Raw genomic sequence first — 53,860 nt, 5'->3', positions numbered from 1 at the left:
AGGATTTCGGCCCGATCCGTCAAGCGGCGTTTGGATGTGTCTTCGACGTAATGCAGCATTGGCTCCCCCCATCAGACCAAACCGCTGGAACCTGTACGAACACCTCTGCTTCTAAGTCCGCACGCTTGCGCGAGGCCGAAGCCTGCACGATGCCTGGAATCTGATTTGTTGCGCCCGAGACCGGTGACTCAACTCCCCGCAGGCAGTCTTACATGCGCAATGGCTCATATATCAAGATCGATATCATTGTTGTGCACACATACTCCGATGTCACAAACGATCGCCGTCAATCGTCATCTGGACAATCCCTGCCCTTCGATGCAAACCCGCAGCCATCCAATGGAGACGTCAATGACTGTCGCGGCCTCGCTCCTCCTGTTCAAATTCGTCCTTGCCGGTGGCCTTGCGCTGTGGCTGACGCTCGGCTTCTTCAACAATGTGATGGCGTTCGGGGCTGGCGTCGCCGCAATCGGCCGCCTCATGAACATGCAGATGTTCGAGCAACCGCCGGCCATCCAGCATCCCCTGCTGTCCCGGCGCACGGATAAGCCGATCCTGCATCTTCTGGTCTACAGCTTCGTCACGCTTATCGAGGGCGCTGCGGCCGTGTTGTTCTGGTACGCCGTCTTCGGGCTGGGCGGCGCCCTGTTTGCAGGCGCGGATGTCGGCGAAGCAGTGGCGCGCGCCAACCTGGCGCTGTCAGCGCTGGCGTTCATGTGTTTCATCATGCTTCTGGGCGGCGGCTGGTTCGCTTATCACATCCGCCAGGAAGGCATGCAACTGACCCACTTCACGCTGATCGGCCTTTCGGTCCTCGGCGCGATCGTCATGAACATGCCGCCCGTCTGAGCAAGATCAGTGCCGGCGTGCCTGAACGAGATAGCCGGCAATTGTCGTTTCGCCCAGCCATTTGCAAGCCTCCAGCCGGTGCAGACCTTCGACGAGAATAGGTCGCTTACCGTCATGGCGGACCATGATCGGCGACTTCAGGCCGTTTTCGAGAATGTCCTCGGCGAGCTTGCGCACCGTTTCGGGATGCAGCGTCTTGCGGCGTGCTGCCGGGACGTAGATGTCGTCGATCTTGAACTGCTCGATGCGCAGCATTTCTTCATCCCGGCGAAACGTCAGATACCGACATGATTAGAAGCTTCTCGCGGGAAGTCCATGGCTGGCGTCGCAGCGCCATCGCGTCATACGAAACCGGCGCGAAGGCATAAAAGCGTTCCGCGCCGGCCTGCCTTCGACCTGTATCGACGGTATCAGATAGTACCAGCCGCCATTTCCTTGGCGACGTAGTCGGCCTGGCGGATGGCCAGCGTGACGATGGTCAGCGTCGGGTTTTCTGCGCCGCCGGTGGTGAATTGGCTGCCGTCGGAGATGAACAGGTTCTTGACGTCATGCGTCTGCCCGAACTTGTTGACGACCCCGTCGGCCGCCTTCTCGCTCATCCGGTTGGTGCCGAGATTGTGGGTCGACGGATAGGGCGGCGTGGGGAAGCTGCGCGTCGCGCCGACCGCATCGTATAGCGCTATCCCCTGCTTGTAGGCGTGGTTGCGCATGGCGATGTCGTTCGGATGGTCCGTGAACCAGACATCCGGGATCGGCATGCCATGCTTGTCCTTCAGTTCGGCATGGAGCTTCACGGCGTTCTGTTCCTGCGGCATGTCCTCGCCGACGATCCACATGCCGGCCATGCTGTCGTAGTGGTCGAGCGCGGTGGTGAAGCCGCGGCCCCAGCCGCCGGGATTGAGGAAGGCCGCCATGAACGGAATGCCGAGCGCCAGGGTTTCCAGCTCGTAACCGCCGACGAAACCGCGACCCGGATCGTGTTTGGCCTCGTCGCGGATGATGCCGGCCATGGTGGTGCCGCGATAGAAATGCACCGGCTTGTCGAAGATTGCGTAGACCGAACCGGTGGTGTGGCGCATGTAGTTCTTGCCGACCTGGCCGGAAGAATTCGCCAATCCGTCGGGGAACATGGACGAGGCCGAATTCAAAAGCAGCCGCGGACTCTCGATCGAATTGCACGCGACACAGACAAGACGCGCCTTCTGGCTCTGCAGCTTGCCGTCCTTGTCGGCATAGACGACGGCGGTGATCTTGCCCGAGGCGTCATGCTCGATCTTCACCGCATGGCTGTTCGGCCTCACCTCCAGCTTGCCAGTCGCCTCGCCCTTGGGGATCTCGGCATAGAGCGTCGACCATTTGGCGCCCCATTTGCAGCCCTGGAAACAGAACCCGGTCTGCTGGCAACCCATGCGGCCGTCGCGTTCGCCCGAGTTGATGGCCATGTTGCCGGTGTGGCATTCCTTGTAGCCGAGCTTGTCGGCGCCCGCCTTGAACACCTTGAAATTGTTGTTGCCGGGCAGGCCTTCGATGCCATGCGTGCGGGTCACGCCCATCTTGTCCTCGGCCTTGTCGTAATAGGGTTCGAGGTCGGCGAGCGTGATCGGCCAGTCGAGCAGGCTGGCGCCCTCGACCTTGCCGTAATGGGTCAGCGTCTTGAACTCATGTTCCTGGAAGCGCAGCGAGGCCCCGGCCCAATGGGTGGTTGTGCCGCCGACAGCCTTGACTATCCACGCCGGCAGGTTGGGAAAGTCTTTTGAAACACGCCAGCCGCCGCCAGTGGTGCGGTTGTCGAGCCAGGCGAGCTGGGAGAACGAAGCCCACTCGTCGTTGATGAAATCCTCGTATTCGATGCGCGGGCCGGCTTCCAGAATGACAACGTCGATGCCCTTCTGCGCGAGTTCGTTGCCGAGCGTGCCGCCGCCGGCTCCCGAACCGATGATGACGACCACATGATCGTCGTTGAGATCATATTGTGCAGCCATGGTTTCCTCCCAAAGGCCATGAAGTTCCGGGAGCGGCGTTCAGAGCCACTCGATGTCGTCGAAGCCGCGCGACATGTAGCCGCCCTTCGAATAGGATTCGCCCTCGTAGCCGAACAGCGGCCAGACCTCCTTCTGGTTGTAGAGCCCGACGACGAGACCTCCGCGCACCGCCTGGAAGAACGGTGTGTCCTCGATCTGGGTAAGCAGCTTCACCCGCTCCTCTTCCCAGCCAAGGCCGGCATAACCGCCGTCGCCGGCCTTCTGGTCGAGGTCTGCAATGCCCTTCTCGATCAGGTCCTTGTGCGCGGCGTCCTTGGCGGCCAGTTCGTCATGGCTCTTCACCGCGATTGCGTAGAACCGGTCGGGAATCTGGTCGTGTGGATAGACGTCACGCGCCATCTGGATGAGCGTCGCCATCGTTTCAGGCTTCAGCGCTGTGGTTTCAAGCCCCCAGGCTTGTTGCGGGCTGATGACCGCGCTGCCGCTGATGACGAGCAGTGCGCCGGCGCCAATAGCGGTGCCGCGACGCAAGAGCTCGCGGCGCGAGAGCCCGGGCTTTGCTTCGTAGAGTGTGACCATGTTTTCCTCCCTTGCTTGCTGGTGGCGCCCGCGGGCGCGATTGGCTGGCTGGGACCGCCCTCCCGGCGGCCGTCCTCATCGGTAGCGGCCGTGCCGCTGCAGCACCTCGATCTGGTAACCATCGGGGTCGGCAACAAAGAAGAAGCGGGCAAGCAGCCCGCCGTCCTTGTTGAATTCGACTATTTTTCGGGGGCTGAGGCCCGACGCCTCGAAACGCTTGTGCTCGGCGTCGAGATCGTCAACTGCAAAGGCGACGTGGCCATAGCCGTCGCCAAGCGCATAGGGCTCCGCCCTGCCCTTGTTGATCGTCAGCTCGACCTCGAAGTCCGCATCGGGGTTGCGCAGGTAAACGAGCGTGAACGTGTCGAAATCCAGCCGGTCGGCGATGTCGAGGCCGAAAGCGGTCTTGTAGAAACTGACTGAACGGTCCTCGTCGAGAACCCTGATCATCGAATGGATTGCTTTCGCCAAATGGAATCTCCGGTTCGTCGCAACGTTTCGATCGACGCCGATTATGGGCCATTGGTCGGCAAACGGGTGGCAGCCGGTTACCACGGACTGAAAATTGGCGCCTACCAAGGACGAAAGTCCGATTGCCGTAACCGCCAGTTCGGCGGAAACTGCCGGGCAAACGACGGCAGGCGGCCAATCCCGCCCAAGACCAACAAGAACGGGAGAGATTCGCATGTGCAGGGTATTTGCCGGGCAGGACCCGGAGGGCTATCGGCAGGTCAACCGGTCAATCCGCATCGGCGGACACTCGACCAGCATCCAGCTTGAAACGACGTTCTGGACGCTGCTTGACGAAATCGCCCAGGGGCAGGATCTGACGACGCCAAAGTTCATCTCGAAGCTTTACGACGAAGCTATTGAGATCAATGGCGAAATACCGAATTTTGCTTCGATGCTGCGAACCACCTGCGCGCTCTATCTGCGCGGCCACCGACCAGGCGTGGCAGAGATCGCAGAGCTGAAAAGCAAGGCTGCCTGAAGCGCGGACAGCTATGCCGCCAGCGGCATGGCTGTCGTGACAGCCCTGACCTCCTGCAACACGATTTCGGCCAGCCGATCAGCCGGCGAACCTTTGTCGACGCCCGTCCGGTGCAGTGACAGCGAAAGCGACGGCAGTGCGGGCAATCCCGCCTCGCCCCCGCCCATGGCGCGAACACCCGATGGAAGGCCGATGCCGGTGCGGATCGTATAGCCGAGTCCGGCCGAAACCGCCGCCCAAAGACCGCCAAGACTGGGGCTGGTGAAAACGACGCGCCATGGAATGCCGGCCCGGTCGAGCACTGCCGTCGCCGCCGAGCGTACGATGCAAGGCGCTTCGAAAACCACCAGCGGCAACGGCTCGCCGCGTCCTGGCTGCCAGATGTCATGCGCGGTCGCCGGGCCGATCCAGCGCAATTGCACGTCCGAGACCGCGTCGCCGCGCGTGGCGTTGCTGCCATCGTTCCACACAAGCGCCAGATCGAGCCGGTTTTCGGCCGCCTGGCTCAGCAGTTCGGCGTTGCGTGCCACCCGCGCTTCGATACGCACTTTCGGATGGGCGCGAACGAAGCGCCCGAGAATGTCGGGCAATACTGCTTCGCCGAAGTCTTCCGGCATTCCGAGTCTTACCCAGCCTTCCAGATCGACGCCACGCATTGCAACCGCCGCCTCGTCGTTGAGATCGATCAGCCGGCGGGCGTAAGAGAGCATGGTCTCGCCAGCTTCCGTCAGCGCCAGGCCGCGGCCCGACTTGCGGAAAACGGCAGCGCCAGCCTGCTCTTCCAGCTTGCGCAACTGGGCGCTCACTGCCGAGGTCGACCGGCCAAGCCGATCCGCAGCCTGGGCAAAGCTGCCGAGTTCGACCCCGGTGACAAAACTGCGCAGCACATCAAGGTCGAAATTAATCCGGCTCACAGCAATCATCCTGTTTTCTGGAACAATATGTACAAAACTTCCTAATTTTCAGGATTATGGTGTGGGTCTATGGTCTTTCTGTCAAGCCCAACCGGGGCATCAACAAAGGACCAGGAAAATGCCGTTCGCACGCGTCACACTCCTCAAAGGTAAGTCGGATGAATACATTGCGGCCGTTTCCGACAGCATCCACCAGGCGCTGGTCGATGCTTTCGAGGTGCCGCCAACCGACAAGTTCCAGGCGTTCCACGAACTGGAGCCGGGCCGGCTGATTTTCGACCGTCATTATCTCGGCGGCCCGCGCTCAGACGATTTCCTTGTCATTGCCATCAGCGCCGGCCGGCCGCGTACGACGGCTACCAAGCAGGCGTTCTACAAGCGGCTGGTCGAGTTGCTTGCCGAAAAGCCTGGCCTGCGCAAGGAGGATGTGATGGTCGTCATCAGCATGTCGCAGCGGGAAGATTGGTCGTTTTCCAATGGTGAGGCTCAATTGTTGGCCGGCGCACCAGTATGAGCTTCTCCTACTATCGTCGGAGAGATTCCAGGCCCTAGCCAACTTCCCGGCACGCCAAGCGTGGTGTTAGGCTTCCACGCCTGGGGGCACCCGGGAGGAAAAAATGCGAAACAAGGCAGTTCTGTTGGCGGCGTTGATGGCAAGCGCCGCGACCACCGTTCATGCGCAGACCAATCTGGAAAAACTCTCCGCCTTCAAGAAGACCGGAACCACCGATTTCACCGTCATCGAACAGGGCGGCCAAAAGGCGGAGGCGATCAAGGCAACGCTGGCCAAGATCAAGCTGCCGGAAGGTTTCAAGATCGACCTCTATGCGATCGTGCCCGATGCCCGCCACATGGCCGTCGGCACGCAAGGCATCGTGACATTCGTCGGAACGCGCAAGACCAAGATCTGGGCCGTTACCGACCGCGACAAGGACCGTGTCGCCGACGAGGTGAAGGATTTTGCGCCGTCGATCGAATTCACCGTTCCGAACGGTCCCTGTTTCTCGCCTGAAGGCGTACTCTATGTCGCCGAGCAGAACCGGGTCCTGTCATTCCCGGCGGCCGAGTTCTTCTACGAAGGACCGGATGTCGCCGCCTTCAACGTGGTGAAGCAGGGCGAGCTCATCCCGGTGGACGAAGAAAGCTACAACCATACGGCGCGCGTCTGCCGCGTCGGTCCTGACGGCAAGCTCTATATTTCGCTCGGCCAGCCGTTCAACGTGCCGCCACCTGAAAAGCTCGACCTCTACAAGGAAAAGGGCATTTCCGGCATCATCCGGATCGGCCAGGACGGCTCCGGCCGCGAAGTCTTTACCACCGGCGTCCGCAATTCGGTTGGCCACGACTTCAATCCCAAAAATGGCGACCTCTGGTTCACCGACAATCAGGTCGATGGCCTGGGCGACGACCAGCCGCCCGGCGAACTGAACCGGCAGACGGCCGCCGGACAGAATTTCGGCTTCCCCTATTTCGGCGGCGGCACGGTTCGGACCAACGAATACAAGGATCAGGAGCCACCGGCGGATGCTGTTTTGCCCGCTGTCGAAATGGCGCCTCATGCCGCCGATCTCGGCATGACGTTTTATTCCGGCAAGCAATTCCCTGAAAAATATCGCGGTGGCATTTTCTCGGCCCAGCACGGCTCGTGGAACCGCACGACGCCGATCGGCGCACGCGTCATGTTCACCCCGGTCAATGAGGACGGAAGCGCCGGCGCAAGCGAAGTGTTCGCCGAAGGCTGGCTCGACGCCAATGGTGAATATTTCGGTCGCCCTGTCGATGTCGCGCCACTTCGCGACGGCTCTATCCTCGTCTCCGACGATCTGGTCGGCGCGGTGTACCGTATTTCCTACGGTAGCTGACCAGCACGAAGCTCCCGGGCTCCGGCCGATTTCCGGCCGGGGCCATTCCTGTCGGATTGGAAATCATGAGAAAACCGAGCCTTTTTCTGGCTGCAGCCGCAACCATACTGGCCTCTCAGGCTCCGTCCCATGCGGCGGACGCCAAGGCAGGCCGCGCTGTGGCTCGCGCAAAATGTCAAGTCTGCCATGGCATCGACGGCATCGCCAAGATGCCGGTGGCGCCGCATCTCGCTGGCGAGAGCGATATCTACCTGCAGACGCAATTGAAAGCATTCCGCACCGGAAAACGCGAAAACGAAATGATGTCGGTCGTGGCCAAAGGCTTGTCGGACGAGGACATCTCCAACGTGGCTGCCTGGTATGCTTCGATCGAGCTCAGCGTGAAGGTGCCGGAATGATGCAACGCGGCAGCGTACTTTCCTAATCGCTCTCCAGCACGTCCTTCACGACGGTTGCGAGTTGCTTCAGGGAGAACGGCTTCGGCAGGAAGCCGAACTTCGCGTCTTGAGGCAGGTTCCTGGCAAACGCGTCCTCGGCATAGCCGGAGACGAAGACGAATTTGATGTCGGGCTGCAGCTTGCGCAGCTCGCCAAGCAGTGTCGGGCCGTCCATCTCGGGCATCACGACATCGGAGACGACGATGTCGACCTTGCCGCCGAGCTCATGGAAGACCTCCAGCGCCTCGACGCCGGACGACGCCTCATGGACTGTGTAGCCGCGTGAGGTAAGCGCCCGTATCCCTCCCATGCGCACGGCATCCTCATCTTCGACCAGCAACACGGTGGCCGAACCGGAAAGATCTTTCGCAGCGTCGGGCGCCTTCGGCGCCGCAGCAACCGCTTCGGCGGCTTTCGCCTCTTCCTGGGTCTTCGCATCGACGACATGGCGCGGCAGGAAGATATGAAAAACCGTTCCCGAGCCGACTTCGGACGTGCAGAAGATGAAGCCGCCGGTCTGCTTTATGATGCCGTAGACCATCGACAGGCCGAGGCCGGTCCCCTTGCCGACTTCCTTGGTGGTGAAGAACGGCTCGAAGATTTTCTTCAGCACGTCCGGCGGAATGCCGGAGCCGTTGTCCTCGACCTCGACCAGCGCATAATCGCCGGGCACGAGCTCTCTGAAACCGTAGGAAGCACTCTCTTCAGAGGAGACGTTCTTGGTGCGGATGACGACTTCACCCCCGTCGGGCATGGCGTCGCGAGCATTGACGATGAGATTGACGATAACCTGCTCGAACTGCCCGATATCGGCCTTGACCGGCCACAGGTCGCGGCCATGGTCGACCCTGAGCTTGACGCCGGTGCCGACCAGCCTGGAAAGCAGCATGCGCAGATCGGCGAGCACGTCGGTAAGGTTGAGCACTTCCGGCCGCAGCGTCTGCTTGCGCGAGAAGGCGAGAAGCTGGCGCACAAGCGAGGCGGCCCGGTTGGCGTTCTGCTTGATATTCATGATGTCGGGGAATGACGGGTCCGACGGCCGGTGGTTGGTGAGCAAGAGATCCGACGCCATGATGATGGCGGTAAGAACATTGTTGAAGTCGTGCGCGATACCGCCGGCGAGTTGGCCGACCGCCTGCATTTTCTGGCTCTGCGCCATCTGGCCCTCGAGCGCCTTCTGCTCGGTCGTCTCGACGGCATAAACGATCGCGGCCTCTTCCGCCCCCTCCGCTCCGGCGCCGTCGGCGATCGCATTGACGTAGAAGCGCATATGGCGCTCCTCGTTATCGGGCAGCACGGTGTCGATGGGCGCGATCTCGGCCTGATGCTGCTTGGCCCTGTCGAGGGCGGCGGCGAAGAACGGACGGTCGCGCTCGTGGATGACCGTGTCGAGGCGGACATGGCGGTCGACGGCGTCGCGGTCGACGACTGTCGAGAAAAGCGACAGGAATGGCGCGTTGGTGCGCAGGATGCGGCCATCAGCATCGACGCCGGCAATCGCCATGGGCGTCGAGTTGAAGAAGCGCGTGAAGCGCACTTCCGCAGCCCGCAGGTCGGCCGAGCCGTCCTCTCCCTGGGTTCGGTTCAAGACAATGGTGCGGCTTGGGCCGGGCAGACCTTCGCGGCTCGCGCTTACCCGGTGCATGAAACGGACAGGCAGCGCCTCGCCTTTTGCCGTCGCCAGATCGAGATCGATGACCGCATTGCGGGTGGCACCCGGATCGGCCTTGACCGAGCGGATCAGCGCGATGCCGTCGCCGGCGACGATTTCGCGAAGGCTGGTCGAGCCCGGCGTGAAGCTCGCGAGGTCAAGACCCAGCCATTCGGCGAGCGTGGCGTTGATGTAGGTGACGCGGCCCTCCGGATCGGCGGCGAAGAAGCCTGCCGGCGCATGGTCGAGGTGATCGATCGCCTTCTGCAGGTCGAGAAAGAAGCGCTCCTGCTCGGCGCGCTCCCTGGAAATGTCGGCGAGCTGCCAGGACAGCAACGGCTGGCGCTGGCTCGGAATGTTGAACGTGCGGGCGCGGACCCTGTACCAGTGGGCGCCGGCATCCGAGCCCGGACGGATCGACTGCTGGAGGCGGAACTCGCCGTCGCCGGGCTGGCCGTCGCGAAGACCCGAAGCCAACCGGTAGACGACGGGCGACGCCTCGGGCACGTCGGAAAGCAGCGCTTCGACCGTCTTGACGTCGGCAGCCGAAGTGGCGCCAGTCATCGTCGCATAGGCGCGGTTGGCGTAGACGACGCGGCCCTTGGTGTCGGTGACGATGAGGCCCTGAGACATCGAATCGACAAACGACTTCGACAATTCGTCGGCGGTCGAGCGCGGCGCGATCTGCACGAAGCCGATCGCCGTGGCGAAGAGATAGCCGACGCCGATCATCGCCAGGATGCCGAGCATGCCAAGCAGGAACGGATCGCCGAGGCGCTCGCGGAACATGCCGAAAACGATGGCGGAGCCGGTCAAGACCACGATGAAGACGATCAGGCGCGTGATCACGCCCGGACGCGTGTTCTGGTCGACGATCGGCGCCGGATAAAAATCGTTACGAGTTTCCCTCGCCATCTGCCTGCCTGTGATTCCCGGCGTCCCGGCGCCCCTGCCGGGGTCCGGTTGAATCATATTCTTTCGGCAGGGAAAAGGCCCCGATGGAAAAAGCGCGGGAAAAACTCGGGGCTGTGGCGCTGTTTGAAACATCAACAGCGTAATGACCGATTGGCAACTTGCGGTCGCCCGTCGCAAGAGCATAAAGTGCCCGCGCTGCACGTACTGTCTGGAGGGCTCGATGCGGGACTGGCTTGAAGGAATTGCAGGCCCCGAATACGCCATGGCGCTGCTTTGGACCTTGCTTGCCCTGGTCGTGCTGGCAATCGTCCTGGTGGTCGTCAGACTGGTCCGCAACCTGACATTCGGCACCTTCGTGGCCGGCGGCCGCAACCGCAAGACCAGGCTCGCCGTGATGGACGCCACCGCCGTCGACAGCCACAGGCGGCTCGTCCTGGTGCGCCGCGACGACGTGGAACATCTGATCCTGATCGGCGGCCCGACCGACGTGGTGGTGGAGCAGGACATCAGGCTGCACCCGCAGCAGCGCCGGCCGATCCAGCACGCCCCCGACCACGAACAGGCGCCGCGCCCGGCGGAGCGCAGCCGCCCGACCGAAGTGGCGCAACAGCACGTGCCGCAGCCACGCGTGGCGCAGATCCCGCCCGCCCCTCCGCACCAGCAGCGCGAACCCGATCGCCACGCACCGCAGCTGGTGCGCCAACCACAGCCGGAACGCACAGTGCCTGAACGCGCGCCGCATCCGCCGGCGCATGAGACGCGGGCTCCGGCCTCGACCCCGGCTCCGCCGGCGGCGCGCATACCGGTCGCCGCCAACGCAGCCCCCACGCACTATCTCGGCTCGCGCGCCACACCCGTCGCAGCAAAGCCGCAGCCAGTCGACAACATCGATGATGCGCTGATGGAGGAGCTGGAGGTCAGTCTCGACAACGGCGCGGCCAAGAAGCCGGCGAAGCCTGAGCTGTCGCTCGAAGACGAAATGACCAAGCTGCTCGGCGAACTGTCCAGCCACAAGCGTTAGCCGTCAAAGGCAAGCATCGCGCGCAATAGAAAAAGCGCCGCCTGTCCGGGACAGGCAGCGCTTTTTTTTCGCGCTCGGGCGTGGCCGCCTTATTCGGCTGCCTGCGTGTGCGGCTGGCGCACATGGCCCTTCTTCAAGAGGTCGGAAGTCAGGAACGCCAGTTCGATCGCCTGATCGGCGTTGAGGCGCGGATCGCAATGCGTGTGGTAGCGGTCCTGCAGTTCCTCGGCCGTGATGGCGCGGGCGCCGCCGGTGCATTCGGTGACGTTGTTGCCCGTCATCTCGATGTGGATGCCGCCGGGATGCGTGCCCTCGGAACGGTGCACGTCGAAGAAGGACTGCACCTCCTTGAGGATGCGGTCGAACGGCCGGGTCTTATAGCCGGCCGCCGTGATGGTGTTTCCATGCATGGGGTCGCACGACCACACGACCTTGCGGCCTTCCTTTTCGACGGCGCGGATGAGCTTCGGCAGATGTTCACCCACCTTGTCGGCGCCGAAGCGCGCGATCAGCGTCAACCGGCCAGCTTCGTTTTCCGGATTGAGCAGGTCGATGAGTTGCAACAAGCCGTCCGGCGTCAGCGACGGGCCGCACTTCAGGCCGAGCGGGTTCTTGATGCCGCGGCAGTATTCGACATGCGCATGGTCGGGCTGGCGGGTGCGGTCGCCGATCCAGATCATGTGGCCGGAGGTCGCGTACCAGTCGCCCGAGGTGGAATCGACGCGCGTCAACGCCTCCTCATAGCCGAGCAGAAGCGCCTCGTGGCTGGTGTAGAAATCGGTCTCACGCAGCGCATAATTGGTCTCCGACGTGATGCCCACGGCGCGCATGAAATCCATCGTCTCGGTGATGCGGTTGGCCAGCGCCTCGTAGCGTTCGCCCTGCGGGCTGTCGGAAACGAAGCCAAGCATCCATTTGTGGACGTTTTCCAGATTGGCGTAACCGCCCTGCGCGAAGGCGCGCAGAAGGTTGAGGGTCGCCGCCGACTGGCGGTAAGCCATTTCCTGGCGCGCCGGATCGGGCACGCGCGACTTCTCGTCGAAGCCGGTGCCGTTGATGATGTCGCCGCGGTAGCTCGGCAGGGTCACGCCGTCCTTGGTCTCGTTGTCGGACGAGCGCGGCTTGGCGAACTGGCCGGCGATGCGCCCGACCTTCACCACAGGCTGGGCGCCGGCGAAAGTCAGCACCACCGACATCTGCAGGAAGACGCGGAAGAAGTCGCGGATGTTGTCGGCGCCGTGTTCGGCGAAGCTTTCCGCGCAGTCGCCGCCCTGAAGCAGGAAGGCCTCGCCATTGGCAACGGCAGCAAGCTGCTTCTTCAGCTTGCGCGCCTCACCTGCAAAAACGAGCGGCGGAAAGGTGGCAAGACGAGCCTCGGTCTCGGCCAGCGCGGCCGCGTCCGGATAGGCCGGCACCTGCTGGATCGGCATTGCTCTCCAGGAATTCGGTGACCATTTCGTCATTGTCGTACCCAACGTTGCTTGTCCGAGCAGGCAACAATCGCCCGCGTTTGCGCCCTCATATAGGGATGGCGGCTCATTACACGAAGCCGCAGAGCTATTCTAGACCGCTTTTGGACAGGAGGCGATGCCGTGTTCGTCCCTTCGTTCCTCCTGTCGCCCGGGGTGGTTGCATCGGCCCCTGCCCGGAGAGTTCGCATTTCCAATGGGTACGCTTGCTGACCGTTGGACGCGATCTTTTCCGGTATTGCCGCGGAGGCATCGCTCCATATTTAATAAGCAACATTGAACTCAAGCCCCGCAAAGGCGCCGAACCATGGCCAAAGTCGTCAACATTCGGGAGACGAAGGTAGCGGACGCCGACGCCCGGCTCGCCGCGATCGTCGACTCTTCGTTCGACGCGATAATCAGCAAGAACCTCAACAGCATCATCACCAGTTGGAACAAGGCAGCGGAGCGCCTGTTCGGCTATTCCGCGGATGAGGTGATCGGACGTTCGATCCTGTTGCTTATTCCGGACCATCTGCGCGGCGAAGAAACCGAGATCATCGAAAGAGTGCGCAACGGCGAACGGGTCGCCAGCTACGAGACAATCCGCCGCCGCAAGGACGGCACGCTGATTTCGGTGTCGCTGACGGTCTCGCCCATCAGAAACAGCGATGGCGAGATCGTTGGCGCATCCAAGATCGCCAGGGACATCACCGAGGCGAAGGAAAGCGAGCGCCGGATCAAATTGCTCATGCGGGAGGTCAACCACCGCGTGAAGAACCAGTTCGCGGTGATCCTTTCGATCATCCGGGAAACCAGCAAACGCTCCGCGGACCCGCAGGAATTCGAAGAACGGGTCCGCGACCGGATCATGGCGCTTTCGCGTTCGCACGACCTGCTGGTGACGTCGGACTGGTCCGGGGCGAGCCTGTTCGAACTGATCCAGGAACATCTGGCACCCTTCGGCCACGAGCAGCAGATCAATCTGTCAGGCCCGCTCATCACGGTGCAACCCAATGCGGTTCAGCATCTGGGCATGGCATTTCATGAGCTTGGAACCAATTCGTCGAAATACGGCGCGCTGGCGAGCGATGTCGGTAAAGTCGTCGTTACCTGGCAGGTGACAACCACGGCCGCCGGCCAAAACGAAATCCAGCTGGTGTGGGACGAAACATCGGTGCCGCATCCCGAAAGTGACGCAGGTGAGTCACGCCGCGGTTTCGGCAGCGTCGTTCTGAAGCGAGTAACGCCGATGGCGCTCAGCGGTTCGGCTATTCTGGAGCGGTCGCCGGGGCACCTCAAATGGTCGCTTGCAGCGCCGCTTGAGGCCGTGGTGGTTCCGCACGTCACTGAAGCAGAGCAGATGCCCACCGACGATCCGAGCTTCTATATGTAGGAGCCCACAATCCAGGTTTAACCTCGGGCAGCCTCGGCCACCTCGACCAGGGCCGCGGCGATCGTGCGGCCATCGTGCTGGCCACGGTTCCAGGCATCCTCGAAATCGCTGGAGATGCGCACGATGCCGTTGGCCTTGCACAGCCGGTCGAGGCCACCGCTCCGCAGGTAACGGAACTTGCCGACCGTCTTTTCGAACGGGAAAAGCTCGCGGTTGTCGATGACATGCGTGAGCGGCGAAACAGTGCCTACCTTCCGCTTCCAGGTGGCAAGAAACACTTCGACCAGCCCGGCAAGGTCAACGCCGGTGGTTTCGGCGCATTCGAGAATGTTGCCGACGAAGATTTTGGGCGCGCGGCGGTTGCCGGCGATGGCCTCGCCTATCCCGTCGACCAGAAGATGCGGCAGGATGCTGGTGTAAAAACTGCCGGGACCGAAGACGATGGCATCGGCGGCGGCAATCGCCGGGATGACCGCGTCGTTGGCCGTGACCGGCGAACCGCCGGCAGACAACCGTATGTCGGCGACGCCGACCGCGGCATCCGCATCGGAAAGCCGGGTCACCAGATGCTGCCCGAACAATTCGCGGCCATCCCTGAGCGTGGCGCCAAGCTCAATGCCATTACCAACTGAGACCGGCCACACAAAGCCGTCGATGGAGCAGAGCTTCCGGAACACGAACACAGCGGTGTTGATGTCGGATTGGTGGGCGATGAAGGCGCCGGCCAGGATAAAATTGCCGATCGAACCGTTGCGGAAATCGAAATCGCCCGGAATGTGGCGGCCGAACAGATTGAGATAATTCAGGATAGCGCCGCGCAGACCGGGTTCCATGCGCTGCAAAAGCGGGTGATCGCCGCGCGCATAATAATCGAACTCGAAACGGGCCTCCGCATTGCCGAGCGCGCTCGACAGACGGGCGTTGAAGATCTTCACCACATCGCCAGCCCTGCCCTCGCCATGCGCCATGGTCATCAGGGCCTGGCGGATGTCGCCGACCGGCAGCATGCCGAACGCCTCGCGGATGACCTTGGAGCTGCCGCCGCTGTCCCATGCCGGAACGATGCGGGTCAGTTCCACGGGCTGCTTGCAAAGCGATATGTTGATGTTGCGGCAGGCGCTGCCGCCCGAAAAAAGCACGATGCGGAACGGGCCTCTTTCGACTTCAGACGATTGCGGCATGGTTCATCCTGGAACTGAGGCCGCCCATGATTGGCAGCCCGTTTTCCCTGCATGTCTTGGCCGGGGCTCCCCTGTCAACTGGCGGCATTCCATCAGCAAGACCACTTGACTTTGACGTTAACGTAAATGGTAACATCAAAGTTCGGGTGGGAGGAATATCCGTGCATAATAACAAAGCTGTCCGGCAATCCGGGGATGGAGCAGACGACAAAAGGGACACCGGATCACCGCTGTTTTCCGTGACGCAGCGCGACATCGCCATCCCGACCCCCGACGGCTTTCCGCTCGCCGGCACGCTTTTCGAAGGCGATGGCAGAAAGCCGCTGGTGCTGATCTCCTCGGCCACCGCCGTACCGCGCGGTCTCTATGCTGCTTTCGCGAAGGCCTCGGTGGAGGCCGGCGCGCGCGCAGCACTTGTCTACGATTACCGCGGCACCGGCGGCTCGGTGCGGCCGAAAGGCTGGGAAAAGCGCATCGGCATGAAGGACTGGGCGCTGCGCGACCTGCCTGCGGCGGCCGCGGCCCTCGACGCGATTGCGCCCGGCCACGAGATGGTCGGCGTCGGACAGTCCTATGGCGGCCAGGCGCTCGGGCTTTGCGGCATTTCCGGACGTTTCAAACGCTACGGCATGGTGGCGACGATGTCGGGTTACCTCGGCGACCTGAACGATCGATGGGCCGGGCCGCGCATGATGCTGGTCGGCGTGCCGCTGTCTTATCTGTTTACCGACATGCCGCGCTGGATGGGGCTCGGCGAGCCTATCCCGGCAAGCGTTTTCCGCGATTGGGCGCGCTGGTGCCGGCATCGCCATTACTTCTTTGGCGACCCCTCGTTTGCCGAGACCGCCCGCTACCGCAACGTGCGCACGCCGATCCTGGCTTTCGGGCTGACCGACGATATCTGGGGCACGCCGAAAGCGGTTGCAGCGCTGATGCGGCGCTACGAGAACGCGCCGGTCGAGGAGCGCTGGATCTCGCCCGAAGATGCTGGCGGGCAGCAGATCGGCCATCTCGGTTTCTTTCGCTCCCGCTTTGCCGATGTGCTGTGGCCTCAGTTCATCGGCTGGCTGCTCGACGCAACCCCGGTTACGCTCGGCGAACGACGGAAACCCTGATATCCGCAGCCGGGCTCAGATGTCGCGGGCGCCGTTCCTGACGCGGTAGCTCGGCGTATACATGGTGACCAGTTCTTCCGCCGCGGTCGGGTGCACCGCCATGGTGTTGTCGAAGTCGTCCTTGGTGAGACCGGCCTTCAGGGAAATGCCCAGCAGTTGCGCCATCTCGCCAGCGTCGGGACCGAGCACATGAGCGCCAAGCACCAGCCGCGTGTCGGTGTCGACGATGAGTTTCACCAGCATCTTTTCGTCGCGGCCGGCAAGCGTGTTGCGCATGGGCCGGAACGCCGCGCGATAAACCTCGATGTCGTCGAAACGGGTCGAGGCTTCGTCCTCGGAAAGGCCGACCGTGCCGATTTCAGGCTGCGAGAAGACCGCCGTCGGCACGGTCTTGTGGTCGGGCCTGGTCGGCTTGTCGCGGAACGCCGTGTCAACGAAGCACATCGCTTCGTGGATCGCCACCGGTGTAAGCTGCACCCGGTTGGTGACATCGCCGATCGCCCAGATGTTCTTGACAGTGGTGCGCGAGAACTTGTCGACCACGATCTCGCCAAGCTTGCCGAGCTCGACGCCGGCGGCTTCGAGGCCGAGGTTCTCGGTGTTGGGAATGCGGCCGATCGCCAGCATGACCTGGTCGGCGGTGACCACCTCGCCACCGAACAGATGCGCGTCGAGGCGGCCGTCGGGGCGCTTGTCGATGGACGTGAAGTGTTCGTGGCAAAGGATGCGGATACCCTTCTTCGCCATGGTATCATGCAGCATGCGCCGCAGATCCATGTCGAAGCGCTGCAGGATTTCCTTGCCGCGATAGACCAGCGTCGTCTCGACGCCGAGGCCGTGGAAGATATTGGCGAACTCGACCGCGATGTAGCCGCCGCCGGCAATCACGATCGCCTTGGGCAGTTCCCGCAGATCGAAAGCCTCGTTGGAGAAGATGCAGTGCTCGTGCCCCGGCAGTGCGGCATGCGGATTGGGCCGGCCGCCGGTGGCGATGAGGATCTGGTCGGCGGTGACGGTGCGGTTTTCCGCCTCGATGCGAACGGTGTGGGCGTCGAGCAGCACGGCGCGCGAATGAAACGCCTCGCCGCCGGCCTTTTCGACACCGTGCTGGTAGAGACCTTCGAGCCGCGAGATTTCGCGCTCCTTGTTGGCGACTAGGGTGCGCCAGTCGAAACTTGCCTCGGGCACAGTCCAACCATAGCCGGCTGCGTCGGCGAAATGTTCGGGGAACTGCGAGGCGTAGACATAGAGCTTTTTCGGCACGCAGCCGCGGATGACGCAGGTGCCGCCGTAGCGGAACTCCTCGGCGATGGCGACGCGCTTGCCCAGCCCCGCCGTCACACGCGCGGCCCGTACCCCGCCCGAGCCGCCGCCGATGACAAAAAGATCGTAGTCGTAACTGGCCATGGCGCTGCCCTCACTGTCATGCTGCGTTGCCACAGGTAGAGGTCTGCCGCCAAAAAGAAAAGCCCGGCGCGGAACCGGGCTTTGTCTTTCTTTTGAGGCCGAAATCAGCCGAATTGATCGATCAGTTGGAGGTGCCTTCGGCAGGCGCCGGCGCCTCAGTGCCGGGCGCGGCACCATCGACGGGAGCGATCGGCGGCGTCGCCTGGCTGCCATCCTGGGCAGGCAGTTCGAGCGGCGCGGCGTTCTTAAGCGTCGCGGTAAGCGACTCGCCGACCGCCTGGGCCAGGTCGCGGGCGACGCCGTTCTGCCAGATGTTGGCCGCCTTGATCAGCTCGCGGGTGACGATCGGACCGTCGGAGAGAAGCTTGAGTCCGGTTTCGGACTGGTAGAAGGCGGCGATCTCGGAGCACTGCTCTTCCTTGAAGACGCGCGCATAGGCAAGGCCTGCCTCGCGCTCGAGGTCGCCGCGGCGCGACACCATCTTGATCGTCTGTTCGTCGACAGTCTTGACGATCAGATCCTGAAGGTCGGGATTTTTCTGGATAAGCTGCGTCTTCAGCGCCTGTGCGGCAGTCGGCAGAATGCCATCGTACTGGTCGGTCGCGTTGATCGCGTCGACGGCCGCGCGGCAAGCCTTCAGGTGGCTATCGGAAATGTCCTGGGCGAATGCCGCACCGGAAAGCAGGCTCACGACGGCCGCGAGGCTAATGGTGATACGGCGCGCGCGCTTGGCAAAGGTCATGGCAGATCGAACTCCTGGTTAGCGGGCCGCGTGCAAAGTCTTGATCCCGTCGGCGCCCGCAAGAATGACCGCGGTCGCCAGTTCCAGGAAAAGACCATGCTCGACGACGCCGGGGATGGCGTGCAGAGCCTCGGAAAGCGCTCTTGTATCCGGAATGCGGCCAAAAGATGCATCGAGGATCAAATGTCCGCCGTCTGTAACAAAAGGTTCGCCGTTCGTCATCCTCAATGTCAGGGCGCCGTCGAGGCCGAGTTTCGCGGCGGCGCGGCCAATCGCAATCTCGGTCGCCTTCAGCCCGAACCTGTTGACTTCGATCGGCAGCGGGAAGCGGCCGAGCGTTTCGACCAGCTTGGAACGGTCGGCAATCACGATCACGCGGGCCGAGGCCGCGGCGACGATCTTTTCGCGCAGCAGCGCGCCGCCGCCACCCTTGATCAATGTGAGTTCCGCATCGACCTCGTCGGCGCCGTCGATGGTGAGGTCGAGTTCAGGCATTTCGTCGAGCGTGGCGAGCGGCACGCCAAGTTGCACGCACAAAGCTGCGGTGCGTTCCGACGTCGGCACGCCGGTGACCGCCATGCCGGCCGCGACCTTTTCGGCCAGAAGCCGCACGAACTCTTCCGCCGTCGAGCCGGTGCCGATGCCAAGCCGCATGCCGCTCTCGACATAGCTAAGTGCCGCGCGCGCGGCTTCGATCTTCAGCGCTCTTGCATCCATGGAATTGACGTCCGGCCTTCTTTGACGGGCCGCTCCTAGCATCTTTGGACGGGGTGGCAAAGGATTTCGCGGCCGTTTCAAGGCCACAGGCGCTTGCCTATCGGAATCGCGCGGGTTATCCGGCTAGTGGAGCGAATTTGACATTCGTATTCCAGCTGACATCACACGTTCGGTGCGAATGTCAAATTCAAGCTCCACTAGAACCGTGTATCTGCTAGTGGTCCTTTGATTCCAACATTCGCCTGCGTGGCCTGTTTCAGCGGGATGCGAATGTTGGAATCGGGCCACTAGGGACGAAAACTCAGGCGAAGCACGAATGAACAAACCAATCGTGGTTTTCGATCTTGACGGGACGCTGATCGACACCGCGCCCGACCTGATCGACAGCCTGAATCACAGCCTCGGCTCTGGCGGCGTCGCACTTGCCGACCCTGCGGGTTTCCGCACCTATGCCGGCCAGGGCGGCCGGGTGATGATCGAGCGCGCGTTCGCGGCGCAGAAAAAGGCGCTGTTCAGCGACGAGCACGACCGGCTGTATACGCTTTTCCTCGACCACTATAACGACAACATGCCGGGCAAGTCGCGCCCCTACCCCGGTGTCATGGATGCCATCGCGCGCTTCGAAGCGGCTGATTACCTTATGGCGATCTGCACCAACAAGCCGGAACGATTTTCGAAGAAGCTGATCGCCGGGCTGGGGATGAGCCGCCATTTCGCGGCCAATTGCGGCCAGGACACTTTCGCGTTCCGCAAGCCGGATCCCCGCCATCTGACCGAGACAATCAGGATGGCCGGTGGCGACCCCGCGCGGGCGCTGATGATCGGCGATTCGCGCAACGACATCGACACAGCGAAGGCCGCCGGCATCCCGGTGGTTGCCGTCGACTTCGGTTACACCGACCGCCATGTCAGGGAATTCGAGCCCTCGCGCATCATCTCGCATTTCGACGAATTGACCGTCGACCTCGCCGAGCGCCTGATCGCCGCCGCCGCCGGCTGAACCGTTCAACCTGGAAAACGCACCAATTTAGACACCGCAACGCACGGTTTTTTAAACTAATCGAGTTACCACCGAAGCCATCCTAAGCGGGGGCTTGAACGGATGGACACCAAGCAAGATTTGCCGTGGCGGCTGGCTGCGGCGGGCGATTTTCTCGGCAGGGCCGGCATTGTCGCATATTTCAGCTGGGCGGCCTCGATAAGGGTCAGCACCATCTATGCCGGCATCGCCAACTGGTCGACGCTGGCAATCGACCACAAGGCGTTGTGGCTGCTTTCCCAGATAGCCGTGCTGCTGTTTCTCCTGCTGGTCGTCGTCACGACGTTTTTCCGGCTGAAGCCGATCCAGTCGGCTGACGGGATCGAACCCCGCATCACGGCGCTCGCGGGCACCTTCCTGCTCGGCCTTCTGTCGTTTACCTCAAGCTCGACACCGCCGCCTGCCGTAGCCGCACTTGGACTCGCGCTGGTAATGGGCGGCTTTGCTCTTTCGACCTATGTGCTGTTCTGGCTCGGCCGCTCGTTCAGCATCATGGCGGAAGCCAGGCGGCTGGTGACGTCCGGGCCTTACGCGGTCGTACGGCATCCGCTCTACCTGACCGAGGAACTGGCGATCATCGGCGTTGTCCTCCTCGATTTCACCTTGCCCGGCCTCGCCATCGGCATCGTCCACTGGTGCCTCCAGTTGCGCCGGATGCACAATGAAGAGCGCGTGCTGAGAGCTGCATTCCCCGAATACGAGGCTTATGCGGCGACAACGCCGCGGGTCATCCCGCAGCTCTTCCGGCCGCTGCTGCGCGGCACCGCCTGACGGGAGGAGAAGATGGACCTCCTCAACCTCAAGGGCCTTCTGCTCGCCATCGTGGTTTTCGTGCCGCTGGAGCGGCTGTTTGCGATGCATCACGAGCAGAAGCTGTTCCGGCCGCGCTGGCAGGATGACCTGGTTTATTTCTTCCTCAACGGCCTGCTGATCAAACTCGCTTTGAGCACCACCGTCGGGGCAATCGTCGTGGCGGGCATGTGGCTGGTGCCGGCGGATTTTCAGAACTGGGTGGGAGGCTTGCCCTTCTGGGTGCAGTTGCCGGCGCTGATCGTGCTGGCCGACATCGGCTTCTATTCGGTGCATCGGCTCTTCCACAAAATCCCCTACCTGTGGAAATTCCACGCGGTTCATCACAGCATCGAGGATCTCGACTGGCTGGCGGCGCACCGCGTCCACCCGGTGGACCAGATTTTGACCAAGGGCGCGTCGCTGCTGCCGGTGTTTGCGCTGGGATTTTCAGCGGCGCCGATCGCGGCATATTTCTTCCTGTACCACTGGCAGTCGCTGTTCATACATTCCAACATCAAGATCGGCTTCGGGCCGCTGCGCTGGCTGATCGCCTCTCCCCAATTCCATCATTGGCACCACGCCAACCATCCGGAAGCATTCGACAAGAATTTTGCCGGGCAGTTGTCGCTCCTCGACATGCTTTTCGGCACGATGCACATGCCGGGAAACGAGGTGCCGACCCGCTATGGAACCGACGATCCGGTGCCGAGCGGTTACTTCAGGCAGCTTTTGTATCCCTTTGCAAGGTCGCGAAAAAAGGCCGTTGCCGCTAATGGCGCCGCCATGGCTGCCGATAGCGTGGAGAAGAGCGACGCCGGGGTTTTTGCGGCCAAGCCGGATCAGCCTCAGCCGGTAGGCTGAGCGACGCCCCTTCAGAACTCGAAGCGTGGAGAAGCGCGGTCAAGGATCGCGGCTTTCGGCGTGACCGGCCAGATGGCGCCGAGATGGCCGGCGAGCGTCTCCACCAGTTTTCGGATATCCGCGGGCGCCGAAGCGTGCATCGCCTCGGCAACGATCAGTACGCCCTTCGTCTCGTCGCGGACCGCCGAAAGGCCACTCTGACGGTTCGTCCAGCGGCGCGCATGGGCCTGCCCGGCATCGTCGGCGAAAATCACCTCGCGCGCTTCGGGATGTTCGGTCTGCCCGGAAAAGGTCAGATAGGTTTCTTTGCCGGTCGCATGGCGGACTTCGAGATTGCCAGTAATCCCCGCCACGTCGAAAACGGCGACGGGAATGGCAAATGCCATCGACACCGCGTTGCAGAGATCGACCAGCGGATGCAGTCGCGGCAACGCGTTTTCCTGGCGAAACCGACGCAGCAGCGCCTCGGAGGCACAGCGGTATTGGGTCGGCTTCAGCCCCATCCGCGAGAAGGCGCGGCGCCAAGCCTGAATCTCGGGCATCTCACCTTCCGGTCCTTTGGCGAGGCGCGCGCCGGCGACCGTGTTTAGGTCCGCGATGGGCGCGTCGACAGACGCGCTATCGGTGATGCCCACTGCAAACAGTACGCCGGCGGCAAGTTCGGGAAAATCGTCCCGCAATTCCGTCGAATGGCAAAAGAACATCATCCCACCTCTTTGGAAGCGGCGGTTTTGCGGGAAGGCGCCGCAGGGAGCCGGGCATCCGGCTTTGCTGTCAAGCCGAGACTGAGAACGGCGACCAGCACGCAGCCAATGCCGACCATTTGATTCGCGCCGACCGACTCCCCGAGCAAGGTGGCGGCAAACAGCACCGCCGAAACCGGCGCGAGCGCGGTGAACAGCGAGGCTTCGGCGCCGCTGACCCGCGCCGAGCCGGCATACCAGAGCAGAAAACCGCCGACGGTCGGGATCAACGCATAGTAGAGAACGGCAGACAGCGCGTCGCCGCCGATGGCATCCCTCCACGGCGTTTCGAGAAGCGCCGGGACAATGGCGACGGTAAGCCCGATACCCGTCATCAAGGCCGACAGGGCGAGCGGCGGGATATCGGTGCGCAAGCGCTTGTTGAGCAGGATGAACAGACCTTCGCAGACGACCGCAGCAAGGATCAGGGCATCACCGGCAGGCGAATGGCTGCCGCCGCCCGCGCCGAGGGTGATCGACAACACGCCGGCGCCGGCGAGGCCGATCGCCATCAGCAGGAACCGGTGCGGCCTTTCGCCGAGCAGCAGGATTGCGATGGCCGCCGAGACGACCGGCAGCGTGCCGATAATGACGCCCGCATTGGCGGCCGAGGTCAGTTTCAGTCCCGAAATCAGCAGCGTGGTGTAGCCGACGCTGCCGGCGCCGGCTTGCAGAACGAGCAGCAGCCAGTCCCGTCGGCCGGGCCTCGGCAAAGTGGCGCCGGTGAGTTTCATCAGCACGGCGAAAAACGGCAGCGCCACCGCAAACCGCAGCGCTGTCGCGGTGAAGGGCGGCAGGCCGGCAGCGATCAGCTTCGAGGCGATGACCGTGCTGCCAACCAGCACCATGGCCGATGCCAGATAGAGATAACCTTTGGTCCGTTCCTGCATTTTCCCTGACAGTCCTCGTCACTGAGACAGTCAGAAAAGCCGAACTGGCGGAGATGGTCTTGAACGGAATTGCAGGCGATGGCGAAAATTCAGTTCATCGCGGCGGCGTAGACGCCGGGCGAGACGCCATATTTGCTGATGAAGACGCGCGTCATGTGGCTCTGGTCGGCGAAGCCGCTGCCGGCCGCGGCCAGTGCAAGCGGCGTGCCTGAGGCGATCAAGCGGCGGGCCGTGTCGACCCGCCGCTGCACGAGATAGGCATGCGGCGTCAGGCCGGTGACCCGGGCGAAGGCCCGCAGCAGCTGAAACCGGCTCGTGCCGCTTTCCCTTGCCAGATCAGCCAGAGCGACGGGCGCTGCGGGATCGTCGTCGATCCGGCTTTTGGCGCGAGAGACCGCCGGTGGCATCAACCGGTCGGTGCTGCCAACCTTCCCTATCACCGCCGCCAGCAGCATCAGCAGTTCTTCGTCGCAGCTGAAAGTGTTGTCGCCAGCAGTGAGCGTGGCGAACAATTTCCTGAAGCGCAGGGCGACATCGGCATCATGGATGACCGGAAACGAGAATTCGGCTGTGCCCATGCGCCCCTGGCGGATGTCGGAGGCTGCCTCTGCGACCAACACGGGATCGAAGTAGAGCATTTTCCAGGCACGGCCGGAATCGCCGATCGGCGCACCGTCATGCACTTCACCCGGATTGACCGTGATGACGTCACCGGGGCCGGCCTCCACCATGCCACGGCCGCTCAGAGACTTCTGTGCGCCGCGATGGATGACGCCGATGCCGAACTGGTCGTGCGTGTGACGGGCAAAAACATGGCGCGTCTCGGCCTCCACCGCTTCCACCCCGGCGACCGTGCAACGAAACATCCTGAACTGGCGTTTTTTCATGCAGCAGGCCTTGCCGTTTCCCCGGTCGACGGTCCCGAGAGGTTTAGCGCAGGCGGTGCCGGAAAGGAATTCGCACACGACGGCATCGCTGCAATTTGCAAGGGCACGTCGAACGCGATCGATGCCTTGTTAAGGACCGGGAGACGCGGCTCGACTTTATCGGCGAGATGTTTGTATTTATCGTCGCACGGCGGGCAAATAGGGAGACGCCATTGTGATGAGGGCCATAGGCCTTACGTTTGCGGTTCTGGCGCTTGCTGGCTGCAGTGCCACGAGCGACACGACTGGGACGCCCGTAACGACTGTGCCGACCGCGTCGTTCGAAGCTCCGAAAGTGATGGCGGCAGGGACCAGTCCAATCCCCCCCAGCAAACAGGCCGCGTTCTGCCAGGACCAGGTTGCGAACATGTATGACGCGGAGCCGCAGAACGTTGTGGCGCACGGGCCCGTCGTCGCAGCGGATGGCTCGACGACAATCGACGTCACTGTCGATAGGGGTAACGGGGTCAAGACTTTCAAATGCCGCCTTGACGCCGGCAATCGCTTTATCGACGCGCTATCGGCCGTGAGCGACGGTTTGCATTGAGAATGGTGGGCGATGCAGGGATTGAACCTGCGACCCCACCCGTGTGAAGGGTGTGCTCTCCCGCTGAGCTAATCGCCCGTCCGAAGCCGATGACCCGGAACAGGCGGCGATATAGGGGACGCCGGGCATCGAAGTCAAGGACGCTGGCAGTTCAATTCGTCCCCCTCACGAAAAGTACCCTCATCACGCGGTTCCGTGCCGTCGGGCTGGCTGGACACGACGTGATCGCCTGGCCGGCCGCGTCAGTCACGCGCTAAGGCGCGCTTCGGTGTAGTTGTTGTTGGGTTCGGGCGCGGCGGGCGCGCTGCCGTGTTCGGCGAGATAGCGGACAGCAAGCGCAATGTAGTTCGGAATCGGCTTGGAGCCACGAAACTGAGCGACCAGCCGCCTCGACACTTCAAGCTGGGCGGCCATACCGTCGAGCGTCAGGTCGAGCGCCGACATAACCTGCCGAAATTCGGCGTTGTCCATGCCGGCCACCGGCAACCGTTCAATCCATTCGGCGGTGAGTTCGATGCCGCCATCCCATTCGAGCGCCACCCCGTCGTCGTTAACGCGCACTGTCTGGAATAATTCGTCATTGTTGCGCAGTGGAATGAAATGCCGATGGCTGAGAAACACCGGGGCGAGATCGACAAGCACAGAACGACCATTGCGCCATGTCACGTGCACGCGGCGACCATCGCTTACCTGCACGGCGGCCATGCGCGGCAACGGCTGACCGACACTGATCACATCATCGGTGGTTGAGGCGGTTCCATTCATCGCTGATCTCCTTCATGTGCTCGCGTGCCCAGGCCACCGCCTGCTCGTAGTCCGACCGACGCAATGAACCGCGCAGGATGGAAAGGTCACTGATGCTGACCTGCGCATCGTGATCCGGCGTGACGACGTGGAAGTGCGGCGGGTTGTGATCGTCCGCATAAAGCTGGATTTTCAGGTTCCCGAGTTGGACGATCGTCGGCACGCTGCGTTCTCTACCTCGAATGATAATAGTGCACAGCGTGCACGATGTCTACAAAAAAGTGCATTGGATGCACTATGTCTATTCATAATGTAGGTCAATATAAAATAGCGCGAGCCTTGTCCGATGCGGAATCGCACCGCGTGGAACGACTGCTCAATTGATCGCTTCGGTGGGAACGGCGGCGTCGATGCCGACGCGGGCGTCGTCCAGCGGCTCTTCGCCGGTCGGCATTTCCATGTCCATCGGCCGCTGGGTGCCCGAGACCGGCGCGGGATCGAGTGCGGGCGCTTTGTCGGCCGTCGGCGCGACGGACAAACGCAAGGCATCCGTCTTCTCCAAGGCCTGCACCAGCCGCGCATCGCGGTCATAGACGTCGGCGAAATATTCGACCTTGCCGGAGGCGTTTGGCCAGGCGGTGAAATAGGCGACATAGACCGGTATCTTCCGCGTCACTTTCTCGGTCGAATGGCCCTGCTTCAGCTTTTCGGCGATATGGTCGACCGAGGTGCCGAGTACGGCGGCGGCCATCTCGCGTGGCTGCTGCAGGCGCACACAGCCATGGCTGAACGCGCGCGATTCACGATCGAACAACTCTTTCTGCGGCGTGTCGTGCATGTAGATCGCGTGCTTGTTGGGAAAGAGGATCTTCAGTTCGCCCAGCGCATTTGCCTCGCTCGGCGCCTGGCGCACCGAGAACGGCACTTTCGAGCCATAGGCGCCCCAATTGACCGCCGAGGACGGAATGCGCCGGCCCCTCGAATCGGAGACCTCGTAGCCGGCGCGATCGAGATAGCCAGGATCGCGGCGCAAGCGCGGCAGCATCTCGTTGACGATGATCGACTGCGGGACGCCCCAGTAGGGATTGTAATCCACCTGCTCGATCTCGTCGTAGAAGAAGCTGGTCTGGTTGGACGGCTTGCCGATGACCGTGCGCATGTTCAGCTTTTCGACGCCGTTCTCGACATAGGAGGCGGTGTAGGCCGGCTGGTTGATGAACACGCGGGTGCCGCCGAGTTCGACCGGCAGCCAGCGTAACTGCTCCAGCGCAATCTTGACCTTCTGCAGCCGTTCGGCCTTCGAATTGCCGGCGATCGCCTGGACGGTGCGCGGGCCGATGACGCCGTCGCCCTTCAGGCCAGCCTTCTCCTGCGCCGCCTTGATGACCGGAACCAGCTCCGGCATGTAAAGTTCGCTGTTGGCGTAACGTGTCAGCAACTCGCCGTGCTCGCCAGCAGGCTGGTCGCCGAGATCACGGGCGATGAGCTGCAGGATTTTCGGCAGTTCGACATTGATCTCGCCGGGCTTCAGCAGAAGTTTCGGATCGACGATGATGTCGTTTTCGGCGCTGGCCTCGAGCGATTCCAGCTCGACCCGCAGCGCCTGGTATTCGGGGGCCTGGGGATGGCGGGATTCGAGATAGGTACGCACCTCCTGGGTGCGGGCGAGTGTCTTCAGCGCAGCGACCATGTCGAGCGGCTTCAGCGGCAGATCGTGATAGCCGGAGAGCCGGTTGGGATCGACGCGGCCGTTCTGCGCGTCGCTGACATAACGCAGCACGCGCGCCGACAGCGTCATCTCGAAGCGGATCAATTCGACGAGCCGCGCCTGGGTGTTATCCATCGAATATGACGCGGCGGGAACGACAACGCTGTATTCGGCGGGGTCGAGGCCGTAGCTGCCGGCTTCGCCGAGCACCCGCACCGCCTCCTGGGCGCGGCCATTGGCCGAAAGTCCGGACACCCAGATGAAATCGGGATTGGCCGCGTAATATTCGGAAAGCGTCCTGGCGACACCCTTTTCGGCCTTCAGATCGAAGCCTTGCAGGCCGGCGAGCGATTCGCGGAAGGTGGCGCCAGTGAGCGCCGGCTCGAAAGCCGCCGGCTGCGCGACCGCGCCAAGGGCCGCGAAATCGGCGCGCACGAGGGCATCGGCCTTGTAGGTGTAATAGGACGGGCCGCTGATCTTGGGCGCGGCGGCGCGCTGCTGCTTCGACCGCTTCGGCCTCGATTGAAATTCCCTGCGTTCGACCGGCCTGTTCTTGAAGCCACCGCCAAACAGTGCTTCGAACAGGCCCTGCGCCTGCGCGGGAGGAGCACTGAAGGAGAGCGCGGTGGCTACGGCAAGCACAAAAGAAACGGTCTTGCCAGAATGCTTCATCATCACACCGCCGGCCAGCCGGGCCGGTCTCCCCGTTTTTCGCCGATCGCCCGGCATTGCCCCCACTGGTTGCGTCCGTTTCCGGAGCGGCGGATGTGGGGAAGAACTATAATGATTCATACCCATTTCGTTAAGTCTTTATAAATTTACAGAAATGGCCGGCAATGAAACGGTTCACGCTTGGGAAGGAGCACGGCCGCCGCATTGGGAGACCGCCAGCCGGGCAGTCGAAGCCTCCTACCGCTGGACGCTGGGCTCCTAGAGCATTTTGCAGCCAAATGGAATCATTTGGCGTCCGTATAAATGCGGCAAAACAAATAGTTAGAGCTAGCTACCCGGTTCTGAAAGAACCGGAACTGCTCTAACGGCGGCCGGTGCGGTCGCCATCCGGGTCATAATCGCGGTCGCGCTCGGCCGGCGGCTTGCGCCCGGGTTCATGCGACATGCCGTCCTCGTCGCGGCTCCAGCCGCCCTGCCGGCGAACTGGATCCTTCTTGTCGGCCTGCTGGCGGCTTTCATCGCTTTGCCCGCCCTCACCCCGCTGGCGACGCGGAGCGTCCCGAGAATCGTGTTCCCGGCTCTGCAGGCCGCTGTCGCCATCGGGATCCGGGTGCTGCTTCTGGTTGTTGGTCATCATCCCTGCTCCTCATGGACTTCCAGAGACAATTGAACGCCGCCTGGGCCGAATTGTTGCACCAACCATCCATTGGCAGGCGCGCAACAAGGCAGGATGTCCTTCCGCATCACCATTGTGTTACCGACTGCAACAAAGGTTGACCATTTCGTAGGGGAAAGGCCTTATGTGCCGGAGAAACAGGGGATTCTCGCGCATGATGAAAGCATTTCTGGTGGCGGTTTCTTTCTCGGTGGCGGGCCTCGGATCGGTTGGAGCATCCCATGCGCGCGGCGCGGATGCGGCGCCTGCGGTGACGAAGAACCTGGCAGCTCTCCAGAATCGCCGCTCTGACAAATCGCCGATACCGCGCCAGGTCGTTCGTTACGGCGGCGACGAGATCGCCAACACGATAATCATCAACACCACGGAGCGGCGGCTCTACTATACGCTGGGCGACGGCCGGGCGATCAAATACGGCGTCGGCGTCGGCCGCGACGGCTTCACCTGGTCAGGCACCAACAGCGTGAGCCGCAAGGCCAAATGGCCGGGCTGGACGCCACCGAAAGTCATGATTCGGCGCGAGGCAAAAAAGGGCCGCATCCTGCCGGCCTACATGCCGGGTGGTCCCGACAATCCCCTCGGCGCGCGCGCCATGTACATCGGATCGACCATTTATCGCATCCACGGCACCAACCAGCCCTGGACGATCGGACAGGCGATGTCGTCCGGCTGCATCCGCATGGCCAATGACGACGTCAAGCACCTCTACGAGCAGGTGAGCATCGGAACCAAGGTCGTGGTGATCCGCTAAAGTTCTTGAACGCTTTGAACGGTCGCCAACCCACCCTCTCCCGCTAAGAACGGGAAAGGGTGCGGGCAGGCAATTCAGGCGTTGGCGCCGCCGTCGATGGTGAACGCGGCGCCGGTGACGAAACGCGATTCCGGACCAGCCAGCCAGGCGACCAGGCCAGCGATTTCCTCGGCCTTGCCGAAACGCGGCGTGGCCATCTTCTGGCGCTGCCCCTCGGCATAGGGGCCATCGGCGGGGTTCATGTCCGTGTCGGTCGAGCCGGGGTTCACCACATTGGCGGTGATGCCGCGCGCGCCGAGATCACGCGCCAAAGCCTTGGTCAGGCCGACCAAGGCCGCCTTGCTGGTGGAATAGGCCGCAAGACCCAGATCGGTGACGCGTTCGGCGAGGTTGCTCGCAATCGAGATGATGCGACCGCCCTCGCCCATGTGGGCCGCGGCAGCTTTCGAGGCGACGAACGGCGCCCGTAAGTTAACCTCCATGACTTTGTCGAAGTCGGCAAGCGTCAGCGTTTCCACCGATTCGGCCCGCCAGATGCCGGCGCTGTTGACCAAAATGTCGAGCCGGCCAAGTGATGCCACTGTTTCTGCGACGGAATTCTCGATCGCCGCCGCATCGCGGTTGTCTGCCTGAATGGCGATCGCCCGACCGCCGGCATCCTCGATCTCGGCGACGACCTGCTTGGCCTTGTCGGGAGAATTCACATAGGTCAGCGCAACGCTGGCGCCGTCGGCGGCAAGCTTGCGGGCGATCGCCGCACCGATGCCGCGGCTGCCGCCGGTGACCAGTGCGACCTTGCCGCTCAAAGGGGAAGTCATGAGGTATCTCCTGTTTCTGTAACGGCCGATACATAATCACCTGTCAGCCTTGTGCAAGGGCGTCAAGCAAATTAATGTATCAACCAACACAGAAAGGATTTCGATGAGCGAACGCGGCCGGCCCCGCTCCTTCGACCGCAGCGTTGCCTTGCAGCGGGCCATGGAGATTTTCTGGGTCAACGGCTACGACGGGGCATCGCTGGCGGACCTGACCGCCGCGATGGGCATCAATTCGCCCAGCCTCTACGCCGCCTTCGGCAGCAAGGAGGCCTTGTTCCTCGAAGCGACCGAGCTTTATACCCAGGTCGAGGGGACCGGCATCTGGACGGTGCTGGAGACCGCTGCGACCACACGCGAAGCAATCGACGGCTTCCTGCGCGCCACTGCCAAAGCCTATTCACAGGATGGCAAGCCGCAAGGCTGCCTGATCGCTCTTGGCGCGCTGCACCCCGACAATTCCAGCAAGGCCGTCTGCACCGACTTGAGGCGCCGCCGGGCCGAAAATCTCGCCGCTCTCAAGCGGCGGTTCGAACGCGGCGTGGCGGAAGGCGAATTGCCTAAAAATTTCGACTGCCAGGCTGTCGCAACCTTCTATGCTACCGTGCAGCACGGCATGTCGATCCAGGCGCGTGACGGCGCCAGTCACGAAGCGCTGCTCGATGTCGCCAATGGCGCCATGGCCGCCTGGGGGTCGTTGACCCAACAATACCGGGCGTGACACGCCCTGCCCGCTCTGCTTCAATCCGCCGGCTCGAAAGACCGGAGGAGAGGCCTGTGAAAAAGGGCTACAAGGCGCTGCTTGCCGAAGCGAATGCGGAGGTGGAGGCGATCTCGCCACAAGAGGCCGCGAAACTTGCCGGCGACGACAATGTGGTGCTCGTCGATATCCGCGAAGCCGCAGAACTCGACAATGAAGGCAGGATCGCCGGCGCCAAGAACATGCCGCGCGGCGTGCTGGAATTCTGGATCGACCCGGAAAGCCCCTACCACCGCCCGGTCTTTGCCTACGGCAAGACCTTCGTGTTCTTCTGCGCCGGCGGCTGGCGCTCGGCGCTGACCGCCAAGATGGCGCAGGACATGGGCCTGACCCCGGTGAAACACATCGAAGGCGGTTTCACCGCCTGGAAGGAAGCGGGGCTGCCCGTTGAAACGAGACCGAAACCGGAGCGCTCCTGAAATGGCGCCGTAGACCGGCGCCAGCTATGCGGAAGCGGCGTGAAAACGCCTGTGCAGTTCGCGCACCTCATCCGCAAGCTCAGCCACCGGGCCTTCGACAATCACATTCGGCGCGACTTCCTGGATCGGTAGGGGTCGCACCGGCCCAGGTGGAACGCCAAGTTCCTCCAGCCAACCGACAAGCTGGCGCGAAGACACGGCATAGACGATGCGGCCCAGCCCGACCCAGCCATGGGCCGCCGAACACATCGGACAGTGCTCTCCGGACGTGTAGACCGTCGCGCTGGCACGCTCCTCGGGTGTCATGTTCATGGCGGCCCAGCGAGCCAGGTCGAACTCCGGGTGGCGTGTACCATCGCCCGTAGCCACATGGTTGTGATCCTCGGCGAGCACCGTCCCGTCGCCGGAGACGAGCACCGAACCGAAAGGTTCGTCACCAACCTCAAGCGCTTTCCGCGCCAGTTCAATGCATCGGCGCAGGTGTTGCAGTTCAGTGTCCGGCAGCATGGCCATCCCTCTTCGAGATCGTTCGCAGGGAATGCATCTTAACGCCGGTGGTTTGGGCGCCAAAGAAGCTTTTGGTATCCTCGCAGCAATGGCCGCACGCCGACCGCACCATCGGCCGATAGCTCGGTCGTATCGGGAACAACGCCGGGCAGGTAACCGCGCGACAAGGATCCATGCGATTTCCGCCATCCACCGCATTTACGGCGAAAGCAACCGCTCTAACTGTTTGTTTTGCTGCATTTATGCGGACGCCAAATGATTCCATTCGGCCGCAAAATGCTTTAAGCTGCCACGATGCCCAGGATGCCTCCCGACACAAGCAAACACCTGGCGTCCCGCCACGCGGTGAAGCGCGTGCTCGACCGGCAGAAGGTCGTGACCGTCTCCAAGCGGTTCGACCATGGACACGTGACAACGCGCGTTCTCGTGGGCGGCGAGTATTATGAGGTCGACAACCGTCAGCTCGACCTTCTGGAAATGGGACGCTCGCCGGCGCAGCTTGGCATCGAACCTGTCGCGCATCACTGATCAGCTACCCGCGTCGCCCTCGCCTTCCGGTGCCAGATTCCCCTGGAGCGGTTCCGGTTCTTTCAGAACCGGTAACCCGCTCCGACTATTTGATTTGCCGCATTTATGCGGACGCCAAATGTTTCCATTTGGCTGCAAAATGCTTAATGCACCAGCTCGGGCTCTTTCTGCTCGGCGACGAAGCGCACTGCCTCAGTGACCACTTGCGGGTCGGAAAGGATGCGCCGGTGGCCCAGCCCCTTCGCCCAATGAAGACGCACATGATCGCCGGCCGCCGCGAACATGCTTGCGCTGTCGGCGGAAACCTCGCGGTCGTCGGGCGCATGGATGACCAGCGTCGGGATCGGCGTCAGGGCCAGTTGCTCGGAACCGACATAGTGCGACAGCGGGCGGCCCGCGATGCGCTCGACCTGATCGTTGACGGCGGTCTGCGAGCGTGGCCCAAGATTGAGCATGCGTCCGAAATCCTGGAACAGCGACGGCATGGAACTGGGTGCTGCAATCAGAACCAGGCGCTCTGTGGCGAGCGGTGCGATGCCTTCGACAGAACCGACGGCCGCGTTGACCGCCACCGCACCGCCGAAGGAATGGCCGACGACGGCCTTGAACGGACCGAACCACTCGCCAGCGGCGCGCGCCGCATCGACGGCGAGCATCATGTTCAGCCGGCGGCCACTGGAATGGCCGTGACCAGGCAGGTCGAGCGCGATGACGCGGTGGCCTGCATCGCGGAAGCCCTCGACAATCCTGCGCATATGTTCGGTGCGCGAATGCCAGCCATGGATGACCAGAACCGTCCCGGCGCTGGGGACGCCCACAGGCGGGCGAAAATCGAACGCCGTCACCGAGCCGGATTTCAGCGGCAGGCAGTGGCGCCGCGCGTCGGCCATGAAGCGGGCGGCCTGGTCGATGGCCTTTCGCTCCCCCGGCGACGGAGCATTGGGATTTGCCGTGCGGCAGAAGATTTCGAAGGCGACGCGCCCGGTGAGACGAGGCGCCACATGCTCGGCAGCGCCAAATACGCTACGGATGACCTTGTGACCGAATGATGCCATAGTGATCGTCCTGGAAAAATGGTTCAACCATGAACATATTAGTTCAAGCATGAACAAAAAGCAAGACCTGCCGTGGGATAATCCGCGCTTCCGGAACTGGATTGCCCTGGTGCGCGCGGAAAAGGCCGTCGTCGGCGCGCTGACCAAGGCGCTGGCGCCGCTCGACCTGAAACTGGCGCAGCTCGATATGCTGATGAACCTCTACAGGCATCCCGGCATGTCGCAGCACGACCTCGCCCGAAAACTGCTGGTCGGACGCTCCAACATCACCATGCTTTTGCCGCAGATGGAGGCGCGCGGACTGCTCAGCCGCGAGAACGACGCCAAGGACAAGCGCATCATGCGGCTGACGCTCACCGAGGACGGCGAGAAGCTGCTGATGGAGGCGCTGCACATCTACACCGGGCTGATCGAGCGGGTGATGGAGCAGTCGACGCCGGCCGAATGCGACAAGATGGGCTCGATGATGCAGCGCATCTCGGACATGCTGAAGGCTGAATAGTTCACCCGAAAGCGACGCGCAGCGTCGGCTAGACCGCGCCTACCACATCGTTTTCTTGGCTCGCTCCGGCCATTCCTTGTCGTAAGTCTCGCCATCGATGGCACGGCGGCTGGTGACGGCGAGAATCTGGCCGGGCGTCGGCAGGGTTTTCGGGTTGGCGTGCTTTTCCGGGTTCCACAGCTCAGAGCGGTGGATGGCGCGGGCGCACTGGAAATAGACTTTCTCGACCGCGACCACCGTTACCGATCGCGCCGGTTTCCCTTCGACGGCGAAGGATGCGCAAAGCTCGGGATCGATGGAAATTTCGGCGCGGCCGTTGACGCGCAACGTCGTACCCGAACCAGGCACCAGAAACAGAAGACCGACGCGCGGGTCGCGGATGATGTTCTTCAGCGAATCGGCACGGTTGTTGCCGCGCCGGTCGGGCATCATCAACGTCCGGTCGTCACGGATGCGCACGAAGCCGGCGAGGTCGCCGCGCGGCGAACAATCCAGCCCTTCCGGGCCCGACGTCGCCAGCGCCACGAACGGAGAAGCTTCGATGAAGGCGGCGTATTCCGGGATGATGTGGTCGAGTTCCTTGACCAGCGAGGCCTCGCCGGGAAGGCCGTAAAGAGCTTCGAGCTGTTCGACCGTGGTGATAATGGACATCGTCCGTCCCTTCGATTCCGATCCCCGGCACTTGGAGCATGCCGATGGCAACAGCAGCTAGCGATCCCGGCTGAGCCTCTTTTCCGCCAGCTCGGCGAGATAGACCTGCCAGCGCGCTTCCTTCTCATGGCCGAGCGCGTGCAGATAGTTCCAGGTGAAAATGCCGGTGTCGTGAAAATCGTCGAAGACGATGCGAACGGCATAATTGCCGACCGGCTCGATCCTGGTAATCGCCACATTGCGCTTGCCGGGTACGGTGACGCGCTGTTCCGGCGAATGGCCCTGAACTTCGGCCGAGGGCGAGACGACACGCAGGAACTCCGCCGGCAATTCGAACGGCGCATGATCGGGAAAAGTGACCGTCAGCAGCTTGCGGTCCTTCGATACGCGGAGTTCCTTTGGCGCGGTCATTTTTGCCCCTGCATTTGGTTTGCTCCGGTTACGCCGGTTTTGACGCTGGTGAAAGCCGGAAATGAATACACCTGGCTGGACTCATAACTTTCGGCCGCGAAAAGCCCGGCTCGAAATGGAGATCGGATTTCCCGACGGGTCGCGCGCATTGGCGAGAACGTAGCCATCGGCATGGTGCAAAGCTCCGAATTCCAGCCCTGCAGCGGCGCACTTTTCGGAAAAGGGCGCGACATCTTCCACATCGAAGACCAGCTTGACCGTTGACTGGCCGGTTTTCTGCGCCTTGCCGGCTTGATAGAGCATCAGGCTGGTTCGGCCCTCACCCATCAGCTCAACGATTCTATCGCCTTCCTGCCTGAAGGCTTTGAAACCAAAGTGCTTTTCGTAAATCTTACGGTTTCCTCGACATCCCGCACATAAAGAAGAATTCTGCCAAGGTGCAAACGACCATTCCTTCCCCGCAGCTTCAAGCCGGCATATGAGGCCGACGGGATCGGCACAACATCCGGCGGCTGGACAGCGCCGCATTCTGTCAGCATAATCCGGGCCAACGCAACGCAAGCCGCAAAGGAGACGTTGAATGATTGTCGCCATCTCCCGACCGGCTGGCGAAGCCGGATAGCGGTATTGCGTGCTCGCCAGCGGGATTTTCCCGACCGGCAACTCTCACACCTCTACCCTCTCGACCAGCTCCTTCTTTTGACGCTTCTGCCGCGCGCGACAGAAGTTCCCTTGATCCGTGTCCGCCCACGGCGGCACAAGCTGGTACGAGAACAATGACATCTGAAAATTCCACCCTGGCCGATTTCGGCTGGAACAACTTTTTCGCTTCCCAGGTCGAGCTCGGCGAGACCGGCGTGCCCGTGCGGGTGATGGCGGTGCACCGCGACAGGCTGCATGTCGCGGGCCCCGCAATCGACACGCTGATTCAGCCCTTTGTCGAAACGCCCGACGACGAAGAGGCTTTCGCGACGGTCGGCGACTGGCTGCTGCTCGATGCGCAAACGGCGCGACCGCGCCGGCTCTTGCGGCGCCGCAGCCTGTTCAAGCGGCGTGCCGCAGGCACCGGTCGCAAGCTCCAGCTCATCGCCGCCAATGTCGACACGCTGTTCATCGTGTCGTCGTGCAACCAGGATTTCAATCCGGCACGGCTGGAGCGCTTCCTGGCGCTGGCGAAAGAAGCCGAGGTGACGCCGGTGGTGGTGCTCACCAAGGCCGACATGGCCGACAATGCCGGAGATTTCGTGCGCGATGCCGGCAAGCTGCTGCCGGGATTGCTGGTGGAAGCGGTCGATGCGCGCGACGCAGAGAGCGTCGCCTGCCTCACCCCATGGTGTGCCCGCGGCCAGACGGTGGCACTTCTGGGTTCGTCGGGCGTCGGCAAGTCGACGCTGGTCAACACGCTGACAGGCGAGCGGCTGGAAACGCAAGGCATCCGCGAGGACGACGCCAAGGGGCGGCACACCACCACCGGTCGCGCGCTGCATCGGCTGCCGGCCGGAGGCTGGCTGATGGACACGCCGGGAATGCGCGAACTGCAGCTGACGGACGTCGGCTCGGGGCTGGACGAAGTGTTCGCCGATGTCGTCTCGCTTGCGCGAAACTGCCGGTTCAGCGATTGCCAGCACGAGACGGAGCCGGGCTGCGCCATCCAGGCGGCGATCGGCTCGGGCGAAATTGAAGCGGCGCGCATCAAGCGCTGGCGCAAGCTCGCCGCCGAAGAAGCATTCAACAGCGAGAGCCTCGCCGAACGCCATGCCCGCGCCCGCGCGTTCGGAAAAATGGCGAGAAGCGCCATGGCGGAGAAACGCGCGCGCCGCGGCGAGTGACGCCAGCCATGGCACCGGCGGTTTCTTCCCGAGCCGACCGTTTCCGGTTAGGCTGCCGGTGCCTGGGTTGGAGCGAAAATCGTGATCGAAGCATCATGCCATTGCGGCGCGGTGAAAATGCAGGTCTCCGAGCGGCCAGAGAGCATAACCTCCTGCAACTGCTCTCTCTGCCGCCGCAACGGCGCGCAATGGGCGTACTACGTGCAGGAGCAGGTGGTTTTCGTAGCCGGCAAGGGCCAGACGGTGGCCTATGTGCAGGGTGATCGCACGCTGGAGATGCATCATTGCCCGACATGCGGCTGCGTCACCCATTGGGAGAGCGTCAAGAAGGGCGCTGCCGAGCGGATGGCGGTGAACACCCGCCTGATGGACCCGGCCGATATCGCCGGCGTTCGGGTTCGCCATCTCGATGGCGCCGATACGTGGACCTATACAGATTAGCCGCAAGTCAGCAGGATTTATCAGGTCATCTCATGGGATGAGGATCGCACGGAAACGAAGACGAGGTGCTCCCATGACCGTGTTGCCCAGGCAGACGAACTACGAGACGCGGCTGAACCGCGTTGTCGATTATGTCTACGACCATCTGGAAGAAGAAATCGGCATGGACAGGCTGGCGGAGGTGGCCTGCCTGTCGCCCTTCCACTGGCACCGCATCTATACGGCGATGCGCGGCGAAACGCTCGCGTCGACAGTCAGGCGGCTGCGGCTGCACCGGGCGGCCGACCGGCTGGCCAATTCCGAGATGTCGGTGGCCGAGATTGCCGAGCGCGCCGGATATGGCTCGTCGGAGGCTTTCGGCCGCGCTTTCAGGCAAGCCTATGGCAACGCGCCAGCCGGCTATCGCGCCAACGGCAGCCATGCGGCGTTCAAGGCCGCGAACCGCACCGGCGACGCCACCGGATTTCCGGTCGAGGTGGTTGTGGTGCGGGAAATGCGGTGCGCAGCGGTGCCGCACACCGGTTCCTACATGCAGATCGACCGCGCCATGGGCGCGTTATTCGGCGGCCTCGCCGCGCAAGGCCTGCTGACGCAGGATGCGCGCATGATCGGGCTGTATTTCGACGATCCGGACGCGGTGCCGGTCGAAGAACTGCGCTCGATGGCCTGTTCGCCGATAGGGCCGGACGCGGTCCTGCCGCCATCGCTCGAGGAGACGATCCTTCGTGGAGGGCCATACGCCAAGCTGCGCTACAAGGGCCCCTATGCCGACATGAAGGACGCCTACCGCTGGCTGTGGGGCGCCTGGCTGCCACATTCCGGATACGAACCGGCCGAATCCCCGGTGTTCGAGGAATATTTGAACAATCCGCGCGACGTGCAGCCGACCGAGCTTGCGACCGACATCCACCTCCCGCTGGCGAGCGCGCCGTGAAGGCTATGTCTGCCATGCCGGCACATGTAGCGGCGGTCTTCGACGCCTGCCCGGCTGCGGCGCGGGAAAGGCTGCTTGCCTTGCGGCGCCTGATCTTCGACACCGCTGCCACGACGGATGGCGTCGGCCCGCTCACCGAAACCCTGAAATGGGGAGAACCGGCCTATCTGACGGAGGTTTCGCGCAGCGGCAGCACCATCCGACTGGGCTGGAAGGCGTCCCGGCCGCAACAATGCGCGGTGTATTTCAACTGCAAGACAACGCTGGTCGATACGTTCCGCAGCCTGTTTCCGGAAGAGCTTGTTTTCGAAGGAAACCGCGCGATCCTGCTCGACCTTTCCACGCCGTTGCCGGAAATGCCGCTGGCGCTTTGTTTCTCGATGGCGATGACCTACCGCCGGGAAAAACGCTGAGATCGCCCTTCGACTGGTCCAAAGGGCCGCCATTGCGCCGCTGGCCACCCAGATGTTACCAAAGGACAACGCCGGCGGCCTTGAATGACGCGCCGAGTTGAACGACATGAAGGGAGCCGGCTCAATTGAACCGGGAAGCTGAGATCAGAACGGATAGCATGGCTTTTCATGGCAACGGCATGATCGACCCATTCGGACGCGCGATTTCCTATCTGCGGGTGTCGGTGACCGATCGCTGCGACTTCCGCTGTACCTACTGCATGGCGGAAGACATGACTTTCCTGCCGAAGCGGGATCTGCTGTCGCTGGAAGAACTCGACCGGCTGTGCACCGTCTTCATCGAAAAAGGCGTGAAGAAACTCAGGCTGACCGGCGGCGAGCCACTGGTGCGCAAAAACATCATGCACCTCGTTCGCCAGTTGTCGCGCCATCTCGAAAGTGGCGCTTTGGATGAGTTGACGCTGACCACCAACGGATCGCAACTGTCGCGTTTTGCCGCCGAACTGGCCGATTGCGGCGTCAAGCGCATCAACGTGTCGCTCGACACGCTGGACGCCGACAAGTTCCATGCCATCACGCGATGGGGAAACCTGACGAAAGTGATGGAAGGCATCGACGCCGCGCAGGCCGCCGGGTTGAAGATCAAGCTTAACGCGGTGGCGCTCAAAGGATTCAACGACGCCGAACTGCCGGACATGCTGCGCTGGGCGAACGGCCGCGGCATGGACCTGACCGTCATCGAGACGATGCCGATGGGCGAGATCGATGCCGACCGAACCGACCAGTACCTGCCGCTGTCGCTGCTGCGCGCCGACCTCGAACGCCAGTTCACACTGACCGACATACCGTTCAAGACCGGCGGACCGGCGCGCTATGTCGAAGTCGCCGAAACCGGCGGGCGGCTGGGCTTCATCACGCCGATGACCCACAATTTCTGCGAAAGCTGCAACCGCGTGAGGCTGACCTGCACCGGCACTCTCTATATGTGCCTGGGCCAGGAGGACGCGGCCGACCTGCGCGCGCCGCTGCGCCAGTCCGAGGGCAACGAGCTTCTGTCCAACGCCATCGACGAAGCCATCGGCCGCAAGCCGAAAGGCCACGACTTTGTCATCGACCGCCGCACCAGGCGGCCCGCGGTCTCGCGCCACATGAGCGTCACCGGCGGCTGACGCGGCGCGGCGGCATCGCCTCGAAAAAACTCTCCAAAGCACTCCAAATGATTTAGCTCTGGCTGATTTACCGCCGGCGCACGCTAAAATAATGTGGCCTGTTGTGGACGATCGCGCCAGGTGAGGCGAAATCATGAGGAGACTTCCAGCAGTCGCGTTCATTGTACTATGTCTTGCAGCGCCCGCTTCGGCACAGTCGATCGGCGGAATGTACAGTGTCGAAGGAACCAACCTCGACGGCTCCAATTACAGCGGCACCGCCGAAATCAAGCTCACCAGCGACACCACCTGCACCATCCACTGGGTGACCGGGGGTACGACGTCGGAAGGCATCTGCTCGCGCAATGGCAACGCCTTCGCCGCCGCCTATGTGCTTGGCGATGTGTTCGGCCTCGTCGTCTACAAGGTCGGCGCGGACGGCAGCCTCGATGGTCTCTGGACGATTGCCGGCAAGGACGGCAGCGGCACCGAAGTGCTGACGCCGCAATAGGGGTTTTCAAGACTAAACGTGGCCGTCACTGCCGGGCATTGGTTCTGCCCTGCCCGGCTGGTCCAGTCGAATAGCGTTGCTGTCTCGCGGCTGGCTGTTACATGGCAGGTGGACTTCCAATCCCGGATTGCACCTTGCCTCTTTCGCCGAATTCACGCAGCGCCTTGTTCATGGTTGTTTCGATGGCGGGCTTCACCGCCAACGACGCGATCACCAAGACGATGACCGGCGCGATGAACGCAGGCCAGGTGATGCTGGTGCGTGGTTTTTTCGCGACAGCCCTGATCGCCCTGCTCGCGTGGCATCAGGGCGCGTTGCGCAAACCCTCGCACGTGCTGGACCGTACGCTGGCGGTCCGCACATTCTGCGAAGTCGCGGCGACCGTGTCTTTCCTTTTCGCGCTTGCGCATCTTCCGCTCGCCAACGTCTCGGCCGTGTTGCAGGCACTGCCACTTGCCGTCACCATGGGGGCGGCGCTGGTGTTCGGCGAAACCGTCGGCTGGCGGCGCTGGCTGGCCATCGCCGCCGGTTTTGCCGGCGTGACGATCATCGTTCGCCCGGGTTTCGAGGGTTTCAGCGCCTATTCGCTGCTGGCGCTGTTGTGCGTGGTATTCTGCGCTGTGCGCGACCTGGCGACGAGAAAGATACCGACCGACATTCCAACCCTGCTGGTTTCGACCATGACCGCCTCGGCGGTGGCGCTGAGCGGTGCCCTACTCGTCGTGCCACTGGGCGGCTGGACGCCAATGACCGGCGGTGAAGTCGGGGCGCTGGCATGCGCGGCAATGCTGCTTCTCGTCGGCTACCAGTTCATCATCCTGGCGATGCGATCAGGCGATATCTCGTTCATCGCGCCATTCCGCTATACCGCGCTGCTCTGGGCGATCCTTCTCGGTTACCTGGTTTTCGGCGACGTTCCCGACAAGGCGATGATCGCGGGCGCGGCCATTGTCGTCGGGTCCGGGCTCTATGCGCTCTACCGCGAACGCATCGTCGGAAGAACCCGGCCGGCGGCGGAAAGCACGGCGCCGGCAATGGCGCCGGAAGGAATGTGATGGCCGCAGCATTCCTCGACCGCAGAACCCAGCCCCACATTCTGACCCTGGTGCTCGCCGCTTCGGTCGGCGCGCTGTCGATGAACATCTTCCTGCCGTCGATGCCGGGCATGGCGCGGCATTTCGAGGCCGATTATGCGGTAGTCCAGCTTGCCGTCTCGCTCTACCTCGTGGCCTCCGCAGTTCTCCAGCTCCTGATCGGACCGGCCTCCGATCGCTTCGGCCGGCGGCCGGTCATGCTGGTCTGCATGACGATTTTCCTGATCGGCTCGGTCGCCGCGATCTACGCGCCGACAATCGGCTTCCTGCTCGGTTGCAGGTTGCTGCAGGCGTTTGCAACGGCCGGCATGGTACTGTCGCGCGCCATCGTTCGCGACACGGTCGAGGCTAGCGAGGCGGCAAGCACGATCGGCTACATCACCATGGGCATGGCGCTGGTGCCGATGATCGGCCCGATGATTGGTGGCGTGCTCGACGAGATCTACGGCTGGCAGTCGACATTCGTGCTGACGCTGGCATTCGGCCTGGTCGTTTTTGGTCTCGTCCATCTCGACATGGGCGAGACCAATCGCAGCCGGTCGGCGAGTTTTGCCGCCCAGTTCCACAGCTATCCCGAACTGCTGACCTCGCGCCGCTTCTGGGGCTACGTGTTCACCGCCGCCCTCACCTCCGGCGCCTTCTTCGCTTTCATCGGTGGCGGACCTTACGTGGCCTCGGAAATCCTCAAGCTGACGCCCTCACAATACGGCGTCTATTTCGGCATCATCTCGGTCGGCTATCTCTTGGGCAACTTCCTGGCCGGCAGGCTGTCGACGAGGATCGGGATCAACCGCATGATGCTGAGCGGCAATTTAATTTCCGCGGCCGGCATGCTGTTTTCGATCGCGCTGTTCTTCGCCGGCTACAATCACCCGCTGTCGCTGTTCGGTCCAGCCTTCTTCACCGGCGTCGGCAACGGCGTGACGCTGCCCAACGCCACCGCGGGCATGATCAGCGTCAAGCCGCATCTCGCCGGCTCTGCATCGGGTCTCGGCGGCGCGCTGCAGATTGGCGGCGGAGCGGTACTTTCCGTTCTCGCCGCGGCACTCCTGTCGCCGGAAACAGGTCCCTATCCACTGCTCTGGATGATGTTCCTCTCGTCCGCCGCCGCAGTTGTGTCGACGCTCTACGTCATGCATGTTTCGCGGCAGGCAGGTGAAGTCAGATGAGCGGCAAAATCCCGGCTGTGATCCTTGCCGGCGGACTTTCGACCCGCATGGGCGGCGGTGACAAGCCGTTGCGACCCATCGCCGGCCGGCCATTGATGGCGCACGCGATCGGACGCCTTGCGCCGCAGGCCGGGGCGCTCGCGATCAACGCCAATGGCGATCCCCAGCGCTTCGAAAGCTTCGGGCTGCCGGTGATCGGCGATACGGTTTCAGGATTTGCAGGGCCGCTTGCCGGCATCCTGGCCGGTATGGAATGGGCGCAGGATTCTGAAAGCCCGCATATTGTGAGCATCGCCGGCGACACGCCGTTCTTTCCCGCGGACATGGTGGACCGGATGCTGGAAGCCGCCGGCGCGGGCGAAAAGATCGTGCTGGCGGCTTCGGCAGGCAGAATCCATCCCGTCTTCGGCTTGTGGCCGCTCGGCTTGCGCAGCGATCTGAAGCGCTTCCTGGCCGCCAACCGAAGGGTCATGTCCTTCGCCGAAGCCGCGGGTTATGTTGTGGTGGATTTCCCCCTGGCAACTGCCGGCGGCAATAGCGTCGATCCGTTCTTCAACATCAACACCGTCGACGACCTGGCGACGGCGGAGACGATCTGCCGGGAGTGGAAGCTGTGAGCAAGCGCGTCTTCGGCATCACCGGCTGGAAGAATTCCGGCAAGACCACGCTCACCGAGCTGCTGGTGAAGGAATTGGCGCGACGCGGCTGGAAGGTCTCGACCGTCAAGCACGCACATCATGATTTTGATATCGACCAGCCGGGCACCGACAGTTTCCGCCATCGCGCCGCCGGTGCGACCGAAGTGGCGATCGTTTCAGACCGGCGCTGGGCGCTGATGCATGAATTGCGTGGCGATCAGGAACCGACGCTGGACGCGATCCTGGAACAGATGTCGCCATGCGACCTGGTGCTGGTCGAGGGTTACAAGCGCGAAGCGCATCCCAAGATCGAAGCGCGCCGGCTGGACGCCAAGGACCGGACGCCGCTTTCGGCCGGCGATCCGGCAATCGTCGCGGTGGCCGCCGACCACCCAGTGGACGGCGAATCCGTGCCGGTTTTCCGGCTCGACGACGTAGCGAAAATCGCCACGTTCATCGAAAAGGCGAGCGGCCTGAAACCGGCGCGGGGGTAGACCGCCACCCGCGTTCCCTAGGGGATTCCTGGTTTTTTCTTCTTTTGAATGCGTGGTTTTGCGATTGCTTTTTGTTGAAAAACAATGGGAATATCGTTTCAGCGGGTGACAAAACACCACGTCGCCCAAGGCCGCAGCAAGACTGGCCGCGGCTCGAACCACAACAGAGAGGAACAACATGCGAATTTCCAAGCGTATCGCTCTGGCCGCCTCGGCTGCCGCGTTCGCCCTGTCGCTGGGCGCAGCCCACGCGCAGGAACTGACCCTGAAGATCGGCACTGAGGGCGCCTACCCGCCCTTCAACAACCTGACCGCCGACGGCAAGCTGGAAGGCTTCGACATCGATATCGCCAAGGCGCTTTGCGACGAGATGAAGGCGAAGTGCGAATTCGTCACCCAGGATTGGGACGGCATCATCCCAGCGCTTCAGGCTGGCAAGTTCGACGCCATCATCGCCTCGATGTCGATCACCGACGAGCGCAAGGAAAAGGTCGACTTCTCCGAGAAATACTACAACTCACCATCCGCAATCATGGTGGCGAAAGACAGCACTATCACCGACGCTACCAAGGAAGCGCTTGCCGGCAAGAGCATCGGTGCGCAAGGCGGCACGACGCATTTCAATTACGCCGAGAAAACTTTCACAGACAGCGAGGTGAAGGCCTATCCGACCGCGCAGGAATATCAGCTCGACATCGCCAATGGCCGCGTCGACGCCGCTGAGGACGACGTGGTCGTGCTGCAACAATTTCTGGACACGCCGGAAGGCGCCTGCTGCAAACTTCTCGGCATCCCGAAACCGCAACCGGTGGAAATCTTCGGGCCCGGCGCGGGCATAGCAGTCCGCAAAGGCGAAACCGCGCTCGCCGAAAAGTTCAGTGCCGCCATCAAGGCCATCCGCACGAACGGAAAGTACAAGGAAATCAACGACAAGTACTTCAAGTTCGACGTCTACGGCGACGAGTCTTCGTAAGAAGTGCGATGTCGAAAAGGAGCGGCGGGCAAAACCCGCCGTTCCCACAAGGGGCGCAAAGCCCGTGGGAAATGGGGACATGATCTGACATGGATGCCTGGACCCTCTTGAGTTTCGGGCCGGAGGGGTGGGGCGACGACATCGCCCGCGGCGTCCTGGTGACTATTTCGCTGGCGCTGGCGACGTTGCCGATCGGGCTTTTCATCGGCTTTTTCATCGCCATTGCGAAGAAATCGCCCGAACCCTCGCTCAGGCTCGCCGGCAACATCTACACGACCATCTTTCGCGGCCTGCCGGAACTGCTGACCCTGTTCCTGGTGTATTTCGGCGTCCAGATCGGCCTGCAGCAGGTCATGCGCCTGTTCAACCCCGACGCCAGCATCGAGATCAACAGCTTCGTCGCCGGCATGGTCGCGCTGGCGGTGGTGCTTTCCTCCTACTCCAGCGAGGTCTTTCTCTCGGCTTTCCGAGCCATCCCCAACGGCCAGTATGAAGGCGGCTACGCGGTTGGCCTTTCCAACAGCCAGACAATGCGGCTGGTCATTTTTCCGCAGCTGATCCGCATCGCGCTGCCCGGCCTTTCCAACCTGTGGCTTATCCTGCTCAAGGACACAGCGCTGGTCTCCGTCATCGGACTGGCCGACATTCTGCGGCAGACCGGCATCGCCGCCCGGGTGACCAAACAGGCATTCCTGTTTTTCGGCACCGCGTGCTTGATCTACCTGGTGCTTGCCATCCTTTCTTCCTTCGCTTTCTCAGCCATCGAACGCTGGGCCGGCAAAGCGGAGTTGCATCGATGAGCGGCGCGACAGGCAATGTCGCCGTGGTGGACAGGCCGCCGCCGGCAGCCCGCGGCTGGCCCCGGGCGCGCATCGTCGGCACAATTCTGGTCGGGCTGTGGGCGTTGGTCGGCATCGGCCTCGTCGTCTACATGATCTACGCCTGGAACCCGGAACTGTTTGCGCGCTATGCGCCGTCCTATCTTTCCGGCCTCTGGATCACGCTGAAGCTGGTCGGCATCTCGATCGTCATCGGCGCCATCCTGTCGGTGCCGATCGCCTATGCGCGCATGTCGAAGAACCGGTTGCTCAACGCGCTTTCATACGGCTACGTCTATTTTTTCCGGGGCACCCCGCTGATCGCACAAACCTTCCTGATCTATTACGGGCTTGGCTCGTTCCGGCCGCAGCTTGAGGCCGTCGGATTGTGGTGGTTCTTCCGCGACGCCTTCAATTGCGGCGTCTTCGCCTTCTCGCTCAACACCGCCGCCTATCAGGCTGAAATCCTGCGCGGCGCCATCCAAAGCGTGGGGCGCGGGCAGTGGGAAGGCGCGTCGGCCCTTGGCCTTTCGAAGATGCAGACGCTGTGGAAGGTGATCCTGCCCCAGGCCTTGATCGTAGCGCTCAGGCCTTATGGCAACGAGATCATCCTGATGATCAAGGGCTCGGCGATCGTCGCCATCATCACCGTCTACGATCTGATGGGCGAAACGCGGCGCGCCTATTCCCGCAGCTTCGACTTCCAGACCTATATCTGGGCGGCGCTGATCTATCTCTCGATGGTGGAAATCCTGCGCAACGCCATCGAATGGATCGAAAAGGCAATCACCGTCCACCTGAAACGTTGATCCAGCAGCGCCCAAACCTTGACGCACGCTCCGGATGGCCTAGACCTTGCGGCAAACATCCTTGGGCGTTCCGGAAGGGTTTGAAAGCATGGCGAAAGTGGCGTTCCTGGGTCTCGGCGTGATGGGCTATCCGATGGCCGGCCATCTGAAGAACAAGGGCGGCCACGACGTCACCGTCTACAACCGCACCGTGGCCAAGGCGCAAAAATGGGTCGCAGAACATGGCGGCGCATTTGCCGAAACGCCTGCCGCAGCAGCCAGGGACCAGGATTTCGTGTTCTGCTGCGTCGGCAACGACGACGACCTGCGTTCGGTCACGACAGGCGCGGACGGCGCCTTCGCTTCGATGAGGAAGGGCGCGATCTTTATCGACAACACCACCGCCTCGGCCGAAGTCGCCCGCGAACTCGCGGCAGCCGCCACGGAGCGCGGCCTCGGCTTCCTCGACGCGCCGGTATCCGGCGGACAGGCGGGCGCCGAAAATGGCCTGCTGACAGTGATGGTCGGCGGCGAACAGGAAACGTTCGACAGGGCAAAGCCGGTGATCGACGCCTATGCCCGCATGGTCGGGCTGATGGGGCCTGCCGGCGCCGGGCAGCTGACCAAGATGATCAACCAGATCTGCATCGCCGGCCTCGTGCAGGGCCTCGCCGAAGGCATCCATTTCGGCAAGAAGGCGGGCCTCGACATCGAGAAGGTGATCGAGGTGATTTCCAAGGGCGCTGCCGGCTCCTGGCAGATGGAAAACCGCCACAAGACGATGAATGCCGGCAAATACGATTTCGGCTTTGCCGTCGACTGGATGCGCAAGGACCTCGGCATCTGCCTGGACGAGGCCGACCGAAACGGTGCGAAGCTGCCGGTGACCGCGCTCGTCGACCAGTTCTACAAGGACGTGCAGACCATGGGCGGCAAACGCTGGGACACGTCCTCGCTGCTGGCGCGGCTCGAGAAATAGCCCGATCCGCAAATGGCGCTCTCACCATCCTCCGGCGCCGCCGAGATCGTTGCGCACCTGCGCTCCATCGGCTCGGAGGAAAACCGCCAGGGTATGCTGCGCTATGGCATCAGGATCGAACGCGCGCTGGGCATTTCGCATGGCGTGCAACGGCAGATCGCCAAGCAAATCAAGCGCAACCATGAGCGCGCCTTCGAGCTCTGGGACACCGGCATCATGGAGGCGCGGTTCATCGCTTCGGTGACTGCCGACCCCAAGCGGTTCACCGCCGAAAACGCCAGGCAATGGGCTTCAAGTTTCGATTCCTGGGATATCGTCGACGGCGTTTCCGACTTGTTTGTCGACACCGACGCCTGGCGCGACCTGATCAGGGAATTTGCCGAGGACGAGCGCGAATTCGTGCGGCGCACGGCTTTTTCGATGATGGCCTGGTCTGTCGTTCACCGGAAGAAGGAACCAGAGCAAACCTTTCTGGATTTCCTGCCGCTGATCGAGGCACATGCCACCGACAACCGCAACTTCGTCAGGAAAGCCGTCAACTGGGCGCTGCGCCAGATCGGCAAGCGTTCGATGGCGTTGCATGCCCCTGCCCTGGCGCTTGCCGAAAAGCTGGCGGCTTCCGAGGACAAGGCGGCGCGCTGGATCGGCAAGGACGCGGTAAAGGAACTCACCGATCCGAAACAGCTCGAGCGGCTGGCCGCGAAAGCAGGGCGATAAATGGGCGGTTGACCGGCGGACGCGGGCGCCCCCCAGCTTGACGCAAACGGCGCAGCGCGTTTTAGTTTCGACCTACAGCGCCGTGCATGTTTTTCAAACATGCAAAGGTCGTTGTAGCACTTTGATTTTCTGCATAATTTTATCCTTAAATGATCCGGATTTAAGGAATTATGCGGTGGCGGTGGAGAACGGTTGTTGCGCTATCGTGTGAAATTCCTGGCCTGCGCATTGGCAGCCGGCATCGCGGCAACCAGCGGCATCGCAGACGCGCTTGCCGCGCAGAACATCTTCTGGCGCGACCTCAGGCCGGCCGGCGCCGCGCCGAAGGCTCCAGACATGTCGTCGCTTACTGCCCAGCCGGAGCATGACGGAGCGCTGTCCTGGAACTTGCAGGACAAGACGATATCGCTGACCGGCTACGCATTCCCGGTCGATCGCGACGGTGACATGGTCTACGAGTTCATGCTCCTGCCGCTGACGGGCATGTGCAGCCATGTACCGCCGCCAGCACCCAACCAGGTTGTCCTGGTGACGCCGGCAAAACCTTTCAAAATGCGCGAAGCCTACGAACCGGTGTCGGTGACGGGGAAGCTGCAGCCCGGTCTCGAAAAAACACAGCTTTTCATTCTCGATGGCGTGACGGTGATCGAATCCGGCTACAGCGTCGGCAAGGCCGAAGTCGCCAGGGCAAACGGCGTTCCCGACGCGGTCACGGCGCCGCAAGCGACGCCGTGGAAATTCCTCAACAAGAAAAAATAACCCGGACTTCGATCAGGCGGCCGACGACGCCGTTTCCTTGTCGATCACCATGTAGTCGAGCGGGAGTTCAGTGGTGTATTTGATCTGCTCCATGGCGAATGCCGACGACACGTCGCGGATCTCGATCTTGGCGATCAGGCGCTTGTAGAAGGCGTCATAGGCTGCGATGTCAGGCACGACCACCCGCAGCAGGTAATCGACGTCGCCGCTCATGCGATAGAATTCAATGACTTCGGGGAAGTCCTGAATGACCTCCGAGAACCGCCGCAGCCACTCATGGCTATGCGAATTGGTGCGGATCGAGACAAAAACGGTGACGCGCGTGTTGACCCGCTCGGGATCGAGGATGGCAACGCGACGCTTGATGACGCCCTCTTCTTCGAGCTTCTGGATACGTCGCCAGCATGGGGTCGTCGACAGGCCGACCTTCTTGGCGATGTCGGCGACGGCGAGCGTCGCATCCTCCTGCAGGAGGCGCAAAATTTTTCGGTCCAGGCGATCCATCGGAAGCTCCAGTAGAATGAAATGCTATTCTGTCCCCTGTGGCGATACCCTGCAAGAAAGAAATTCTCAGGCAGCAACACTAAGAGGGTACGGTCTTTTTCCCAACACCGGTCAGGCGACTGCGAATTTCCGTTTTAAGGAAAGGCAGCAATTCCATTTCAAACCAGGGATTCCGCTTGAGCCAGCCTGTGTTGCGCCATGAGGGATGCGGCAGCGCGATAACTTTCGGCGCCGAGGTGACGTTATAGACCTGCCGCCAGTTCTTCACGGTTTCAGTGAGCGAGGCGCTTCGGGCGGCGCCGATGTGCCAGGCCTGCGCGTAAAGACCGATCGTCAAAACCAGGTCGACCTGCGGCATCAGTTCCATCAAGGGCGCCCGCCAGACCGGTGCGCATTCGCTGCGCGGCGGCAGGTCGCCGCCATTGGCGTCCTGGCCGGGAAAACAGAACCCCATCGGGACGATAGCGAAAAGGTCGGGATCATAGAACTCCGCGCTAGTGACCCCCAGCCAATCGCGCAGCCGGTCGCCGGATGCGTCGGTGAAAGGCATGCCGGTGACATGGACCTTGGTTCCAGGCGCCTGGCTGGCGATGAGGATGCGCGCCGTTGACGAGGGGATGAGAACCGGCCGCGGTTCGTGCGGCAGCGGCTTGCCGAGCGGGCTGTCACGACAGATGCGACAAGCACGGATCCTTGCCGTCAGGCGCTCGAGTTCCGGGGTCACATGCGCAACTCAGGCCGCAGCGCTCGGGCGCGCCCGCAACGCTGCATACCAGCGTGTGACGTTTGCGAGTTCCTCCGGCAACTGGATGCGCGCCGGCTTCATGAAGTCGACGGCGATCATGCCGGTGATGTCGGCGATGGAAAAGGCGTCGCCGGCGGCAAATTCGCGATCCGCCAGTTCCTTGTCCAGCACGCGCAGAAATTCGATCGCCTTGGGTTTGTTGGCCTCGCCCCATTCAGGTACCTGCGGAACCTCCCACTCCTTCATTGCCGGATGGATGTGGCGGAAGGCCTGAGCGACCGGAAGCATCAGGTTGAGCTCCATGCGGCGTTGCCACATCTCGACCAGCGCCTTGCCGAGCGCACCGGTGCCCAACAGCGGCGGCTCGGGTTGCAACTCCTCAAAATAACGGCAGATCGCAACCGATTCCGTGATGACGGTGCCATCATCCAACTCCAACACCGGCAGCCGACGCAGTGGATTACGCGACGCCACTGGCTCCTGCCTATGGCCGAGCGCCCCCATGTCGACCGGCACCAGGGGCACGGAAATGCCCTTTTCGGCGAGGAAGACGCGAACGCGCCGGGGATTGGGCGCCCTGCCCCCGTCGAAGAGTTTCATCACGCGCCTCCCTGTCGCTTCACAGAGTTACGAAAAGTGGAATATCTGGCGCAGCCAATTCCAGATCCTGCTGGTGAAATCGTGTTCGCCTTCGACCATTCCGCCGTGGGTGTCGCGCCAGTCGCGCGGCGTTTCAAAGGAACCGGCCCAGAGACCGCGTTTTTCGCCCTGCGCCACGTCCTGCTCGTCGAAATAGTCGCCATAGGCGACGGCCCAGCCGTTCTCGACTTGTGTCCGGTTAAGCTCCGTTCCGCTCGCCGAACAGGTGCCGAGCAAACGCCCGTAGCGGTCACGCTCCCAGCCCGTGCATGACACCTGCTTGCCGCGCACCAGCATGTTCAGCGAATCGCGCGAACGGCGCCCGCAAGGATATATTGAGCCGGCTTTTTCACAGGTCTGGTTGAACTCTGGCGCATCGATGCCGCGAAGGCGCACACGCTCATTGCCCAGCGTCAGGGAGTCTCCATCGTTGACGACCGCGGCACCCGTCGCGTGGCTCGCGCCCACCCGGTCGAGGCGCGATGCGACCACGATGAACAGGCCGAGAAACGCGGCGGTCAGTCCATAATCGAGGAATTTTCGGAACGGGCTGCGCGGTGCGCCGCGGCGGTATCGTACAGACCAGGACCGGCTCATATGCTGAAGGGACCGTTAATCATTCAGAACTAGGCTGCAAGCGTATCGATACGCGCGAAAATTGAAACCCCCAATGCCGTTCCATCATTCGAATACGGCTGACAAATTTATTGTGGACCGCAGGAAAACGCATCGCAACAGCGATGTCTCCCGGGCGGTTCGCAAGACGCGCGACCGTCTTTCGCAGCAGGCGGGCAATCCGGCCTTCGAAAGCGAGCTTTTGAAGCTGCACGCTCGCGCCATGGTGCGCAGCGCAACGGCGATCCCGCTGCTGGTTCTTTCGATCTCGATCGTCGGGCTGTTTTCGGGCATGGGCAACGAAATCCTGCTCTGGGCGCTGCTCACCCTCACCTGCTACGCATGTCTCGCCTATTTCGCACGACGCGTCGACAGATCGGAAGCCTCGGCCATCGATCCCGGGCCGACCCGCGCCTACTTCCTGGCCGGCCATTTCCTCAGTGGACTGGGCTGGGCCTACTTCGCGCAGCTGGGTTGCGACGGCTGCTCGATCGACCAGTTTTCGGTGTTCAAGGCCGTTGTGCTGCTGCTGGCGATCGCCGCCACCGCGCTGATCGGCTCGTCGCTCCGTCGCACACTGGTGGTCACCTTTGCCTTTCCGGTGGCCGCCTACGCCATCGCCGGCGCCCGCCTGTGGATGCCGGTCGAGGCGGTGATGGCCGGCCTTCTGGTTCTTGCATTGCCTTTCTTCTCCCATGTCGCGGCCAACATGAACCGCGCGGCGCTGATGCTCATGTCGTTCCGGCGCGAGGTTGACGGCCTGATCGCCGAACTGGAGACGGCGAAGTCGATGTCGGACGAGGCCCGCCGCCGCGCCGAGGAAGCCAATCTCGCCAAATCGCGCTTCCTTGCCTCGATGAGCCACGAGTTACGCACGCCGCTCAACGCCATTCTCGGCTTCTCGGAGGTGATGGCGAACGAGGTGCTGGGCTCGATGAACAACCAGACCTACCGGGACTACGCGCATGACATCCACGGCTCCGGCCAGCACCTGCTCGACGTCATCAACGAGATCCTCGACCTGTCGCGCATCGAGGCGGGCCGCTACCAGCTCAACGAGGAGCCTGTGACGGTGCTGCACACCGTCGAGGAGTGCTGCCGACTGATGGAACTGAAGGCCCGCAACAAGGGCATCCGCATCGTAAAGCAGTTCGAAAGCGTTTTGCCGAGGCTTTTCGCCGACGAGCGGGCGGTGCGGCAGATAACGCTGAACCTTCTGTCGAACGCCGTGAAATTCACCGGCAGCGGCGGTGAAATCCTGGTGCGGGTCGGCTGGACGGCGGGCGGCGGCCAGTATGTCTCGGTCAAGGACAACGGTCCCGGCATTCCCGAGGACGAGATCCCGATCGTGCTGTCGGCATTCGGGCAGGGTTCGATCGCCATCAAGAGCGCCGAACAGGGAACCGGCCTCGGCCTGCCGATCGTTCAGGGCCTGCTTGCCATGCTGGGCGGCGAGTTCCAGCTGCACTCTAGGTTGCGCGAAGGCACCGAGGCCATCGCCATCTTCCCGCCCTCACGCGTGATGGAGGCGCTGCCCGCCGTGCCGACCAGGACAGTGGCGCGTGGCGAACGCCGCAAGTCGGCCTGAAGCCACCGCGATTTTAAATTCGCTTCCCGCGCCTGCGCGACATGTTTTAGCGGACGGCTTCCGACATCCCCGACAGCGACAGCGCCGCCGCCTTCACGATGCCTGCGGCAAGCGCAGCCCCGGTGCCCTCGCCGTGATGCAGCTTGAGGTCGAGGATGGGGCGCAGGCCAAGCCTTTCGGCGGCACGGCCATGGCCAGTCTCGGCTGAAAGATGCGCCAGAACGCAATGGTCGAGTGCGGCCGGATTTGCCGCGTGAAGCACGGCCGCAGCGGCCGTCGTAGCGAAACCGTCGAGAACCACCGGCACTTTCTGCATGCGCGCCGCGAGGATGGCCCCGGCGATCGCCGCGAATTCACGGCCGCCAACGCGGCGCAGCGCTTCCAACGGGTCTTTCAGGTGATTTGCGTGCAGGGCCAGCGCACGGTCGACGACGGCCGCCTTGCGTTCAATCATCGTGTTGTCGGCGCCGGAGCCGGACCCGACCCATTCGGCGCCGTTGCCGCCAAGCAGCGCCGCGAACAATGCCGCCGCAACGGTCGTGTTGCCGACGCCGAGATCGCCGATGCAAAGCAGATCGATGTTGCCGGCAACCGCCTCCATGCCGAACGCCATGGTGGCGGCGCAGCTGCGCTCGTCGAGCGCTGCATCCTCGGTGATGTCGGCGGTGGGCAGGTCAAGCGCCAGGTCGAAGACTTTCAGGCCGAGATCGGAGGCGATGCAGAACTGGTTGATCGCAGCTCCACCGGCCGCGGTGAGCTCGACCATCTGGGCGGTGGTCGCCGCCGAGCGCGGCGAGATGTCGTGGCGGGCGACACCGTGGTTGCCGGCAAAGATCGCCACCAGAGGCCGGCTGACCACG

At 62.6% G+C, this 53,860-nt stretch carries 62 protein-coding genes, 1 tRNA gene and 1 pseudogene (2 of these 64 cut by a window edge); 33 read left to right on the top strand and 31 right to left on the bottom strand.

Translation table 11 applies throughout. The annotated features are described in order from the left end of the window. On the bottom strand, window positions 1–59 hold the 5' end (the start) of the coding sequence (locus F3H98_RS11330; RefSeq protein ID WP_149760245.1) for a hypothetical protein. The gene continues 142 nt to the left of window position 1, outside the view; 59 of the gene's 201 nt are visible here — the first part of the coding sequence; it begins with the start codon at window positions 57–59; its stop codon lies off the left edge, out of view. A gap of 292 nt (window positions 60–351) precedes the next feature. Between F3H98_RS11330 and F3H98_RS11325 the strand changes: the two genes are divergently transcribed. Then, on the top strand, window positions 352–849 hold the full coding sequence (locus tag F3H98_RS11325) for a DUF2165 family protein (RefSeq protein ID WP_188130394.1): 498 nt from the start codon (window positions 352–354) through the stop codon (window positions 847–849). Between the two features lie 6 nt (window positions 850–855). Here the strand turns inward: F3H98_RS11325 and F3H98_RS11320 are convergent, their stop codons facing one another. From F3H98_RS11320 to F3H98_RS11305, 4 genes are all read right to left on the bottom strand, one after another. Beyond that, a complete protein-coding gene (locus tag F3H98_RS11320) occupies window positions 856–1,104 on the bottom strand; it encodes a ParB N-terminal domain-containing protein (protein ID WP_149760243.1) in 249 nt (82 codons plus the stop codon). A gap of 155 nt (window positions 1,105–1,259) precedes the next feature. Beyond that, window positions 1,260–2,831, bottom strand: coding sequence for a GMC family oxidoreductase (locus F3H98_RS11315; protein ID WP_149760242.1), 1,572 nt, complete (start codon window positions 2,829–2,831; stop codon window positions 1,260–1,262). A gap of 39 nt (window positions 2,832–2,870) precedes the next feature. Further along, window positions 2,871–3,410 carry a gluconate 2-dehydrogenase subunit 3 family protein gene (locus tag F3H98_RS11310; protein ID WP_149760241.1) on the bottom strand — a complete coding sequence of 180 codons (540 nt, stop codon included), beginning with the start codon at window positions 3,408–3,410 and terminating at the stop codon, window positions 2,871–2,873. A 75-nt stretch (window positions 3,411–3,485) separates the two neighbouring features. Next, a complete protein-coding gene (locus F3H98_RS11305; RefSeq protein ID WP_149760240.1) occupies window positions 3,486–3,881 on the bottom strand; it encodes a VOC family protein in 396 nt (131 codons plus the stop codon). Window positions 3,882–4,095: 214 nt separating this feature from the next. On the opposite strand from F3H98_RS11305, the gene F3H98_RS11300 reads away from it, so the two are divergent. After that, window positions 4,096–4,401: a ribbon-helix-helix domain-containing protein gene (locus F3H98_RS11300; protein WP_149760239.1), complete on the top strand. Its 306-nt coding sequence runs from the start codon at window positions 4,096–4,098 to the stop codon at window positions 4,399–4,401. Between the two features lie 11 nt (window positions 4,402–4,412). On the opposite strand, the gene F3H98_RS11295 is transcribed toward F3H98_RS11300, so the two are convergent. Beyond that, the gene (locus tag F3H98_RS11295; protein WP_149760238.1) at window positions 4,413–5,315 is read right to left on the bottom strand and encodes a LysR substrate-binding domain-containing protein; all 903 of its coding nucleotides are present in this window, start codon (window positions 5,313–5,315) and stop codon (window positions 4,413–4,415) included. Between the two features lie 118 nt (window positions 5,316–5,433). On the opposite strand from F3H98_RS11295, the gene F3H98_RS11290 reads away from it, so the two are divergent. The 3 genes from F3H98_RS11290 to F3H98_RS11280 all read left to right on the top strand — a co-directional run bounded on the left by F3H98_RS11290 (window position 5,434) and on the right by F3H98_RS11280 (window position 7,575). Further along, a complete protein-coding gene (locus F3H98_RS11290; protein WP_149760237.1) occupies window positions 5,434–5,829 on the top strand; it encodes a tautomerase family protein in 396 nt (131 codons plus the stop codon). A 103-nt stretch (window positions 5,830–5,932) separates the two neighbouring features. Beyond that, entirely contained in the window at window positions 5,933–7,177 is a 1,245-nt protein-coding gene (locus F3H98_RS11285; RefSeq protein ID WP_149760236.1) for a PQQ-dependent sugar dehydrogenase, read from the top strand. A gap of 65 nt (window positions 7,178–7,242) precedes the next feature. Then, window positions 7,243–7,575 carry a c-type cytochrome gene (locus F3H98_RS11280; protein WP_149760235.1) on the top strand — a complete coding sequence of 111 codons (333 nt, stop codon included), beginning with the start codon at window positions 7,243–7,245 and terminating at the stop codon, window positions 7,573–7,575. Window positions 7,576–7,597: 22 nt separating this feature from the next. Here F3H98_RS11280 and cckA read toward each other — a convergent pair whose 3' ends face one another. Continuing rightward, a complete protein-coding gene (gene cckA / locus F3H98_RS11275) occupies window positions 7,598–10,180 on the bottom strand; it encodes a cell cycle histidine kinase CckA (RefSeq protein ID WP_149760234.1) in 2,583 nt (860 codons plus the stop codon). Between the two features lie 220 nt (window positions 10,181–10,400). Between cckA and F3H98_RS11270 the strand changes: the two genes are divergently transcribed. Continuing rightward, window positions 10,401–11,201, top strand: coding sequence for a flagellar biosynthetic protein FliO (locus F3H98_RS11270; protein WP_149760233.1), 801 nt, complete (start codon window positions 10,401–10,403; stop codon window positions 11,199–11,201). An 89-nt stretch (window positions 11,202–11,290) separates the two neighbouring features. Here F3H98_RS11270 and F3H98_RS11265 read toward each other — a convergent pair whose 3' ends face one another. Next, window positions 11,291–12,664, bottom strand: a complete 1,374-nt coding sequence (locus tag F3H98_RS11265) for a class II 3-deoxy-7-phosphoheptulonate synthase (RefSeq protein ID WP_149760232.1) — start codon at window positions 12,662–12,664, stop codon at window positions 11,291–11,293. Between the two features lie 313 nt (window positions 12,665–12,977). Here F3H98_RS11265 and F3H98_RS11260 point away from each other — a divergent pair, with 313 nt between their 5' ends. Next, a complete protein-coding gene (locus F3H98_RS11260; RefSeq protein WP_149760231.1) occupies window positions 12,978–14,045 on the top strand; it encodes a PAS domain S-box protein in 1,068 nt (355 codons plus the stop codon). A gap of 17 nt (window positions 14,046–14,062) precedes the next feature. On the opposite strand, the gene F3H98_RS11255 is transcribed toward F3H98_RS11260, so the two are convergent. Beyond that, window positions 14,063–15,226, bottom strand: coding sequence for a gluconeogenesis factor YvcK family protein (locus F3H98_RS11255; protein WP_149760230.1), 1,164 nt, complete (start codon window positions 15,224–15,226; stop codon window positions 14,063–14,065). 254 nt (window positions 15,227–15,480) lie between these two features. On the opposite strand from F3H98_RS11255, the gene F3H98_RS11250 reads away from it, so the two are divergent. Next, window positions 15,481–16,341, top strand: a complete 861-nt coding sequence (locus F3H98_RS11250; RefSeq protein WP_188130401.1) for an alpha/beta hydrolase family protein — start codon at window positions 15,481–15,483, stop codon at window positions 16,339–16,341. A gap of 15 nt (window positions 16,342–16,356) precedes the next feature. Here the strand turns inward: F3H98_RS11250 and gor are convergent, their stop codons facing one another. From gor to rpiA, 3 genes are all read right to left on the bottom strand, one after another. Then, entirely contained in the window at window positions 16,357–17,748 is a 1,392-nt protein-coding gene (gene gor, locus F3H98_RS11245; RefSeq protein WP_149760351.1) for a glutathione-disulfide reductase, read from the bottom strand. A gap of 121 nt (window positions 17,749–17,869) precedes the next feature. Beyond that, entirely contained in the window at window positions 17,870–18,490 is a 621-nt protein-coding gene (locus tag F3H98_RS11240; protein WP_149760228.1) for a DUF2059 domain-containing protein, read from the bottom strand. An 18-nt stretch (window positions 18,491–18,508) separates the two neighbouring features. After that, complete coding sequence (gene rpiA / locus F3H98_RS11235) at window positions 18,509–19,207, bottom strand: ribose-5-phosphate isomerase RpiA (RefSeq protein ID WP_149760227.1); 699 nt, start codon at window positions 19,205–19,207, stop codon at window positions 18,509–18,511. A gap of 316 nt (window positions 19,208–19,523) precedes the next feature. Between rpiA and F3H98_RS11230 the strand changes: the two genes are divergently transcribed. From F3H98_RS11230 to F3H98_RS11220, 3 genes are all read left to right on the top strand, one after another. Next, window positions 19,524–20,207: an HAD family hydrolase gene (locus tag F3H98_RS11230; RefSeq protein ID WP_149760226.1), complete on the top strand. Its 684-nt coding sequence runs from the start codon at window positions 19,524–19,526 to the stop codon at window positions 20,205–20,207. Window positions 20,208–20,309: 102 nt separating this feature from the next. Continuing rightward, entirely contained in the window at window positions 20,310–21,017 is a 708-nt protein-coding gene (locus F3H98_RS11225) for a methyltransferase family protein (RefSeq protein ID WP_149760225.1), read from the top strand. A gap of 12 nt (window positions 21,018–21,029) precedes the next feature. Next, the gene (locus tag F3H98_RS11220; RefSeq protein ID WP_149760224.1) at window positions 21,030–21,899 is read left to right on the top strand and encodes a sterol desaturase family protein; all 870 of its coding nucleotides are present in this window, start codon (window positions 21,030–21,032) and stop codon (window positions 21,897–21,899) included. 11 nt (window positions 21,900–21,910) lie between these two features. Here the strand turns inward: F3H98_RS11220 and F3H98_RS11215 are convergent, their stop codons facing one another. The 8 genes from F3H98_RS11215 to F3H98_RS11180 form a co-directional block, all read right to left on the bottom strand. Continuing rightward, window positions 21,911–22,603 (bottom strand): B3/B4 domain-containing protein, encoded by a 693-nt coding sequence (locus tag F3H98_RS11215; protein WP_149760350.1) that lies wholly within the window; start codon window positions 22,601–22,603, stop codon window positions 21,911–21,913. Continuing rightward, entirely contained in the window at window positions 22,603–23,532 is a 930-nt protein-coding gene (locus F3H98_RS11210) for a DMT family transporter (protein ID WP_149760223.1), read from the bottom strand. The genes F3H98_RS11215 and F3H98_RS11210 overlap by 1 nt, the downstream gene beginning before the upstream one ends. A gap of 89 nt (window positions 23,533–23,621) precedes the next feature. After that, complete coding sequence (locus F3H98_RS11205; RefSeq protein ID WP_149760222.1) at window positions 23,622–24,419, bottom strand: AraC family transcriptional regulator; 798 nt, start codon at window positions 24,417–24,419, stop codon at window positions 23,622–23,624. Window positions 24,420–25,008: 589 nt separating this feature from the next. Further along, window positions 25,009–25,083, bottom strand: a tRNA-Val gene (locus tag F3H98_RS11200). Window positions 25,084–25,251: 168 nt separating this feature from the next. After that, window positions 25,252–25,770: a DUF2442 domain-containing protein gene (locus tag F3H98_RS11195; RefSeq protein WP_149760221.1), complete on the bottom strand. Its 519-nt coding sequence runs from the start codon at window positions 25,768–25,770 to the stop codon at window positions 25,252–25,254. Beyond that, window positions 25,742–25,972 (bottom strand): DUF4160 domain-containing protein, encoded by a 231-nt coding sequence (locus tag F3H98_RS11190; protein ID WP_149760220.1) that lies wholly within the window; start codon window positions 25,970–25,972, stop codon window positions 25,742–25,744. The genes F3H98_RS11195 and F3H98_RS11190 overlap by 29 nt, the downstream gene beginning before the upstream one ends. Window positions 25,973–26,125: 153 nt before the next feature. Further along, window positions 26,126–28,129 carry a L,D-transpeptidase family protein gene (locus tag F3H98_RS11185; RefSeq protein ID WP_149760349.1) on the bottom strand — a complete coding sequence of 668 codons (2,004 nt, stop codon included), beginning with the start codon at window positions 28,127–28,129 and terminating at the stop codon, window positions 26,126–26,128. A 361-nt stretch (window positions 28,130–28,490) separates the two neighbouring features. Continuing rightward, window positions 28,491–28,766 (bottom strand): hypothetical protein, encoded by a 276-nt coding sequence (locus tag F3H98_RS11180; protein WP_149760219.1) that lies wholly within the window; start codon window positions 28,764–28,766, stop codon window positions 28,491–28,493. A gap of 193 nt (window positions 28,767–28,959) precedes the next feature. Between F3H98_RS11180 and F3H98_RS11175 the strand changes: the two genes are divergently transcribed. After that, window positions 28,960–29,556, top strand: coding sequence for a L,D-transpeptidase (locus F3H98_RS11175; protein WP_425294831.1), 597 nt, complete (start codon window positions 28,960–28,962; stop codon window positions 29,554–29,556). A gap of 74 nt (window positions 29,557–29,630) precedes the next feature. Here the strand turns inward: F3H98_RS11175 and F3H98_RS11170 are convergent, their stop codons facing one another. Beyond that, on the bottom strand, window positions 29,631–30,374 hold the full coding sequence (locus tag F3H98_RS11170; protein WP_149760218.1) for a 3-oxoacyl-ACP reductase family protein: 744 nt from the start codon (window positions 30,372–30,374) through the stop codon (window positions 29,631–29,633). Between the two features lie 103 nt (window positions 30,375–30,477). Here F3H98_RS11170 and F3H98_RS11165 point away from each other — a divergent pair, with 103 nt between their 5' ends. Together F3H98_RS11165 and F3H98_RS11160 are read left to right on the top strand one after the other, a co-directional pair. Further along, entirely contained in the window at window positions 30,478–31,092 is a 615-nt protein-coding gene (locus F3H98_RS11165; RefSeq protein WP_149760217.1) for a TetR/AcrR family transcriptional regulator, read from the top strand. A 56-nt stretch (window positions 31,093–31,148) separates the two neighbouring features. Further along, a complete protein-coding gene (locus F3H98_RS11160) occupies window positions 31,149–31,550 on the top strand; it encodes a rhodanese-like domain-containing protein (RefSeq protein ID WP_149760216.1) in 402 nt (133 codons plus the stop codon). Window positions 31,551–31,574: 24 nt separating this feature from the next. On the opposite strand, the gene F3H98_RS11155 is transcribed toward F3H98_RS11160, so the two are convergent. After that, a complete protein-coding gene (locus F3H98_RS11155; RefSeq protein WP_149760215.1) occupies window positions 31,575–32,057 on the bottom strand; it encodes a nucleoside deaminase in 483 nt (160 codons plus the stop codon). Between the two features lie 303 nt (window positions 32,058–32,360). Here F3H98_RS11155 and F3H98_RS11150 point away from each other — a divergent pair, with 303 nt between their 5' ends. Further along, complete coding sequence (locus F3H98_RS11150) at window positions 32,361–32,585, top strand: hypothetical protein (protein ID WP_149760214.1); 225 nt, start codon at window positions 32,361–32,363, stop codon at window positions 32,583–32,585. Window positions 32,586–32,728: 143 nt separating this feature from the next. On the opposite strand, the gene F3H98_RS11145 is transcribed toward F3H98_RS11150, so the two are convergent. Beyond that, the gene (locus F3H98_RS11145) at window positions 32,729–33,640 is read right to left on the bottom strand and encodes an alpha/beta fold hydrolase (RefSeq protein ID WP_149760213.1); all 912 of its coding nucleotides are present in this window, start codon (window positions 33,638–33,640) and stop codon (window positions 32,729–32,731) included. A 49-nt stretch (window positions 33,641–33,689) separates the two neighbouring features. Here F3H98_RS11145 and F3H98_RS11140 point away from each other — a divergent pair, with 49 nt between their 5' ends. Continuing rightward, window positions 33,690–34,142: a MarR family winged helix-turn-helix transcriptional regulator gene (locus F3H98_RS11140; RefSeq protein ID WP_149760212.1), complete on the top strand. Its 453-nt coding sequence runs from the start codon at window positions 33,690–33,692 to the stop codon at window positions 34,140–34,142. A 39-nt stretch (window positions 34,143–34,181) separates the two neighbouring features. Here the strand turns inward: F3H98_RS11140 and F3H98_RS11135 are convergent, their stop codons facing one another. The 3 genes and pseudogenes from F3H98_RS11135 to F3H98_RS11125 form a co-directional block, all read right to left on the bottom strand. Then, window positions 34,182–34,793 (bottom strand): pyridoxamine 5'-phosphate oxidase family protein, encoded by a 612-nt coding sequence (locus F3H98_RS11135; RefSeq protein ID WP_149760211.1) that lies wholly within the window; start codon window positions 34,791–34,793, stop codon window positions 34,182–34,184. A gap of 57 nt (window positions 34,794–34,850) precedes the next feature. After that, window positions 34,851–35,204, bottom strand: a complete 354-nt coding sequence (locus tag F3H98_RS11130; protein WP_149760210.1) for a gamma-butyrobetaine hydroxylase family protein — start codon at window positions 35,202–35,204, stop codon at window positions 34,851–34,853. 81 nt (window positions 35,205–35,285) lie between these two features. Continuing rightward, window positions 35,286–35,647: pseudogene (locus tag F3H98_RS11125) on the bottom strand (VOC family protein). Window positions 35,648–35,980: 333 nt separating this feature from the next. On the opposite strand from F3H98_RS11125, the gene rsgA reads away from it, so the two are divergent. The 16 genes from rsgA (at window position 35,981) to F3H98_RS11045 (ending at window position 48,909) form a co-directional block, all read left to right on the top strand. Beyond that, the gene (rsgA, locus tag F3H98_RS11120) at window positions 35,981–37,033 is read left to right on the top strand and encodes a ribosome small subunit-dependent GTPase A (protein ID WP_149760209.1); all 1,053 of its coding nucleotides are present in this window, start codon (window positions 35,981–35,983) and stop codon (window positions 37,031–37,033) included. Window positions 37,034–37,114: 81 nt separating this feature from the next. After that, entirely contained in the window at window positions 37,115–37,474 is a 360-nt protein-coding gene (locus F3H98_RS11115) for a GFA family protein (protein WP_149760208.1), read from the top strand. Window positions 37,475–37,547: 73 nt separating this feature from the next. Next, a complete protein-coding gene (locus tag F3H98_RS11110; protein WP_149760207.1) occupies window positions 37,548–38,408 on the top strand; it encodes an AraC family transcriptional regulator in 861 nt (286 codons plus the stop codon). 14 nt (window positions 38,409–38,422) lie between these two features. Further along, entirely contained in the window at window positions 38,423–38,821 is a 399-nt protein-coding gene (locus tag F3H98_RS11105; protein ID WP_342211607.1) for a DUF1801 domain-containing protein, read from the top strand. Window positions 38,822–38,979: 158 nt separating this feature from the next. After that, on the top strand, window positions 38,980–39,990 hold the full coding sequence (gene moaA / locus F3H98_RS11100) for a GTP 3',8-cyclase MoaA (RefSeq protein WP_149760206.1): 1,011 nt from the start codon (window positions 38,980–38,982) through the stop codon (window positions 39,988–39,990). 133 nt (window positions 39,991–40,123) lie between these two features. Next, the gene (locus F3H98_RS11095; RefSeq protein ID WP_149760205.1) at window positions 40,124–40,480 is read left to right on the top strand and encodes a hypothetical protein; all 357 of its coding nucleotides are present in this window, start codon (window positions 40,124–40,126) and stop codon (window positions 40,478–40,480) included. A gap of 134 nt (window positions 40,481–40,614) precedes the next feature. Continuing rightward, window positions 40,615–41,535, top strand: a complete 921-nt coding sequence (locus F3H98_RS11090; protein WP_149760204.1) for a DMT family transporter — start codon at window positions 40,615–40,617, stop codon at window positions 41,533–41,535. Further along, window positions 41,535–42,743 carry a multidrug effflux MFS transporter gene (locus F3H98_RS11085; protein WP_149760203.1) on the top strand — a complete coding sequence of 403 codons (1,209 nt, stop codon included), beginning with the start codon at window positions 41,535–41,537 and terminating at the stop codon, window positions 42,741–42,743. Before F3H98_RS11090 ends, F3H98_RS11085 begins: the two co-directional genes overlap by 1 nt. After that, window positions 42,740–43,360, top strand: a complete 621-nt coding sequence (gene mobA, locus F3H98_RS11080; RefSeq protein WP_149760202.1) for a molybdenum cofactor guanylyltransferase MobA — start codon at window positions 42,740–42,742, stop codon at window positions 43,358–43,360. Before F3H98_RS11085 ends, mobA begins: the two co-directional genes overlap by 4 nt. Further along, the gene (mobB, locus tag F3H98_RS11075) at window positions 43,357–43,875 is read left to right on the top strand and encodes a molybdopterin-guanine dinucleotide biosynthesis protein B (protein ID WP_149760201.1); all 519 of its coding nucleotides are present in this window, start codon (window positions 43,357–43,359) and stop codon (window positions 43,873–43,875) included. The genes mobA and mobB overlap by 4 nt, the downstream gene beginning before the upstream one ends. Window positions 43,876–44,053: 178 nt before the next feature. Beyond that, window positions 44,054–44,848, top strand: coding sequence for an ABC transporter substrate-binding protein (locus F3H98_RS11070; RefSeq protein ID WP_149760200.1), 795 nt, complete (start codon window positions 44,054–44,056; stop codon window positions 44,846–44,848). Between the two features lie 89 nt (window positions 44,849–44,937). Beyond that, entirely contained in the window at window positions 44,938–45,648 is a 711-nt protein-coding gene (locus F3H98_RS11065; protein WP_149760199.1) for an ABC transporter permease, read from the top strand. Continuing rightward, window positions 45,645–46,475 carry an ABC transporter permease gene (locus F3H98_RS11060; protein ID WP_149760198.1) on the top strand — a complete coding sequence of 277 codons (831 nt, stop codon included), beginning with the start codon at window positions 45,645–45,647 and terminating at the stop codon, window positions 46,473–46,475. The genes F3H98_RS11065 and F3H98_RS11060 overlap by 4 nt, the downstream gene beginning before the upstream one ends. Before the next feature lie 88 nt (window positions 46,476–46,563). After that, complete coding sequence (locus F3H98_RS11055) at window positions 46,564–47,433, top strand: NAD(P)-dependent oxidoreductase (protein ID WP_149760197.1); 870 nt, start codon at window positions 46,564–46,566, stop codon at window positions 47,431–47,433. 12 nt (window positions 47,434–47,445) lie between these two features. Continuing rightward, complete coding sequence (locus F3H98_RS11050) at window positions 47,446–48,150, top strand: DNA alkylation repair protein (RefSeq protein WP_149760196.1); 705 nt, start codon at window positions 47,446–47,448, stop codon at window positions 48,148–48,150. Between the two features lie 195 nt (window positions 48,151–48,345). Next, window positions 48,346–48,909, top strand: a complete 564-nt coding sequence (locus F3H98_RS11045) for a DUF3299 domain-containing protein (protein WP_244621669.1) — start codon at window positions 48,346–48,348, stop codon at window positions 48,907–48,909. A 12-nt stretch (window positions 48,910–48,921) separates the two neighbouring features. Here F3H98_RS11045 and F3H98_RS11040 read toward each other — a convergent pair whose 3' ends face one another. From F3H98_RS11040 to F3H98_RS11025, 4 genes are all read right to left on the bottom strand, one after another. Beyond that, window positions 48,922–49,413 carry an Lrp/AsnC family transcriptional regulator gene (locus F3H98_RS11040; protein WP_149760195.1) on the bottom strand — a complete coding sequence of 164 codons (492 nt, stop codon included), beginning with the start codon at window positions 49,411–49,413 and terminating at the stop codon, window positions 48,922–48,924. Between the two features lie 79 nt (window positions 49,414–49,492). Further along, window positions 49,493–50,137: a uracil-DNA glycosylase family protein gene (locus tag F3H98_RS11035; RefSeq protein WP_149760194.1), complete on the bottom strand. Its 645-nt coding sequence runs from the start codon at window positions 50,135–50,137 to the stop codon at window positions 49,493–49,495. Window positions 50,138–50,146: 9 nt separating this feature from the next. Further along, window positions 50,147–50,758, bottom strand: coding sequence for a glutathione S-transferase (locus F3H98_RS11030; RefSeq protein WP_149760193.1), 612 nt, complete (start codon window positions 50,756–50,758; stop codon window positions 50,147–50,149). A gap of 27 nt (window positions 50,759–50,785) precedes the next feature. Next, on the bottom strand, window positions 50,786–51,394 hold the full coding sequence (locus tag F3H98_RS11025; RefSeq protein WP_149760192.1) for a thermonuclease family protein: 609 nt from the start codon (window positions 51,392–51,394) through the stop codon (window positions 50,786–50,788). Window positions 51,395–51,467: 73 nt separating this feature from the next. Between F3H98_RS11025 and F3H98_RS11020 the strand changes: the two genes are divergently transcribed. Beyond that, window positions 51,468–53,000, top strand: a complete 1,533-nt coding sequence (locus tag F3H98_RS11020) for a sensor histidine kinase (RefSeq protein WP_149760191.1) — start codon at window positions 51,468–51,470, stop codon at window positions 52,998–53,000. 46 nt (window positions 53,001–53,046) lie between these two features. On the opposite strand, the gene F3H98_RS11015 is transcribed toward F3H98_RS11020, so the two are convergent. Further along, window positions 53,047–53,860 carry the 3' portion of a nicotinate-nucleotide--dimethylbenzimidazole phosphoribosyltransferase gene (locus F3H98_RS11015; RefSeq protein ID WP_149760190.1) on the bottom strand. It continues 182 nt past the right edge of the window, so only the last 814 of its 996 coding nucleotides appear in the window; its start codon lies off the right edge, out of view; the stop codon is at window positions 53,047–53,049.

Source organism: Neomesorhizobium albiziae (assembly GCF_900114255.1).
GTDB classification, from domain to species: domain Bacteria; phylum Pseudomonadota; class Alphaproteobacteria; order Rhizobiales; family Rhizobiaceae; genus Neomesorhizobium; species Neomesorhizobium albiziae.
The sequence above is the reverse complement of the archived record's forward strand: the minus strand, read 5'-3'. Positions and strand labels throughout refer to the sequence as shown.

Excerpts from the sequence above, each read along its gene's own strand:
- mobA (WP_149760202.1), top strand. The coding sequence starts at position 42,740 with ATGAGCGGCAAAATCCCGGCTGTGATCCTTGCCGGCGGACTTTCGACC.
- F3H98_RS11310 (WP_149760241.1), bottom strand. The coding sequence starts at position 3,410 with ATGGTCACACTCTACGAAGCAAAGCCCGGGCTCTCGCGCCGCGAGCTC.
- F3H98_RS11050 (WP_149760196.1), top strand. The coding sequence starts at position 47,446 with ATGGCGCTCTCACCATCCTCCGGCGCCGCCGAGATCGTTGCGCACCTG.
- F3H98_RS11205 (WP_149760222.1), bottom strand. The coding sequence starts at position 24,419 with ATGAAAAAACGCCAGTTCAGGATGTTTCGTTGCACGGTCGCCGGGGTG.
- F3H98_RS11130 (WP_149760210.1), bottom strand. The coding sequence starts at position 35,204 with ATGACCGCGCCAAAGGAACTCCGCGTATCGAAGGACCGCAAGCTGCTG.
- F3H98_RS11210 (WP_149760223.1), bottom strand. The coding sequence starts at position 23,532 with ATGCAGGAACGGACCAAAGGTTATCTCTATCTGGCATCGGCCATGGTG.
- F3H98_RS11265 (WP_149760232.1), bottom strand. The coding sequence starts at position 12,664 with ATGACGAAATGGTCACCGAATTCCTGGAGAGCAATGCCGATCCAGCAG.
- F3H98_RS11215 (WP_149760350.1), bottom strand. The coding sequence starts at position 22,603 with ATGTTCTTTTGCCATTCGACGGAATTGCGGGACGATTTTCCCGAACTT.
- F3H98_RS11105 (WP_342211607.1), top strand. The coding sequence starts at position 38,423 with ATGCCGGCACATGTAGCGGCGGTCTTCGACGCCTGCCCGGCTGCGGCG.
- F3H98_RS11135 (WP_149760211.1), bottom strand. The coding sequence starts at position 34,793 with ATGTCCATTATCACCACGGTCGAACAGCTCGAAGCTCTTTACGGCCTT.
- F3H98_RS11150 (WP_149760214.1), top strand. The coding sequence starts at position 32,361 with ATGCCTCCCGACACAAGCAAACACCTGGCGTCCCGCCACGCGGTGAAG.
- F3H98_RS11170 (WP_149760218.1), bottom strand. The coding sequence starts at position 30,374 with ATGACTTCCCCTTTGAGCGGCAAGGTCGCACTGGTCACCGGCGGCAGC.
- F3H98_RS11180 (WP_149760219.1), bottom strand. The coding sequence starts at position 28,766 with ATGATGACCAACAACCAGAAGCAGCACCCGGATCCCGATGGCGACAGC.
- F3H98_RS11055 (WP_149760197.1), top strand. The coding sequence starts at position 46,564 with ATGGCGAAAGTGGCGTTCCTGGGTCTCGGCGTGATGGGCTATCCGATG.
- F3H98_RS11315 (WP_149760242.1), bottom strand. The coding sequence starts at position 2,831 with ATGGCTGCACAATATGATCTCAACGACGATCATGTGGTCGTCATCATC.
- F3H98_RS11165 (WP_149760217.1), top strand. The coding sequence starts at position 30,478 with ATGAGCGAACGCGGCCGGCCCCGCTCCTTCGACCGCAGCGTTGCCTTG.
- F3H98_RS11110 (WP_149760207.1), top strand. The coding sequence starts at position 37,548 with ATGACCGTGTTGCCCAGGCAGACGAACTACGAGACGCGGCTGAACCGC.
- F3H98_RS11230 (WP_149760226.1), top strand. The coding sequence starts at position 19,524 with ATGAACAAACCAATCGTGGTTTTCGATCTTGACGGGACGCTGATCGAC.
- rpiA (WP_149760227.1), bottom strand. The coding sequence starts at position 19,207 with ATGGATGCAAGAGCGCTGAAGATCGAAGCCGCGCGCGCGGCACTTAGC.
- F3H98_RS11070 (WP_149760200.1), top strand. The coding sequence starts at position 44,054 with ATGCGAATTTCCAAGCGTATCGCTCTGGCCGCCTCGGCTGCCGCGTTC.
- F3H98_RS11320 (WP_149760243.1), bottom strand. The coding sequence starts at position 1,104 with ATGCTGCGCATCGAGCAGTTCAAGATCGACGACATCTACGTCCCGGCA.
- F3H98_RS11060 (WP_149760198.1), top strand. The coding sequence starts at position 45,645 with ATGAGCGGCGCGACAGGCAATGTCGCCGTGGTGGACAGGCCGCCGCCG.
- F3H98_RS11155 (WP_149760215.1), bottom strand. The coding sequence starts at position 32,057 with ATGCTGCCGGACACTGAACTGCAACACCTGCGCCGATGCATTGAACTG.
- F3H98_RS11140 (WP_149760212.1), top strand. The coding sequence starts at position 33,690 with ATGAACAAAAAGCAAGACCTGCCGTGGGATAATCCGCGCTTCCGGAAC.
- cckA (WP_149760234.1), bottom strand. The coding sequence starts at position 10,180 with ATGGCGAGGGAAACTCGTAACGATTTTTATCCGGCGCCGATCGTCGAC.
- F3H98_RS11195 (WP_149760221.1), bottom strand. The coding sequence starts at position 25,770 with ATGAATGGAACCGCCTCAACCACCGATGATGTGATCAGTGTCGGTCAG.
- F3H98_RS11285 (WP_149760236.1), top strand. The coding sequence starts at position 5,933 with ATGCGAAACAAGGCAGTTCTGTTGGCGGCGTTGATGGCAAGCGCCGCG.
- F3H98_RS11280 (WP_149760235.1), top strand. The coding sequence starts at position 7,243 with ATGAGAAAACCGAGCCTTTTTCTGGCTGCAGCCGCAACCATACTGGCC.
- F3H98_RS11240 (WP_149760228.1), bottom strand. The coding sequence starts at position 18,490 with ATGACCTTTGCCAAGCGCGCGCGCCGTATCACCATTAGCCTCGCGGCC.
- F3H98_RS11025 (WP_149760192.1), bottom strand. The coding sequence starts at position 51,394 with ATGAGCCGGTCCTGGTCTGTACGATACCGCCGCGGCGCACCGCGCAGC.
- F3H98_RS11040 (WP_149760195.1), bottom strand. The coding sequence starts at position 49,413 with ATGGATCGCCTGGACCGAAAAATTTTGCGCCTCCTGCAGGAGGATGCG.
- F3H98_RS11145 (WP_149760213.1), bottom strand. The coding sequence starts at position 33,640 with ATGGCATCATTCGGTCACAAGGTCATCCGTAGCGTATTTGGCGCTGCC.
- F3H98_RS11325 (WP_188130394.1), top strand. The coding sequence starts at position 352 with ATGACTGTCGCGGCCTCGCTCCTCCTGTTCAAATTCGTCCTTGCCGGT.
- F3H98_RS11300 (WP_149760239.1), top strand. The coding sequence starts at position 4,096 with ATGTGCAGGGTATTTGCCGGGCAGGACCCGGAGGGCTATCGGCAGGTC.
- F3H98_RS11095 (WP_149760205.1), top strand. The coding sequence starts at position 40,124 with ATGAGGAGACTTCCAGCAGTCGCGTTCATTGTACTATGTCTTGCAGCG.
- F3H98_RS11270 (WP_149760233.1), top strand. The coding sequence starts at position 10,401 with ATGCGGGACTGGCTTGAAGGAATTGCAGGCCCCGAATACGCCATGGCG.
- rsgA (WP_149760209.1), top strand. The coding sequence starts at position 35,981 with ATGACATCTGAAAATTCCACCCTGGCCGATTTCGGCTGGAACAACTTT.
- F3H98_RS11030 (WP_149760193.1), bottom strand. The coding sequence starts at position 50,758 with ATGAAACTCTTCGACGGGGGCAGGGCGCCCAATCCCCGGCGCGTTCGC.
- F3H98_RS11065 (WP_149760199.1), top strand. The coding sequence starts at position 44,938 with ATGGATGCCTGGACCCTCTTGAGTTTCGGGCCGGAGGGGTGGGGCGAC.
- moaA (WP_149760206.1), top strand. The coding sequence starts at position 38,980 with ATGGCTTTTCATGGCAACGGCATGATCGACCCATTCGGACGCGCGATT.
- F3H98_RS11020 (WP_149760191.1), top strand. The coding sequence starts at position 51,468 with ATGCCGTTCCATCATTCGAATACGGCTGACAAATTTATTGTGGACCGC.
- F3H98_RS11220 (WP_149760224.1), top strand. The coding sequence starts at position 21,030 with ATGGACCTCCTCAACCTCAAGGGCCTTCTGCTCGCCATCGTGGTTTTC.
- F3H98_RS11255 (WP_149760230.1), bottom strand. The coding sequence starts at position 15,226 with ATGCCGCAATCGTCTGAAGTCGAAAGAGGCCCGTTCCGCATCGTGCTT.
- F3H98_RS11260 (WP_149760231.1), top strand. The coding sequence starts at position 12,978 with ATGGCCAAAGTCGTCAACATTCGGGAGACGAAGGTAGCGGACGCCGAC.
- gor (WP_149760351.1), bottom strand. The coding sequence starts at position 17,748 with ATGGCCAGTTACGACTACGATCTTTTTGTCATCGGCGGCGGCTCGGGC.
- F3H98_RS11185 (WP_149760349.1), bottom strand. The coding sequence starts at position 28,129 with ATGAAGCATTCTGGCAAGACCGTTTCTTTTGTGCTTGCCGTAGCCACC.
- F3H98_RS11085 (WP_149760203.1), top strand. The coding sequence starts at position 41,535 with ATGGCCGCAGCATTCCTCGACCGCAGAACCCAGCCCCACATTCTGACC.
- F3H98_RS11175 (WP_425294831.1), top strand. The coding sequence starts at position 28,960 with ATGATGAAAGCATTTCTGGTGGCGGTTTCTTTCTCGGTGGCGGGCCTC.
- F3H98_RS11290 (WP_149760237.1), top strand. The coding sequence starts at position 5,434 with ATGCCGTTCGCACGCGTCACACTCCTCAAAGGTAAGTCGGATGAATAC.
- F3H98_RS11225 (WP_149760225.1), top strand. The coding sequence starts at position 20,310 with ATGGACACCAAGCAAGATTTGCCGTGGCGGCTGGCTGCGGCGGGCGAT.